Genomic DNA, 56,872 nt, shown 5'->3' with positions numbered 1-56,872 from the left:
TTTTTTTGTCAAAGCGGCAGGAAGGCGTCCAGCAGGGTGATCCACAGGGGCACCGTAAGCCCGGAAAGCAGGGTGCTCGCCGTGATGGCCGCCGCCGACTGGTCAGGGTCCATTCCCAGCACCTGGGAGAGGATGAAGCAGTCCACCGCCACGGGCATGGCGGCGATGAGGATCACCGTGCGGAAGACTACGGGGTTCACGGGGAACAGGAGAAAGAGCCCCCAGGTGACGGCAGGCAGAAAGAGCAGTTTCAGCGTCACGTCCCTCCAGGCCCTGGGCAGCATGGAGGTCAGCGCCTCGAGCTTCAGGGTCGCCCCCAGGGAGAGGAGGGCCGTGCCGCTGGCGATGTTCCCCAGGAGCTTCAGGGTCTCGTCCAGCCACACCGGGAAGGAGTTCAGCCCCGTCACCGCCAGGGTGAACCCGGCGAGGCTCGACAGCACCAGGGGGTTTTTCGCCATGCTCTTCAGGGTGCCCTTCACCGTGTTCCACGAGATGCCCCCCGACAGGGCGAGCTGGGCCCAGGAGATGGAGATTATCTGGTAGCCGATGAAGGTGAAGGCCAGGTAGAGGGACAGCACCTCCACCCCCTGGGTTCCCACCGCCACGGTGACCACCGGAAGGCCCACGAACACCGTGTTGGACCGGATGACCATCAGGGTGGACGACGCGGTGCGCCTCCGCTCCTGCCCGGCGAGCTTCCCGATCAGCCAGGCCGCGGGCGGGGCGGCGAGGAAGGAGAGGTACACTGCCGCAACCATGTTCCTGTCCGCCAGGGCGGACATGTCGGCCCTGCTGGTCATCCGGAGGATGAGGGCCGGTATGGCCGTCCAGTAGATGGCCTTGTTGATCTGGGCGAAGGCCTCGGGGGACACGACCCCGCGGCGGGCCAGCATCCTTCCGGCGGCCATGACCAGCACCACCGGAAGGATGACGAGAAAGCCGTGCATGGACCTAGTTCAGTTCCCTGTGCTTCAGGAGGATCCTCACCGCGTTGGTGGCCGCTCCCACCCGGATGTTGTCCGCCACGTTCCACATCAGGAATCGGGTGTCGTCGAAGGCCCGGACGCGTCCCACGTACGTGAGGTCCGTACCGGCCGCGTCAAGGGGGGTGAACATGTCCCGGGAGAAGACCACGTGCTCGCCCGCTTCCAGCGCCGCCTCTATCCCCGGAAGGTCGAAGGGCTTTCGTGTCTCGGTAAAGATGCTCTCGGAGTGACAGTAGAGCACCGGAACCCGCACGGTGGTGGGCCAGACGGAGATGTCCGGGTCCCGGAGGATCTTCCGGGTCTCGTTCACCATCTTCATTTCCTCGTCGGTGAAGCCGTTCTCGAGCAGCGAGCCGATCTGGGGCACCACGTTGAGGTGGATCTGCTTCACGAACTTCTTCGGAGCGATGTGCCCCCTCATCTGGTCCTCCAGCTCGTTCATGCCGTTTTTGCCCGCCCCGGAGACGGACTGGTAGGTGCTCACCACGATGGACCGGATGCCGTACCGCTCGTGAACCCTGTACAGGGCGAGCACCATCTGGATGGTGGAGCAGTTCGGGTTGGCCACGATGCCGCTGCTGTAGCCCTTCAGGAGGTCGCCGTTGATCTCCGGCACCACCAGCGGGATGGCAGGGTCCATGCGGAAGGCCGACGAGTTGTCGATGACCACGCTCCCTGCCTCCGCCGCGATCGGGGCATACTGCCTGGACACCGCGGCCCCCGCCGAAAAGAGAAGATAGTCGTACCGTTCCCTCATGGCCTCTTCCGTCAGTTCCTTCACCCGGTGTTTCCGCCCGTAAAACTCCACCCCTTCACCGGCGCTCCTGGCCGACGCGAAAAAGCTGATCTCATCAGGCCGCACATTCCGCTCCTGAAGCACCCTGGTCATCATCCGGCCCACTTCGCCTGTGGCGCCCACAACCGCTATCTTCACTGCAATCTCCCCTTTCGTTTCAATACAAAAACGGCCCGCCCCCGAAGGGACGAGCCGGAACTCGCGGTACCACCCTTGTTGGACGGCGCACGGCAGCCGTCCCTCTCCGGTCCTGTGACGGGAACCGATCCCGGGAACGTACTCCGCGGCCGACAAAGGCCGCTTTCCGCTCCGGCTCACCGGGCTTTGGGCCCCTTTCCCGCGGCGGAAGCGCCTTTCAGCCTATGGGCGCTTCTCTCTGTCGCCGATTTATGGGAATTGGGCATCCCGGATCATCGCTTTTCAGATATTACCGGGAATTCTAGCAAAAGGGGAATTTTTGTCAACCGTGTTCGGGATGCTGTGTTCAGGATGCCTGTTCGGGGTGCCTGTTACGAGACTGTGTGCGGGGGAAAAACTCCCGGGTCTGCTGTTGCCTTTGAATGTCGTCCTGTCATCCTGAGCGGAGCGACGAGGGACCTGCCTTTGATTCTGAGCCACTTCAAGTGCAGATTCTTCGGGCTTCGCCCTCAGAATGACACACCAGAGTCAAGAAAAGACCGAGATCCTCCCCCTTCGGGGATGCTACGCGATCCGGCGGAAAAGCACGCCGTCAGGATGACAAACAAGGACACGAGCGCGATCGCATCCGCTCGGGATCACTACCTGGCCTTGTCGTCCCGAGTGAGCGGAGCGACGAGGGACCTGCTTTTGATTCTGGGCCACTTCAAGTGCAGATTCTTCCCCTCCGGGGATGCTCCGCGATCGGGCTTCGCCCTCAGAATGACACACCAGAGTCAAGAAAAGACCGAGATCCCTCCCCTTCGGGGATGCTACGCGATCGCATCCGCTCGGGATGACAACCTGGCCTTGTCGTCCCGAGTGAGCGAAGCGACGAGGGACCTGCTTTTGATTCTGGGCCACTTCAAGTGCAGATTCTTCCCCTCCGGGGATGCTCCGCGATCGGGCTTCGCCCTCAGAATGACACACCAGAGTCAAGAAAGGGCCGGCATTCCCCTTGTTTGTCATCCTGAGCAGAGCGAAGGATCTGGGGTTAAGAACCTCAAACCGAAACCTTCCCCTTCGGGGATGCTGCGCGATCGCATCCGCTCGGGATGACAACCTGACCTTGTCGTCCCGAGTGAGCGGGGCGACGAGGGACCTGCCTTTGATTCTGGGCCACTTCAAGTGCAGATTCTTCCCCTCCGGGGATGCTCCGCGATCGCATCCGCTCGGGATGACAGAAACAAGGCGCTACTCAGGATGACAAGCAAAGGCCGGTCTCCTCACTCCTATGGGATGCTTCCGCAAAACAGCACTTCCACACAAAACAGCACTTCCACCTTGACAAGTCGGACGCAATTTGTATAAAATATTTTCGATTCCATTTGGCATGCCGCATGCCGCATTCCAAAAAAATCAGGCCAAATGTCCCGCTTTCAGGAGAAAAATTCCGGAGCGAATCCCATAATTTTTCATGCCGACCAGGGCGGCCCGCGGAGGAAAAACCATGATTTCAAAGCTCCCCGCAACGAAGAGTCTGAGCGAAAGAGCCTTCGAAGAACTCCGTTCCGCCATCCTGGAGGGAAAAATCCCCCCCGGAACCCGCCTTGTGGAAAGAACCCTGGCGGAGAGCATGGGCATCAGCAGAACACCCGTCCATGACGCCCTGAACAGCCTCGTGGCCAAGCGTCTCGTCAAAAAGCTCCCGAACAAGGGGTTCGTGGTGGCCAGGCTGGAGAAAAAAGACATCGTCCAGCTCTACACCCTCCGCCTCCATCTTGAGACACTCGCGGTCCAGTGGGCTCTTCCGAACCTGACCGCCGGAATTCTCGAAAAGCTCCGGAACAACGTGAAACGCATGGAGGCCTGCGCTCATCATACGGACATGGAATGCATCATCGAGGCGAACGTGGAGTTCCACAGGATCATCCTCTCCGCCGCCGACAGCTCCATTCTTACGGGCTTCATCGAGCAGGTGCAGAGCAGCGCCCGGCTCTTCCGCATCCGGTCCGTGAATACGCCCAACCGGATCCCCAGGGTCATCGAAGAACACAGGAACCTCATCGCAGCCCTCGAAAAAAGGGATGAAGCCGTTGCCGCGGAATGCATCCGGATTCACCTCGGCAACGCTTTGAACTCCATACTGACAACGCTTGATTCCGCTGACGGGGAGGTGGAAAGGAGCACATAGCAGCATGTTCAGGGTTCACCGCACCAGGAGGACAGGGAAACGAATTTGAAGGAGGAATTATTGTGAGAAAAACGAGACTTGCAGCATTTCTGGTTCTTGCGTTCTTCGCGGCTCTGCTTTCCGGGACCGAAGCGGCCTTCGCGGCTTATCCCGAAAAGCCCATCGAATGGGTCATCTGGGCTTCCCCCGGCGGCGGCAGCGACATCTTCGTCCGGAACATGGCCAGGCTCATGGAACCCTATGTGTCCCAGCCCTTCGTGCCCGTGAACAAGAGCGGCGGCGGCGGTGCCGTGGGAATGGCCTACACCGCTTCCAAGCCCGCTGACGGACACACCATCCTCGCCGTCACCACCAACTTCGTCCTGACGCCCGCCCTCGGCCGCTCCCCCAAGGGTCCCGCCGACTTCGACATGATCGCCCGGGTCGCCGTGGAGACCAACGTGGTCGCCGTGAGCACCGACGCCCCCTACAAGACCTGGGAGGAGTTCGTGGCCTACGCGAAGCAGAAGGGCGGCGTGAGCTGGGGAACCTTCGGCGTGGGAACTTCTGACCACGTGGCTTCCGCAAAGCTTTCCAAGCTCTCCGGCATCAAGTCCCGGTTCGTTCCCTTCGAGGGCGGCGCCGACTCCCTGGCGTCCCTCATGGGCGGACACATCGACGTGCTCACCAACAACCCCAGCGAGCTGACCGAGCAGATCGCCGCCGGGCAGGTCAGGCTTCTCGGCAGCTTCAGCGCCGAGCGGTGGGACGCTTTCCCCGAAGTCCCCACCTTCAAGGAACTCGGCTACGACGTGGTGGTTCCCACATGGCGCGGCGTGGTCGCCCCCAAGGGAACCCCGAAGGAAGCCCTTGACTACCTCGCCGCAGCTCTCGAGAAGGTGGTGGCCCAGGAAGGCTTCCAGAAATACCTGGCCGAAAACCAGCTTGAGGCCGCCTACCTCAACAGCACCGACTTCGCCCTCTTCGTGGCCGAGCAGGATCTCTTCTACAAGAGAGAACTGAAGGAACTGGGCCTCATCAAGGAAAAGAAATAGCGCAGCGCCTGTTCGGGGTGTGCGGCGTCCTGATTTTGCCGTGCACCCCCTTTTGCATACCGGCACTTTAGACTGTGGGGGCAGAGCATGAAAAATTTTCGATACATGAACACCGTACTCGGAGTGGGTTTATTCGTTTTCGGCTACCTGGTATTCAGGGAAGCCGCGGAATATGTACCCGACATTGAAATTGAAGGCCAGGTGGGAGCCCACGCGTTCCCTCAGCTCTTCGCCGGGGCTCTCATGTTCCTCTCGGCGCTGATGGCCCTTCTCGATATGAAAAAGCTCACGAAGGCGACCACGGCATCTTTTGCCGGCATCGGCGCTGTGACCGTGACGGCAGGGCTATGCTACGCCTTCTGGTATTTCCTTCCCGAAGCGGGTTTCCTGGTCCTGGCGCCCCTTTTCGCCTGCATCATCACGGTCATCACCACCAGGAGGTTCCGGATCATGGACATGGTTCCCGTCCTGATCGTCGTCTTCGCCGTGTACTTCGTGTTTGCCAATCTGCTCAAAGTCCCTGTACCCAAGGGATTCCTGGGCTAAGGGAGGACGAGAAATATGGAATCGCTTCTTCTGATACTTGAAGGCTTCAAAGATGTCATCACTCTTCAAAACCTCCTGAGTGTTTTTGTGGGAAGCGCACTGGGAATCGCCATCGGCGCCCTTCCCGGCCTGAACGCCTCCATGGGCATCGCCCTGCTTCTTCCCCTCACCTACGGAATGAGCGCCCTGCCCGCCATCGTTATGCTGCTCAGCATCTACTGCGGCGCCATCTACGGAGGATCCATCACGGCCATCCTGCTCCGGACCCCCGGAACAACAGCCGCGGCCTGCACTGTTTTCGACGGCTACGAGATGGCCCAGAACGGAGAGCCCGGACGGGCCCTGAGCATGGCCGCAACGGCGTCCTTCATCGGGGGAATCTTCAGCGTGATCGTCCTTATCTTTCTCTCCCCCCCGCTGGCCCGGATGGCCCTCATGTTCGGCCCGGCGGAGTATTTCGCCCTCTGCTTCTTCGGCCTGAGCATCATTTCGAGCCTTTCCGCCGAAAACATGGTGAAGGGACTCATCTCCGCGGTTATCGGCCTGCTCCTCGGCACGGTGGGGCTTGACATCGTCACGGGAGTTCCCCGGTTCACTTTCGACATCGTGGAACTTCTGAACGGCATCTCCTTCATCCCCGTGCTCATCGGTCTCTTCGCCGTCTCCCAGATCTTCATCACCGTGGAGAAGGAGATCAAGGAGCTCGGCGGCGTGAAGCAGGCCATTTCCGGCCTCACCATCAGCCTGAAGGACCTGGTCTCCGTTACGGGCACCCTCGTCCGTTCCTCCATCATCGGCACCCTCGTCGGCATCCTCCCCGGCGCCGGGGCCACCATGTCCTCCTTCATCAGCTACAATGAGGCCCGCCGGTGGTCAAAGACGCCGGAGAAGTTCGGCACCGGCTGCCTTGAAGGCATTGCCGCCCCTGAAGCGGCCAACAACGCCGCCACAGGCGGAGCCATGGTCCCCCTGCTCTCTCTCGGAATTCCGGGGTCGGAGACTACGGCGGTACTTGTAGGGGCCTTCATGATCCAGGGCCTCCGCCCGGGGCCGCTGCTCTTCAGGGAGAATCCCGACCTTGTCTACGGCCTTTTTGCCGGCATGGTCCTGGCCAACATCGCCTTCTTCGTCCTCGGCATGCTGGGAGCGCGCCTTTTCTCCCAGGTCACGAAGATCCCCAACCGGGTCCTGGTGCCCATGATCCTCATCCTGGCCACCATCGGCTCCTTCGCCGAGAACAACAGTCTCTCCGACGTGTTCCTCATGTTCTCCTTCGGCGTGGTGGGCTACTTCATGAGAAAGTTCGAATTCCCCATAGCTCCGCTGGTGCTTGCCCTGGTTCTCGGGCCCATGGCGGAGAGCAACTTCCGGAGGGGGCTCATCATCTCCGCCGGCGAATGGACCACCTTTTTCACCCGCCCCATATCCCTCGTGTTCCTCGCGCTGGGTTTCGCCACGCTGATCATGCCCTTCATCCGCATGATCAGGGATCACAGAAAAACGAGAGAGGTTCCCCCTTCCGCATAGGCAGTTTTCCGCGGACCGGCTGAAAGCAGTTCAGAAAATGAGAAAGGGTGTAGGTCAATGACAGTCATCAACAAGGAAAAATGTGTCGGCTGCAAAACGTGCATGAAGTACTGCACCGTGGATGCCATCCACTATCTCCCCGAAGAGAAGAAGTGCTGCGTGGACCAGGCCCGGTGCACCGAGTGCTACGTCTGCGTGCGCCAGAAGGTCTGCCCCGTGGGCGCCATCGAGACCGTGGAGCTTGACGGCTTTTTCAAGCAGTTCCAGCACGTCATGAGCGACCCCGTGGAGAACCACGGCGTCACCGGCGTCACGGGCCGGGGAACCGAAGAAGTGAAGACCAACGATGTGAGCGGCCGGGTGAAGAAAGGCTTCGCGGGCTTCTCCATCGACATGGGCCGTCCCGGCCTGGGCGTGTTCCTCCGGGACGCCGAGAAAGTGGCCATGGCCATGGCGGAAGCCGGCCTCGTCTTCGAACCGCCCGAGACCACGCCCCTTTCCGCCCTCATGACGGACATGAAGACCGGCAAGCTTGACGACGCATGCCACGACTACCATCTTCTTTCCGTCATTATCGAGGGGAGCTGCCCCCTGGACAAAATGCCCGACGTCTTCCGCGCCCTCCAGAGAGTGGAAAAGGAAATCGACACCGTCTTCTCCGTGGGGCTCATCCTCCGGGTGGATGAAAACGGCGAGAACCCGGTGCTCAGCGAGCTCGACGCCCTCGGTATCCCCCAGCCCCACCGCGGCAAGGTGAACGTCGGCCTCGGCAAACCCCTCAGCACCCTGTAGGGCAGAGAAGAGAACAGGAGGAAGAACGAAATGACCCACTCACTGCACAGATCGGGAGATATCGAGTCCCAGAAGAAGGACTTCAACTGGTTCATGTACCAGACCAAGGGCGTGAACGACAAGAACATCAGGGACAAGGCCCTCGAGTTCATCGCCACCGCCGAGGCATGGCATTCCGAGAACTGGGGCGACGTGAAAACCGGACCTCTGACCCAGTACACCAGTGAAGAGATCAGGAAGAACATCAGCGACAAGTCCCGCATCAGGGGCGTCTTCACCAGCAAGGAGCAGGTGATCGGCTTCCTGAAGGACATCAAGGCCAAGGATCTCGGCATGTCGGTGGTCATCACCGGAGTTCTGTCCGAGGTGCTGCCCGCCTGCAGGGAAGCGGAAGTCACCCCCCACTCCATCAACTATTCCCTCGGCGTCTGGGGCAACAAGAGCCGCCTCCCCGACGACGACACCCTGTCCATCACCACCATGTGCGGCCACCACATGATCCCGCCCAAGTTCGTGGAGGACGTCCAGAAGCAGGTGGACAAGGGGAAACTCACCGCGGAGGAAGGTGCGAGGAAGCTTTCCAACTTCTGCTACTGCGGCATCTTCAACCAGATCCGCTGCGCCGAGATCCTGAACATCGTCTCGGAGAAGAAGAAGCGGGACGCCGCCGGCGCCTGATAAGCAAGAAACGAGCCCCTTCCCGGATGTTCCGGGAAGGGGCTCGTTTTATTTTCCGGCTTCGGCTACAGGGCCGCCAGGGCCCGGCAGACGGCGTCCCCCATGGCGTCGGTACCCGCCGTCCCGCCGAGGTCCGGGGTGACGCACTTTTTATCGGACAGAACCTTTCCGAGGGCCGCTTCAATATTCCCCGCCGCCTGCACGGCCTCCCCGTCCCCTTTCCCGTTCCCGAGCCAGGAGAGCAGCATCTGGGCGGACATGATCATGGCGTAGGGATTGGCGATGTTCTTCCCGGCAATGTCCGGGGCCGATCCGTGGGTGGCCTGTGCCATGGCGTACCGGGGCCCTACGCAGAGGCCGGGGGCCATGCCGAGCCCTCCCACCAGCCCAGCCGCTTCGTCGGAGAGAATGTCGCCGAACATGTTGGTGGTGACGACCACGTCAAAATTCGCCGGCCTCATGACGAGGTGCATGGCGAAGGTATCCACCACCGCCGTGCCGAACTCCACGTCGGGGTATTCTTTGCTCACTTCCGTGCAGGTATCGATGAAGAGTCCGCAGCCCAGCTTGAAGACCGTGTTCTTGTGGATAGCCGTGACTTTCTTCTTTCCGTTGCGCTGCCGGGCCAGCTCGAAGGCCGTCCTGGCCACCATGGAAGAATTCCGCCTGGTGATCACCCGGAGGGACAGAGCCATGTCCGGGGTGGGCATGCACTCCCCCATGCCTTTGTACATATTCCTGTCGGGCTGGAAGCCCTCGTTGTTCTCCCGGATGATGACCAGGTCCACGTCCTGCCGGAGGCACGGGAGGGAAGGGTGGGACCTGGCCGGGCGGATGTTGCTCGCCAGGTCGAAATTCCGCCGAAGGATGGGGTGAGGGTTGATGGCCTTCGGATCGTCCTTCGGGTAGGCCATGTGACCGATGGGCCCCAGGATCCACCCGTCCAGGCCGTACAGGGCCTCCAGGGTGGAGGCGGGAAGGGTTTCCCCGCTCTTCAGGTAGGAGGGGTACCCCACGGGCAGCTCGCACCAGTCCAGCGTCACGCCGCCGAACCCGGCGACGGCCGCGTTCAATACCTTCACCGCCTCGGGCACCACTTCAAGCCCGATGTCGTCGCCTTTCAGTATTCCAAGCTTGTAGACGGCCATGTGTCGACTCTCCCTCGCGTTTTATTTGAGTACCTCGTGTTTTCTTCCGGGGAGACGCTCCCCGGAACGGGCTTTTCTATTCCGCCGCCCCCCGTTTTTTCCTGAAGTGGTTGCAGTAGACCGCGTAGACCACGCTCAGGACCGCAAGGGTGATGATGACCATGGAGATGGGGTTTGTCATGAAGACGGACCAGTCTCCTTTGGAGAGGGTGAGGGACCGCCGGAAGTTCGTCTCCACCAGGTACCCCAGCACGAAGCCGAGGGCCGTGGCCGTGATGGGATAGTCGTAGATCTTCATGATCAGACCGAGGATGCCGAAGAGGAGGACCGTGAAGATGTCGAACATGCTGTTGTTCACCGAGTAGGCGCCGACGAAGATTATGGCCAGGATGCAGGCGTTCATTATGGTCTCGGGGATGTTGACCACCTTGATGAGGAGCTTGATCAGCAGCAGGGCGACGAAGATCATGAAGATGTTCGAGACGAACAGGGAGACGAAGATCGAGTAGGGTATTTCCGGGTTGGTGACGAAGAGCATGGGGCCCGGCCGGAGGCCGTGGATGATGAGCACGCCCAGCATGATCGCCGTGGAGCTTGAGCCCGGTATGCCCAGGGAGAGGAGGGGCACCATGGCGCCGCCAGTGACGGCGTTGTTCGTGGCCTCCGGCGCGGCTACCCCTTCAAGGGCCCCCTTGCCGAACTGCTCGGGATGCCGGGACCACCGCTTCGCCTCGTTGTAGCCCAGCCAGCAGGCGATGGACGCTCCCGCCCCCGGCATGGCGCCCACGAACATCCCGATGACCGATCCTATGAGCATGGAGGGAAGACACCGGATGAAATCCAGGGTGGACGGGTATTTCGAGGTGATCCGGTACTCCACCACCGCCCGCTTGATCTTTTTGAAGATGATGTAGAGCACCTGGCTCAGGGCAAAGATTCCCATGTAGAAGGGGATGATCTCGAATCCCTCGATCAGGTTTTCGCTGCCGAAGCCGAACCGGACGATGCCGGCGAAGGGGTCGAGGCCGATGGTGGCCAGAAGAAGGCCGAGGGCCGCCGAGATGAGCCCCTTGAACACGTCAGTGGACAGAGAGGCTACCAGGGTTAGCCCGAGGAGCGCCAGGGCAAAATACTCGGGGGGGCCGAAGGCAAGGGCCACCTTCGCCAGGGGAATGGCGAAAATCATCAGGGCGACGCTCGAGACGATCCCCCCGAACACGCTGGCGTAGAGGGACATGCCCAGGGCGAGGCCGGTCTTCCCCTGAAGGTGGAGGGGATAGCCGTCCATCACCGTGGCGGCCGAGGACGGCGTCCCGGGGGTGCCGATCAGGACCGACGGAATGGAGCCGCCGTACTGGCCCCCGCAGTAAATGCCCACGTACATGAGGATGGCCACGGTGGGGTCCATCCCCCATGTGAAGGGCAGCAGGATGGCCATGGTCATGGTGGCGTTGATGCCGGGAATGGCTCCGCCGATGGTCCCGGCAACCACACCGGCTATGATGGCCGAGATGCCCTTGAAAGTGAAAACCACGCTCGAACCGAGAGCTATATTCTGCAGAAATTCCATGAGACGCTCAGCCTCCAGTATGACAAGCTTAAAAACTACCCGCGGGCGCAGATTCTCTCAGGGAGCGGGCCCTAGATGAACTCGAGAAAACCGTGGGGCAGAAGAATATGAAGCACCTTGGAAAAAAGCAGGTACAGTACCAGGGCGAACCCGCAGCTGACGAGGATGTTGACTTTCAGTCCCACCTCTCCCTGCACCGCGATGAGCAGAAACAGCAGGAAAACGGTAGCGATGAGGTAGCCCGCCAGGGGCATAAGCCAGATGTACAGCCCGCTGACCACGAGAACGAGAAACATCTTCAGGGCGTTCGAAGGTTCGAAAGTCTCGGGCGCCGCCTCCGCAACGCCCGGCTTTGGGTGCCTGTACAGCACCGCCAGGTTGCCCAGGGAGCAGAGGATGATCACCCCGGACATGAGCTGGGGAAAGATGTGGGGCCCGATGGGATCGAAGGTCCTCGCCTCGCTGTAGGGTATGGAGGTCCACCAGAAACCGGCGGCGATGAGAATCCAGAGGATATTGAGCACGACTTTGCTTTTGACTGTAATGGTCATAATTTCCCTTCCTGTGTTGCCTCCGGCGCCCCGCCGGAGCGGGAGAACCCGGTCCGGGGGGCGCCTCGAGGCAGATTGGTTACGAGAAATCACACAACCTGTACGGGAAAGCAGGCTCTAGTAGAGTCCCTTGCTCATCTCCTTGAAGAAGGCGTGCTGGTCGTCCATGACCTTCTGCATTTTCTCGGCGGGAAGGAATCTGGGGACAAGCATGTTCTCCTTGTAGTATGTCTTGAACTCGGGATCGTCGAAAATCTTGGCGAGGGCGTCCGTCCAAACCTTGACCACCGAATCGGGAACGTCCTTCGGGGCGACGATGCCGCGGATTTTTTCGAACACGAAGTCCACGCCGCTCTCCTTGAGGGTGGGCACGTCGGGAGCCTCTTCCATCCGTTCGGAATTCAGGCAGGCGATGATGCGGATGTTGCCCGCCTCAACCTGGCTGGCGATTTCGGCGTACTCGCCGATGGCCGCGTCGATCCTGCCGGCGATGATCTCCACCATGACGTCGGCTCCGCCTTCGAAGGGAACCACGGTAATCTGCATGTCGGCAAGCTGGGCGACCTTCTCTATGCACATGGTCTCGGCGCTGCCGGGATTTCCGGCGCCCCAGTTCTGCTTTCCGGGATTCGCCTTGGCGTCCTTGATGACGTCATCAAAGGTTTTGAACGGGCTCTTTGCGGGGACGAAAATGACCGTGGGATCGAAGAAGACCTGGGCGACAGGCTTGAAGTCGGCGTAGGAGACCGCCATCTTGGTCTGGAGCGGGCCGGCGATGATGGAGGACGAAATTCCGAGCAGGGTGTATCCGTCGGGCTTCGCGTTTTTGGAGTACATCCAGGCGTTGGAACCGCCGCCTCCCGTCCTGTTCTCCACGATGATGGGCTTTCCGATCTGTTTCTCGATGGCCTTGCCCATGTTCCTCAGGAAGATGTCGCCGCCCGATCCCGCCTGGGAATGGTACACGAGCACGACCGCCTTCGCCGGATAATTGTCGGCGGCGGAAAGCGCGCCCGTGAAGGCCAGAGACACAGCCAGAACCAGCAGTACCAGAAGATGTCTTTTTTTCATTATCGTGTGACCCTCCTTGTCGTTTGTAGTTCATCCCTTCTTCTCTTCATGCCTGTTCCGCGATAAAAACTTCTTCCATCCCTCCCCTCTTCTTCCGTATTTCCCGGCCGCCGGGCCGGGACTTCATGAGACCGCCCGGTCTCCCAGGGCCATCCTGGCGGCGAGGGCATAGGCGTCCTCAAAGGCGGACGTGGTGCATATCCCCTTTCCCGCGATGTCGTAGGCCGTTCCGTGGGCGGGCGTGGTGATGGGGTGGGGCAGCCCGGCCGAAACGGTAACGCAGTGATGGAACCCCCTGAGCTTGATGGCGATCTGTCCCTGGTCGTGGTACATGGTGACCACGCCGTCGTATTTTCCTTCAAAGGCCCGAATGAACAGAGTATCGGAAGGGAAGGGGCCTTCCACGGCGATCCCTTCGTCCAGGGCCGTCCCGATGGCGGGCAGAAGGATGTCGATCTCCTCCCGGCCGCAGGTGCCGCTGTCTCCTCCGTGGGGGTTCAGGGCGGCCATGGCCATCCGGGGAATCTCGCAGCCTGCCCGCCGCAACGTTTTGTACCCCAGGCGGATGGAGTCAAGCACCGACTCCACGGTGATGTTCCGGCTCACGTCCTTCAGGGGAATATGACTGGTGACCCGGATATTCCAGAGCCCCTCCAGGACGTTCATCTCGCCGAACCCTTCCGTGATGCCGTACAGGTGGGCGAACATCTCGTGCTCGCTGGGGAAGTTGTACCCTCCGAGCTTGAGGGCCGCCTTGTTCAGGGGGGCGAAGCAGATGCCGTCCAGAAGTCCCCGTTTGCACCCTTCGATGCAGGCCGCCAGGTTGTCGCCCTCTTCTTTTCCGTTGACAGGCGACACTTTGCCCAGCTCGAGGGTTGCGGCGTCCAGGGTGCCGGTGTCCCACAGGGTGAGCCCCTCTCCTGCTGCCGCTTCCTCCAGTGATCCCGCCCTGCGGAAGGGAAACTCCGCCCCGGCGATGTTCATTCCCAGCCGGAGTACTCTCTCATCTCCCACGATCACGGGACGGGCATGCCGTTCAAGAAAGCCGCACGCGGCGACTTTTGCCACAATTTCCGGACCTATTCCCGCCGCATCCCCCAGGGGAACGGCCAGTACGGGCTTTCTGCGGTTCGTTTCCATGAAAAGACTCCCCTCTCCCAATCCAGATCCGCCCCGGCCTAACCGAAGACGCCCGCGCCCTTCTCCCGGAACAGGGGGAAGATGCCCCCCGCCTCGATGATGGAGAGCACGTGGGGAGGCAATGGAGCGAAGGACTTCTCACCGGCGGGTGTGGTGAACACGCCCCTGAGAACATCGAGCTCCCCTTCGTCGCCGTCCCGAAGACCGAGGTCTCCCAGGTCCGGAATTTCCACTACGACCAGCCCGAGGTTCACTGCATTCCGGAAAAAAATCCTGGCGAAGGACCTGGCCGCCACGGCCCCCACCCCCGAGTTTTTCAGGGTGATGACGGCGTGCTCCCGGCTGGAGCCGCAGCCGAAGTTGGTTCCGGCAACGATGATGTCGCCCCGTTTCATTGTCGACGCAAAGGACGGGTCCGCCCCTTCCATGACGTGGGCGGCGATTTCGTCGTGCTCGGTGAGCTCGAGGTATCGTCCGGGATAGATCTGGTCTGTATCGATGTTGTTGCCGAAGGTGAAAATACTTCCCCTGATGATGTCCATTCCCCAGCTCCTCCCTTAGAGCGAGTCCGCGCCGCAGAGGCGGCCCATGAGCGCGGTGGCGGCAGCGGTGGCGGGCGACGCGATATAGATGTCCGCCTCGGTGCTTCCCATTCTTCCGGGGAAATTCCGGCTCGACGTGGTGACGCAGGTTTCTCCCGGTGCCAGGATGCCCTCGTGGGCGCCGAGGCAGGGACCGCAGCCGGGGGTGGACAGCACGGCGCCGGCGTTCACCAGCGTTTCGATGTACCCGCCCAGAAGGGCGTCCTGGAAGATCCGTCTCGAGGCGGGAATGACCACGAACCGGGTTCCCGGGGCGACCCGTTTCCCTTCCAGGATCTCCGCCGCGACCCGGATGTCGTTGAGCCGTCCGCCGGTGCAGGTGCCAAGAAATACCTGGTCCACGGGGATCCTCTCCTCCGGAATGGCGGAGACGGCGTCCACGCTCCCCGGCAGGGCCACCCGGGGGGACAGGGAGGATACGTCGTACCGGACCACGGAGTCATACTCGTACCCCGGGTCGGTCGCGGGAATCTCTCCGCCCTTCCAGCCATAGCAGGAGAGATAGTCGAGGGTGATGCCGTCCGGGGCGATGTAGGCCGCCTTGGCCCCCATCTCCACGGCCATGTTGCACAGGACGAAGCGCTCCTCCTGGGCCATCTCCCGGACAGTGCCGCCGCTGAACTCCACCGCCTTGTAGATTGCGGCATCCTGCCTGAGGTCGCCGATGGCGTGGAGGATCATGTCCTTGGCCATGACGCCTTTGGGAGGAGTGCCCTCGAAGACGATGTTCATCACCCGGGGGACCTTGAACCAGAGCTTCCCGGTGATCAGGATGGTGGCCATGTCGGTGGCCCCCACCCCGGTCCCGAAGGCCCCGAGGGCCCCCATGGTGGTGGTGTGGGAATCGGTTTCCACGACGATGGTACCGGGACCGACCATGCCGCTCTCGGTCAGTACCTGGTGGCAGACCCCCTCGCCGATGTCGAAGAGGTGGGGAATGCCCTGCCCGGCGCAGAATTCCCTCATTTTTTTGTGGTTGTCCGCTGCTTTGATGGTGGGTGCGGGTGAATAATGATCGAAGACGAAGGATGTCTTTCCGGGGTGGCGGACTTTTTCTCCTCCCAGTTCATGGAAGGATTTGATCACCTGAAGATAGAGGTCGTTGACCTCTGCCAGATCCACGTCCGCCAGGACGATTTCCCCTGCCGATACCTGCGTCTTCCCGGAAGCCCGGGCGAGGGTTTTTTCCAGAGCATGCATGCCGTTATCTCTCCTCATGTCGAAAAAATCCGGTTCCTGAAGCCTCTCCCCGCATGGGTGGAAGGGCTGTTTCCGCCGTTTCTCCGGTCCACTGGAAATGTTTGCTTCGCTTTTGACCGGGTGATTCATGATGTAAGATTTGGCAAGGTGCTATAATGGGCCTGGAAAGTGGCAAGTGGTCCTACCAGTTAAAGCTTTTGAAAAGTATAGCAGATTCTCAGGCGGATGCAAGGGGGATGGAAAAACGTGGCGCTCCAGCAGATCAAGAAGGTCATCGTCAGGGACGCGATCATCGAAAACATAACCAGGTACATCAGGGACAACAATCTGAAGGTGGGGGACCGGATTCCCTCGGAACGGACCCTCGCGGCCGCCATGAAGGTGAGCCGGAGCTCCGTGCGGGAGGCCCTGAAGACCCTGGAGAGCAACGGTCTGCTGGAAATCCGGCACGGAGGCGGAGCATTTCTTCTTTCCACCGCCGCCGTGCCGGTGGCGGAATACAGCTCAGACCAGAGGGACCATTTCGTCTTTCTGCGGCAGCTCATCCAGGCCCGGAGGATGATCGAGGAGCGGGTCGTTGCCGAGGTGGTCCCCCATCTGACGGAATCGCAGATCCTTTCACTGCGGCGGATGGAGGACGAGCAGCTAGAGGCGGCTGAAAATGGCCTTGCCGGCGAAGGATCCCGGTTCGAGCTGCCCAACATGAATTTCGAACTGGCCATCACCTCCCTGCTCGACAATCCCGTGATCCGGGAGATGCACAAGAGAGTGGAGGTCCTGTGGAAAAAAACGTTCCGGGGACTGTCCACCACACCCTTCCCGGCAAGAGAGCGGTACAACCACCACATGGAGATCATTCGGACCATGGAGAGCGGCAATGTGAAAGCGGCGGTAAAGGCCATGGCCTTCCACAACAGCATCCTGGCCGACTACATCGACGAGGAGATCAGGAAGCTTGATTCACGGCGGGACGAGGGATGCGGACAGGCCCCGGAAGATTCCGGGGCTGAACAGACAAAGTGTGCGATTCTGAACGGAGGTGCCCGAAAATAATGCGGTTCATTTCGACGGAGGATGCTCCCCGGCCGGGGGGCCATTATTCCCAGGCGGTAGTGCATCAGGGCGTTGTGTACGTGGCGGGGCAGCTTCCCATCGTTCCGGAAACGGGCGAGAAATGCCTCGGTACGGTGGAGGAACAGACAGAACGGACCCTCCTGAATCTGGAGGCCGTGCTGAAAGCCGCCGGGAGCGGCAGGGACAGGGTGCTGCGGGTCACCGTCTACGTGTCGGACATTTCGCTCTGGGGCAGGATAAACGCAGTGTACGCCGGATTCTTCGGCGACCATCGTCCGGCCCGGACGGTGGTGCCCACGCGGGACCTGCATTACGGCTTCCTGGTGGAAATCGACGCCGTCGCGGCGACGGATGCCGGAAGAACGGAGGAACAACAGCCATGAAAGACCTGTACAGCAGCCTTGATACCCCTTCCCTCCTCGTGGACAGAACCATTCTGCTCCGCAACATAACGGGAATGCAGGATTTGGCAGACAGGGCGGCCGTCGCCCTGAGGCCCCACACGAAGACCCACAGGACTCCGGCGATCGCGGCCATGCAGGTGAAGGCCGGAGCCAAGGGCATCACCGTGGCCAAGATCGGCGAGGCGGAGGTCATGGCCGAAAACGGCATGGACGACATCTTCATCGCCAACGAGATTTTCGGCGACCTGAAGTTCGCCCGGCTCCGGAACCTGGCCGCGAAAACGCGGCTCAGCGTGGGGGTGGACAACCGGGAGCAGGTGACGGCCATCTCCCGGTTCTTCGAGGGAGCCCCGGAACCTGCAGACGTCCTGATCGAGGTGGAAACGGGAGAGGTGCGGTCGGGCATGCTTCCCGGACCGGAGCTGGTGGAGCTTGCGAAATTCATCGCCGCCGCGCCGAACGTGCGGCTGAAGGGCATTTTTTCCCATGAGGGGCACACCTACGGCGCAAAAGACCGGGAACAGTGCGCCGCCTTTTACAGGAAGGCCCAGGAGGACACCCTCGGGGCCGCGGAGATGATCCGCTCGGCGGGCATCCCCGTGGGCACGGTGAGCATCGGCGCCACGCCGTCCATTCTGCTCGGCGGGGACATTCTCCCCGGCGTGACGGAGATCCGTCCCGGAACCTACGTCCTCATGGACGCCGCCCAGGGTGCGGCGGTGGGGAGCTACGGCACCTGCGCCGCCACGGTGCTGGCCACGGTGATGAGCAAGCCCACGGCCGACCGGGTGGTCCTGGACGCGGGGGTCAAGGCGCTGACGGCCTTCACCAGGGAAGGGGGGATCTGCGCCACTCCCGGCCACGGCCTGCTGAAGGGCTTTGACGGTCTGAGGATCGGCAAGCTCTACGACGAGCACGGCCTGGTCTACGGCCGGGAGGCGAACGAGCGGCTCTCCCTGGGAGACCGGGTGGAGATCATCCCCAACCACATCTGCCCCACCTGCAACCTCTACGACCGGATGTACCTCGTGGAGGACGGCCGGGTCGCGGACGAGCTGCCCATTCTCTGCCGGGGAAAGTCGCAGTAGGGTTAGGGTAAGGGCAGGATACAAAGAATCAAGGACAACGGCGAGATCCTTCCCCTCCGGGGATGCTCCGCGATCGTCGCTCTGTCATCCCGAGGCCGGCACCATGAGCTCTGTCATCCCGAGCTGGTTGTCATCCTGAGCGGAGCGAAGGATCTCGGGTTTGAACAACCCTGAACCCAAAAAAGCGAGATCCTTCGTCGCCTAAACCGCTCCTCGGGATGACAAGCTATTGCGGGCGTTCGGGATGACAACCAAATGCGATCGTCGCTGCGCCCCTCAGGATGACAGAAACGGGTTGGCATCCTGAGCGAAGGACTCTTTCATCCCGAGGCCGGCACCATGGGCTCTGTCATCCCGAGCTGGTTGTCATCCTGAGCGGAGCGAAGGATCTCGGGTTTGAACAACCCTGAACCCCAAAAAGCGAGATCCTTCGCTCCGCTCAGGATGACAGAAATACTGCGCTCATTCGGGATGACGACAAAAACATTTCCCTCTCTGGCACTGACGGCGGAAATGGAGTATCATATCCCCGAAATCTTCGGGGCGGGGTGGAATTCCCCACCGGCGGTGAAGGGCCTCCAGGTCCGCAGCCCGCGAGCCGAAAGGCTGATCCGGTGCGATTCCGGAGCCGACTGTGAAGCGGACGGAGCGAGTCGTCCGCCAAGTCAGGATGGAAGAAGATGGCGAGATCCGCATTTTTGCCCCGGATGCCTTTGCGTCCGGGGCTTTTCTTTTTCAGGAGGCGAATTCTTCATGGAAGCGACTACGGTCAACTCAACCCGCCGCATGGTCTGGACCGCCCTTCTGTCCGCCGTGGCGGCAGTGCTCATGTACATCGACATGGCAGTTCCCCTGTTCCCCCGTTTTCTCAAACTCGACCTGTCGGACCTTCCGGCCCTGGTGGCCGCCTTCGCCTGGGGACCGGCCGCGGGCGTCTTCACCGAGCTGATCAAGAACCTGATCCATTCGCTGACCACGTCCACCGCCGGAGTGGGCGAACTGGCGAATTTCCTCATGGGGAGCGCCCTGGTGGTTCCGGCGGGCATGATCTACCGGCGGAACAGGAGCCGGAAAGGAGCCCTTGCCGGGCTGGCGGCGGGCACCCTCTCCATGACCGTCACTGCGGCCCTGGCAAACTATTTCTTTCTGCTTCCCTTCTATTCGAACTTTATTCCGCTGGAAAAGATCATCGCCATGTCCTCGGCGGCCATCCCCGCGGTGCACGACCTGGGGACCCTGGTTTTGTACGCCGTGGTGCCCTTCAACCTCCTGAAGGGGACAGTGGTCTCCCTTGCAACGGTCCAGCTCTACAAGCGCATCAGCACCCTCATCCGGTAAAAAACAGCCCCTCCGGGCAAAACAAAAAAAGACGGAAAAGACTGTATAATCATTCCATATCCCCTGACCGGAGGTGGTCCGGAAGATGAACCGTTCCGTCGCTGCGCTGCTGTGCCTGCTGTGGCTGGGGCTCCCTTCCCCGAATGCCTGGAGTGCCCCGAAAGTTCCCCCCGGAAGCGGCGCGGGGGAGATTCTTCAGGCCGTTCCCGTATCCCTTCCCGTTCTGTCCCGGATCGGGCAGAGGGTCTCCCTGTCCGGGTTTTACTACGGCGGGTCCATCCCCATGGTCATCGACGATATCTCGCGGACCGACTACAACATGGAGCTTCCGGCGGGCTGTTTCGTTCCCCTGGAGGGCCCCCGCCCTGCGGGGCTGAAGTCCGGCGACAGGATCACCGTCGCGGGCGTCCTGAAGCGGCCGGGAAAGACGTCCCCCCTGAAGAATTCCCCGGCCGTGCTGAAGATCGCCTCGCCTGAAAACGTCCGCATCGTCACTCCCCGCATTCTTCCCCCCGCGAAAATGAAGCCTAGGAAACCGGAAATTCTCCGGAGGCTTGAGAAATACCGGCCCGGGGACCTCGTCCCGGGGCGGAGGTTCGCCGTTCTCATCGCCGGAGGGGGCGGGCCTGAGAACAACCACATCCGCTACTGGAACGACCTGCTCACCATGTACAACATCCTTCTGGGAAGGGGCTTCGCCGCCGCCGACATTTTCGTGTACTACGCCGACGGCGCCCCTCCGGGCGACGTGGAGGGCAAGATCGACGGCACCATGCCCGTCAGCGGCACGGCGAGCAGAACGAACATCCAGCGGTGCTTCAGGAACATCGGTGCCGTGTCGCGGGACAACGACTTCATCTTCATCCTCGCCAACGACCACGGAGGAGGCTTTCTCGAGGTCCGGACCGGCTCCCTCGATCCCGGTCTGTACGGAGGCCGGATCACCGCGGCCGGGGAACCGGACGATTCCATTTCCGAGGCGCAGTTCAACCTCGACCTCAACGGAGACGGCGACAAAAACGACGTGCTTCGGGCGGACGAGAGCCTGAGCATGTGGAGCGGCCGGTATTACGACGACGACTTCTCCGCCGACCTGAACCGGATCACCCGGTACGGCACCATGGTGATACACCTGGAGCAGTGCTTCTCCGGCGGCTTTCTCGACGACCTCAGGGCTCCCCGGAGGATCATCTTCTCCGCCGCAGGCGAGCAGCGTGTCTCCAGGGCCCATTCGGCGAGCCCCGCAAATCCCCGGGCCGTTCAGCCCTACAACGAGATTTTCTACTGGTTCGTCACCGCCCTTCTCGGGGAGACGCCCGACGGAGACTACGCCGCGGACCGAAACGGCGCTCCCTGGACCCCGAACGCCGATTACGACGGCAACGGCAGGGTCAGCGTGTTCGAGGCCTTCATGTTCGCCCGGAGGATGAACCTGAAGGACGGCACGCCCTGGTACGAGGACAACAACCAGCCGGGCTGCATCACCGTGACGGTGGACACCCGGAACGTTCCCGAGGGCAGGGACGGGTGGCTCGGCAGCAGGACGTTCTTCTGAGAAACGACCTTCTCCCCGGAAAAAACGATTCCGGAGAAAAAACCCCGGCCGGCGGCCGGGGTTTTTTCTTGACAGGAAAAAAAAGAGGGGTACAATGAAGTCAACATGTTAAATGTCGACATTTACGGAAGGAGGGCGTTTCATGGCCCCGGCAAATCCGTTCCGCCCCAAGACCCTCGCCGAAGAAGTGGCCTCCTACGTCCGGAAGGAGCTTCTCCTCTCCGATACGTATCCCCCCGGCTCCTTCATCCGGGAAGAAGAACTCGCCACAAAGCTCGGCGTCAGCCGTGCACCGGTCCGCGAGGGGCTGAAGATTCTGGAGGGGCTGGGCCTCCTCCGCTCCATCCCCCAGAAAGGCTCCCTTGTGGTGGCCTTTACCCCGGGGGAAATCGAAGAACTCTACGACATCCGCTATGCCCTCGAGGAAATTCTCTTCCGGGAGATCATCCGCAAGGGCACATTCACCGGGGAACAGCAGGGAGCCCTGAAGAAAATCCTCTCCCGGATGGGGCTCCTTGGTTCCTCCGGTGATTCCCGCGACGAAATCCTTCTCGAATTCAGCACGCTGGACATGGAGTTCCACCTCTCCCTGGCGGCCCTCGCAGGACGGGAATGGACCCTGCGGCTCCTCAGAACGGTGTACCACCAGATTCAGCACGCCCTCATCCGCGACCTCGCCACAGAGTCCGACATGGACGCCCTGGTGGCGGAGCACGAGGAGATCCTCCTCGGCCTGCAGCGGGGAGACCTCGAGGAACTCAGGAAAGGCCGCTTCTTCAGCTATTTCGAGCGCAGGCTCGATCCGAACAAGGGAAAAGTGCGCCCGGAGCCGTCGGAAGCCACGGGCGAAGATCAAACCCGACAGAAGAAAGGGGAAAAAGCATGATGAAAAGAAAAGGAGCCCTCGAGGGACTTCGCGTCCTGGATCTCACCCGGGTGCTTGCAGGGCCGTTCTGCACCATGATGTTCGCCGACATGGGGGCGGAGATCATCAAGATAGAACAGGCAGGCACCGGTGACGACACCCGCCAGATGGGGCCGTTCAAGAACGGCGAAAGCGCCTACTTCATGAACCTCAACAGGAACAAGAAGGGCGTCACCCTGAACCTGAAGAATCCGAAGGGGAAAGCCATCTTCCTTGACCTGGTGAAACAGTCGGACGTGGTGATCGAGAACTTCCGTCCCGGGACCATGGAAAAGCTCGGTCTCGGCTATGAGGACCTGAAGAAGGTCAACCCCGCCATCGTCTACGCCGCCATTTCCGGTTTCGGCCACACGGGCCGCTACAGCCAGCGCCCCGGCTACGACATCATCTCCCAGGCCATGAGCGGCCTCATGAGCACCACCGGCTGGCCGGGGGGCGAACCCACCCGCACCGGCACCGCCATGGGGGACGTGCTCGGCGGTCTCTCCTGCGCCATCGGCATCCTGGCGGCGGTGTTCAACAAGATCCAGACCGGCGAAGGGCAGAAGGTGGACGTGGCCCTGGTGGACTCGGCGGTGGCCAGCCTCGAGATCATCAACATGATCTACCTCGTGGAAGGCCGGATTCCCCAGCGCATCGGCAACCGGTACGAATCCACCTACCCCTACGACTCCTTCCGGGGCTCTGACGGCAGCCTGGTCATCGGCGCCGGGAACGACAAGCTCTGGGTCAGCCTCTGCAAGGTCATGGGAAAGCCGGAACTCGCCGAAGACCCCCGGTACCTTCATGTACCCGACCGGGTGGCCAGGCACGAGGAGCTGAAAGCCATCGTGGAGGAATGGTCCACGAAGCTCACGGTGGACGAGATCTACGAAAAGGTCAACAATGCGGGCATTCCCTGCGCCCCCATCTACAACATCGAGCAGGTCGTCCATGACCCCCACATCGCCGGGGACCGGGAGATGTTCGTGGAGATGGACCACCCTACGGCCGGCAAACTCAAGGTGACGGGAAGCCACATCAAGCTCTCCGGTACTCCGTCGGGCGTGCGCACCCCCTCCCCGACCCTGGGTCAGCACAACGGAGACGTGCTCGGCGAACTCCTCGGCCTGACCGGAGAAGACCTGAAGGCCCTCAGCGAAGAGGGAGCGATCTGACATGGCCTTTCCGTCCCTCCCCCAAAAGATCGAGATTATGGAGGTCTGCCCCCGGGACGGCTTCCAGAGCGTGAAGGAGTTCATCCCCACGGAGCACAAGGTGGCCATCATCGACGGCCTGGCCGGAACGGGCATATCCTCCATGGAAGTGACCTCCTTCGTGAGTCCGAAAGCCATTCCCCAGATGGCGGATGCCGCCGACGTAATGGCGGAATTCAAAAAGAAGTGGCAGGGGAAGGTCACGTCCATCGCCCTCATCCCGAACCTCCGGGGGGCCGAAGGCGCCCTGGCCTCCGGCGTGGACTGGATGAACTTCGTCATCTCCGCCAGCCAGGACCACAACATGGCGAACACGAAGCGGACGGTGGACGAATCAATAGCGGAGATGGAGAAAGTCGCCGCCCTGAAGGGGTCCACGAAGCTCAGGGTCTCCGTGGCCACCGCCTTCGCCTGCCCTTTTGCCGGTCCCGTGGCGCCGGAGAAAGTGCTCAGGGTCATCGACAGGGCCCTTGAGGCAGGAGCGGACGGCATCACCATGGCGGACACCATCGGCACCGCCGACCCGAAATACGTGACATCCACCCTGTCGGTCATCCGGCAGAAATACGGCGACTACCCCTTCACCCTCCATCTTCACGACACCTACGGCATGGCCCTGGCGAACATGGTCGCCGCCATGGGCCTCGGCTTTGCGTCCTTCGACGCGGCCGCCGGCGGCCTGGGAGGGTGCCCCTTCGCACCGGGTGCGGCGGGGAACGCCGCCACGGAGGACATGGCCAACATGGCGGAGAGCATGGGAATTGCCACGGGCATCGATATCCTGAAGGTCCTTTCCGTGGTGCGGACCATGGAGTCGGCCTATGGCCTGAAGATCAGCAGCCACCTGGCGGCAACGAAGATGGGCCGGGACGGCGGCGAGGGAAGCTGTTCCTGAGAAGCTGACAATTAGCCGGGGAGTCCGGAAATCTCCCCTAAATCCGCAGGCAGCGGGGAGCGTCACCGGTGCTCGCTTGGGCCGTCGGTGCAGATTGTCGTCCTTGACAACTGCACCTGAAACCGACATCCTTGTCGGTTTCTCGGCCCGGGCGCTGTCCCCCAGGGGATCATCTCTTCGCCCCTGGGGGGCGAATTCACCTTATGCCCGGCGACACTCCCTCTGCCAGGAAAAGCTGCGGATTTAGGTCTCCGGCCTGGGGTTGCATTATGCAGGCTGTGTATTATATTATCAAGAGCGAAATCCACCGTGCCCCTTCCGTAGAAGGAGCACGGTTTTTTTCAAAAGGGAGGTCGGGAGATGAAGGAACAGGTCTGGAAGCTCGTGGACGAAGTGAAGAAGTTTGTGGTCGAGGCGCGGCACCGCATTCATGAGAACCCGGAGCTCGGATTCAAAGAATTCGAGACCACGGCGTTCGTCACAAAGGAACTTGAAGCCGCGGGGATCGAAGTGGTTCCTCTGGATCTTGAAACCGGCGTGCTCGGCATCATCAGGGGCACGGCGGAATGGAAGGGACAGGGGGAACCCCCCGTGGCGGGGCTTCGGGCCGACATGGACGCCCTTCCCATCGAAGAAGCCACCGGCGTGCCCTATTCCTCGAAAAACAGCGGCGTCATGCACGCCTGCGGCCACGACGGCCACACGGCCATCCTGCTGGGGACGGCAAAGGCACTCCAGAAAGCCCGTTCCTCCTTCGCCGGAACGGTGAAGCTCTTCTTCCAGCCCGCCGAAGAAACCCTCTATGGCGCAGACAAAATGATCGCCTGCGGCATCCTGGACAACCCGAAGGTAGACTTCGTGGCCGCCCTTCACGGCGGCGTGGAGGTTCCCGTCGGCTCCGTGGGCGTCTACGCAGGCCCCTTCATGGCATCGGGCGACATCTTCAAGGTGAAGTTCGTCGGCAAGGGAACCCACGGCGCCTATCCCCACAGGGGAAGCGACGCCCTGGCGGCGGCGGCCCAGGCGGTCATCAGCCTCCAGATGATCCTCGCCCGGGAGATCGAGGCAAACGACCGGGCCGTCCTGTCCGTCTGCCAGATCCACGGCGGCAGCGCCTTCAACATCGTGCCCCAGGAAGTGGAAATCGGCGGCACTGTCCGCTGCTTCTCCCCCGATGTCCGGCAGAAGATCCGGGACCGGCTCGTCTCCATCTGCACCCACGTGGCGGCGTCCTACCGGTGCGAGGCCCTCTGCGACTACCAGTTCGGCATCCCGCCCGTGGTCAACGACGCCGGAGAGACGGAGCGCATCGCCCGGGCAGCGGCGGACGTCCTCGGCGAGGACAGGGTCATCCGTCTCGCCGCCCCCATGATGGGCTCGGAGGACTTCGCCTATTTCATCCAGGGCGTGCCCGCAGGGGTCATCTTCCGCCTCGGCGTGGGCGGAGAGATCCCGGTGTCCCTCCACAACCCGGGGTTCAACTTCCCCGACGAGGCCCTGCCCCTCGGGGTGGCGGTCTTCATCCGGTATATTTTCGACCTTCTCGCCCCCGAAGGGGCGAAATCCCAAACAGCGTAAAGGAGAGAGAGCAATGGCGGAAGCAGTACAGAAAAAGAGCAGGGTACCCCACGTATTCGCGCTGATGTTCATCATCACCGTCCTCATGGCGGTGCTGACGTGGCTCATTCCCGCCGGGCAGTACGAGCGGGTGAAGGAAGGGACGGTCACCAAGGTGGTGGCGGATTCCTTCAAGGTGGTGGACGCGAACCCCCAGGGCTTCTGGGAAATTTTCAACTCGGTGGTGAAAGGCTGGGTCCAGTCCGCCTCCATGATCTTCATGGTCTTCTTCGTCGGGGGAGCCATCAGGATCCTTGAGGAAACGGGCACCATCCGGGTGGGTATGAACCGCATCGTCCACAAGCTGAAGGGCAAGGAGCTCTGGGCCGTGGCCATCATCATGCTCCTCATGTCCATCGGCGGCGCCACCGGCGTCTTCGCCAACCCCGTGGTGGCCCTCATCCCGCTGGGCATCCTCCTGGCGAAGGGCCTGGGCTACGACAGCGTGGTGGGCTTCGCCATGATCTATCTCGGCTCCTACGCCGGCTTCAACGTGGGCTGGGGCAACGTCTTCACCGTGGGCATCGCCCACACCGTGGCGGAGCTGCCCATGTTCTCCGGCTTCGGTGTCAGGGTGTTCTTCCACATCGTAAACCTGCTGCTTACCTTCGGCTTCGTATATCTCTACATCCGGAAGGTCAAGGCCGACCCCACCAGGAGCCTGGTCTACTCCGCCGAGGAGGCGGCCCAGCAGGCCAACCACTTTGAAGAGCACGAATCCATGGACCTCCGGCACATGATCTGCACGGCCATAGTGGTCATCTCTTTCGGCGCCATCATCTACGGCTCCCTGCAGCTCAAGTGGGGAATTGACCACTACTCCGTGGTCTTCTTCATGATGGCCGTCTCCTGCGGTCTCATCGGCGGCCTCGGCATGAACGGCACCGCCGTGGCCTTCGTCAAGGGATGCGGCTCCATGGCCTATGCCGCCCTCGTCATCGGCATGGCCCGGGCCATCTCCGTGGTCATGACCGACGGCAAGATCATCGACACGGTGGTCTACTACCTCTCCCTGCCCATCTCCAAGTACGGCCCGGTCATCGGCGCGAACCTCATGTTCTTCGCCAACATCGTCATCAACTTCTTCATTCCCTCCGGCTCCGGACAGGCTGTCACCGTCATGCCCATCATGGTGCCCCTGGCGGACCTCACGGGAATCACCCGGCAGGTGGCCGTCCAGGCCTTCCAGTTCGGCGACGGCTTCACCAACTGCTTCATCCCCACGGCGAGCGTGGTTATGGGCTGCCTTGGCATTGCGGGCATCGCCTACGAGAAGTACGTGAAGTGGATCTTCCCCCTCATCGCCCTCCAGATCGTCCTTGCCATGGTGGCCCTCACGGTGCTCCAGACCATCGGCTGGTCCTAGACGAAACAGCGAGTACACGACGACTGCCGCGCCGCCTCCCTTCCGGAGGCGGCGTTTTTTCTACGGTGCAAAAACGTACCTTTCGTGATACCCTACTCTCACCATACCATACTGTCATAAAGGAGGCCTGTTCTTCGTGAAGACCTACGAACCCTTCAGAATCAAGGATCTCGAGCTGAAAAACCGGATCGTCATGCCCCCCATGTGCATGTACAGCGCCCCGGATTCCGCTCCTGCCGATTTTCACTTCCTCCACTACGGCGCCCGCGCCCTCGGAGGCGCAGGACTCATCATCGTGGAAGCCACGGGAGTCGTCCCGGAGGGCCGCATCTCGGACAACTGCCTCGGCCTCTGGAGCGACGACCAGATCGCCCCTCTCGCCCGGCTGGCGGATCATGTTCACAGTCTCGGGGCAAAAATCGGCATCCAGCTCAACCACGCGGGCAGGAAGTGCGGCGCCGCGGTCGGGAAAATATACGGCCCCAGCGCCCTGAACTACAGCGACGACGGGAAATACCCCGATCCCGTCGAAATGTCCCGGGAGGACATCGACTTCGTCGCCGGGGCCTTCGCCTCGGCCGCCGGCCGGGCCCTGAAGGCCGGGTTCGACGTGGTGGAGATCCACGGCGCCCACGGCTACCTGGTGAACCAGTTTCTTTCTCCCCTGAGCAACAAGCGGCACGACGGCTACGGCGTGAACTTCGAGGGCCGTTCCCGGTTCCTCCAGGACGTCGTCCAGGCTGTCCGGACCGAATGGCCCGAGGAAAAGCCACTGTTCCTCCGGGTCTCCGCGGAGGATTACGCCGAAGGCGGCATGACCCCCACTGAGATGGCCCGCATCATCGACCGGGTGACCCGGGAGGTGGATGTTGTCCATGTAAGCTCCGGAGGGGTGACGCCCGTTCCTCCCCCCGTCTATCCCGGCTACCAGATCTCCTTCGCCGAGATGATCAAGGTTGCCTGCGGGGTGCCCACCATCGCCGTAGGGATGATCACCACCCTGGAGATGATTGAGGAAGCCCTCTGCAACAACCGGGCCGACCTGGTGGCCCTCGGCAGGGAACTCCTCAGGAACCCATTCTTCCCCCTTCTTGAAGCCCGGAAGCGGGGAATCGAGCTGCCCTGGCCGGAACAGTACAAACGGGCCTTCAGCTGAGGTACGCCGCCGGGCACCCATGAAAAAAAGCATTGCCGCTGCGCTGCTTTTCGCGGTTTTCTTCCTGCTTCCTTCCGCCTCCCGTGCCGGGGAGGGGCGTTCCGCCCCCTCCGGCACGGTGGTGTTCGCCCTGCGGGAACAGCCCCCCGGCGAAAAGGGAACGCTTTCCGCCCGCTCACTTCTCGCGGGAGCAGGCATTTCTGCCTCCGACCTACAGAGGCTCGAACGGACCGGGGTGTACCTCGCCGACGGAGGGGGCGACCCTGAAGCCGCCGCCAGGAAGCTCGCTGAACTCGAGGGTGTGGCCTGGGCGGAGCCCTCCCTTCCCCTCACCTGGTTCGACGCCCCGGAGGACGAACACTACTGGGTCCAGTGGAGCCTCTCCAACACGGCCTCCCCCTACGCCGTCGAAGAACTTTCCTGGCTCAACGGCTTCGCCCCGGTGCATCTCACCGCCGGGGCGGACGTGGATGCCCCGCGGGCCTGGACCGTCACCAGGGGAGACCCGTCGGTGGTGGTGGCCGTCATGGACACGGGGATAGGGCCTTATATCCACGATCTCGCGGACAACCTCTGGGTGAACGGGGGCGAAATCCCCGGAAACAACATCGACGACGACGGCAACGGCTACATCGACGACGTGAACGGCTGGAACGCCCTGGAGGGCACGGGAGACATCAGCGACGGGAACGAGCACGGCAGCCACTGCGCCGGCATCATCGCCGCCCGGCAGGACGACTACGGCATCACCGGCATCGCCCCCAACGTGCGGGTCATGGCGCTGGTGGGCTTCGAAACCGCCCACGTGCTGGCCAACACAGAGTATCTCCTCGCACAGAAGGCCCGGGGCGTGAACGTGAGGGCGGTGAACATGTCCTTCGGCACGGGGATCCCCTACAGCCGGGCCATCGAGGAAGCCCTGGCGAAACTCGAGGAAGGGGGCGTCCTGGTCTTCGCCGCGGCGGGCAACTTCGCCACGGACAACGACTTCGCCTCCTTCAGCTACCCGTCCTCCCTCCCTTTCGGGAACATCGTCTCCGTGGGATCCACCGGCGGGACCGACGAGCCCTCCAATTTCTCCCAGTGGGGGCGGAGGTCGGTGGACATCCACGCCCCCGGGGAGACCATCCTCTCCACCATTCCGAGCAAGTACGTAACCAACGGCTACTCCTCCAGGATCGGGGGGACATGGAACACCTGGGTGCTGAAATCCGGAACCTCCATGGCAACGCCGCTGACCCTGGGGGCCGCCGCCCTGCTCTTCTCCGCTTATCCGGAGGCGGACTGGAGGACCGTGAAGGCCCAGCTTCTCTCCACCGCCGACAGGCTGCCCTCCCTCGAAGGCCTCAGCCGGACGGAAGGGCGGCTCAGCGCGGGACGGGCCCTCACGGAACCCCTGCGCACCCGGCCGGCCCTCTTCCGGCTCTCGAGCCAGTTCCCCATGCCGGGGGGGCAGGTCAGGCTCTCAGGCTACAATCTCACCGAGGGGGGAGTTCTTTCCCTCGTCCTCAGTGACGGCCGGAGGGTCATCCTCCCGGAAGACGGACGGACCTCCGGCGAAACGGTCATCACCCTGCCCCCGGGGGAGCTTCCCGACGGCAGGGTGACCCTGGAAATCGTGGCGGACGGACAGGACAGGCTGACGTCCCTCCCCTTCCTGCTCACCCGTCCCGGGGAAGCTGCCCCGGCGGACATCGTGTACTTTTCCGAAGGCGGCAGGGATTTCCATGCCGTTCCCGTGTCCGGACAGGCCGCCGTGGCGGATGAATTCGTCTACGGCACCGCCGGATTCGAAGAGCTGAACGAATACGGCAACCTGGTCCGCCGCTACCTTCCCGCCGTTTTTTCGCTCCGGGACCGGACCCTGCGGAAAGCTCCCCTGGGCGGGGAAGGGGAAGAATGGGCCCGGACCGACCTCGACTTCCGCTACACGAGCTACTGCGCACTGGGAACGACGGTGTTCCTGACGGGACAGTCGTCGGAAGGCTGGGTCTACGCCTACGACACGGAACGGGGAGAGCTCCGCCGGCTCACCCGCCTGCCCGAAGAACTCCGGGAAAGCCGTCTCGGCTCCCCGGCAACGGCGGCGGAAGAGAAATACTTCTATATGGCCGGAGGATTTGTGGTGGGCTCTTTCCTGGACCTTCATGACAAGACCGTCGATTCCGTCTACCGGCTCGACCTCGAGACCCTCGAATGGCAGCGATGGGGAACCCTGTCGGAGAAGCGCTTCGCCGCGGCAGCCGCCATAGAGGACGGGAAGCTCTTCGTCGCCGGCGGGAAACACTACGAACTGTTCACCGTGGGATCCACCTCTTCGACGGTGGAAATCCCCACGTCATCGGTGAACGTCTTTTCCCTGGAGGACGGTTCACGGCAGGACACCTCCCTTCCCTTCAGCACGTGGAAGGGGTCGCTGGCCTTCGACGGGGAAAGGGAGGCCGTCCTCCTCTTCGGCGGTCTCGTGTATTTCGGCGACCTCAGCATGGCCTCTCCCCTGGCCGCCTGGACACGCCCCGACGGAAGCGGCGGTGAATGGGGGCTGGCCTCTCCCCGCTTTCCCTTTATCTCCGGAGACGGAGGATGGGCCTTTACTTCGGGAGGAACCCACCATCTTCTCGCGAGAGGGTGGGGCGACCAGTACGACAGGGGATACCAGCTCTTCTCCCTGCCCGCCCCGCCGGAGAATCCGTCCGCTCCGGGGTGCTCCGGAGGAGTGTCTCCCTGGGGAATTCTCCTTCTCCTTCCCCTTGCCGCCCTGCTGAAAAAACGATAGAAAAACGGCCCCCGGAAAAATCCGGGGGCCGTTGCTGCAGCAAACGGGATAAATTACAGTCCCTTTTTCTCCATCAGCACGAAGGACAGGAGGAAGACCACCGAGACTCCCGCAATGACGATCCAGTGGTTGACGCCGAGAAGCTGGGGAAGGGTGATCTTTCCGTAGTCGTGCATCTTCAGCAGGGTATCCTGCAGGTAGGGGAACATCTCGGCATAGAGGGCCGCGCCGACGATGGCGCCGAGGATGCCCCAGAGGGCATCGGTCCGCCCTTCGCCCAGGGCGCCCATGGACGTGCCGGGGCAGTAGCCCAGAAGGGCCCAGCCGACTCCGAAGAGGACGCCTCCGGTGATGGTCCCGCCCAGGATGGTGGGTTTTATGGAAAGCTTCACCAGTCCCTGGTCGTAGAGGAAATACGTCCCGATCATGCCGACGATGATTGCCGACATCATGAACTTCAGGATGGTGAAATCCTTGAAACGGAGGGCTGCGAGCTGCTTGTCGTAGCGAAGCACCCTGGCCCTCTGGAGAAGGACGCCGAATACCATTCCGGTGACCAGGCCGAAACGGAGCTCGAGGTCGACGGCGTTGGCTATGCCCTTGAGGGAGACGAGAATTTCATTCAGATGGACTACGATCTGGTCAAGATCCATTCTGCCCACCTCCTCCGTATATCATTCTGGCCACTATGGCACCTGCGATGAAAAAGCAGATGAGAGCCAAAAAACCGCTGGCAGCAAGCTGCATGGTCCCGCTCAGCCCGTGTCCGCTGGGGCATCCGTCGGCCAGGCGGGCGCCGAACATGGCCACCGCACCGCCGAGAAAGGCCACCACACCCCTGGACACGGCGCTTTCACCGAAGTGTTTCTTCCACATGTCCGGCACGGCCTGGAACTTGAAATCGCCGAACAATGTAGCCGAAAGCAGGGCACCGATAAAAATGCCGATAAGCAACATCATCTGCCAGTCCATCTTTGCGGCGTTCTTCACCAGATATTCAAGTGTCGCCGCCCGTTCCGGAATGACCTTATCCTCCACGAAGGCCGCAGCCCTCACGAAGGATGTGGACGCGCCGAAAAACTTTCCGGTATAGTAGGTCGACCATACGGAAAGCAGTCCGGCCAGTCCGCCGAGAAGATAAGGATTCCATCCTTCCCGCGTTTTGCTCACACCCATCCCTCCTTTGCTGATAAAAAATCCGGTATCGCTTCGTTATGGTATTACTAAAGCGAAGCGCAGTCAATAACGGACAAAGCAACTTCTTTTCTGCCGGACTTACTTCATTTCCGGCAGGGGACGGACGAAAACGCATCCCTTCTGCAGTTCGGCGATGGCTTCCACGGCCGCTTCGGCCGCGGAAGTCGTCGTCGTATACGGAATTTTCCTGCGGACCGCCTCGATGCGCATCTCCCGCCCGCCCGACAGGCTGCGGGATCCGAAGGGCGTATTGATGAGAAGCTGGATCTTTCCCCCCCTCATGTGGTCCACCACGTTCGGCCGCCCTTCGTGGACCTTGAGGACCACTTCGGGAAAGAGTCCCCTGTCGAAGAGATACCGGGCGGTCCCTCTTGTGGCCGCGAGGGAAAAACCGAGATCCGCCAGCTTTTTCGCCGCCGGAAAAATTGTGGATTTGTCGAAATCGTTCACCGAAATAAAAACCGTCCCCCGCACGGGGAGCATGGTCCCCCCCGCAGCCTGGCTTTTGGCGAAGGCCTCCCCCACCGTGGAACCCATTCCCATGACTTCGCCGGTGGAGCGCATTTCGGGTCCGAGGACCGGGTCCACGGAGGCGAAACGGTCAAAGGAGAACACCGCCTCCTTCACCGCCCATTCCGTGAGGCACCGTCCTTCTCCGTACCCGTCCTTCGTGAGCCCCAGGGCCTCCAGGTCTTCCCCCTGCCAGATCCGGACGGCGGCTTTCACCAGGTTGACGCCGCCGGCCTTGGAAAGAAAGGGGACTGTCCGGGATGCCCTGGGGTTGACCTCGAGAATGTACAGTTCCCCGCCTTTCGCCGCGAACTGGATATTGAGAAACCCCTTCACGCCGGTCTCCCTCGCGATTCGTACCGCCGCCTCCGTCATCTCCCGGTGCAGCGCCGGAGTGCATTTATAGGCCGGAAAGACGCAGGCGCTGTCCCCGGAATGGATCCCCGCCGCCTCGATATGTTCCGGCACGCCTGCCACGTAGACATTCCGCCCGTCGCTGAGGGCGTCCAGGTCATATTCAAAGGCATCCTCGAGAAAGCGGTCCACCAGAAGCCGGTGTTCCCTGTCCAGGGGCAGCCCCCTGGATAGGTAGCGTTCCAGTTCCTCTTCCGTATGGGCAATGAACATGTTCTTTCCCCCCAGGACATAGGAGGGGCGGAGAAGGACGGGGAAGCCGATTTCAGCCGCAGCCTCCGCCACTTCTCCGGGAGATGCCGCCATCCTGCTCTCGGGCTGGCGGAGGCCGAGACGCTTCAGCAGGGCGGAAAACCTGCCTCTGTCCTCCGCCTCATCTATGCCCGCCAGGGAGGTTCCCACGATACGGGCGCCCCATTTCTCAAGCTCTTCCGCCAGGTTGAGGGGCGTCTGGCCTCCGAGCTGCACCATAACATCGCGAAGGCCCTCTTTCGCCAGGACGGCTTTCACGTGCTCCGCCGCGAGAGGCTCCAGGTACAGCCTGTCGGAAACGTTGTAGTCGGTGGAGACGGTCTCGGGGTTGGAATTGATGATCACCGTCCGCCGCCCCAGCTCCTTCCATGCGAGGGACGCCAGGGTGCAGCAGGTATCGAACTCCAGCCCCTGGCCGATCCGGTTGGGCCCTGAAGCCAGAATGGCGACGCCCGTTTCTCCCGCAGGCTCCCCTTCGTCGATTTCACCCCAGGTGGAGTAGAAATAGGGGGTGGCCGCCGCAAACTCCCCCGCGCACGTATCCACGAAATGGAAGCAGGGTTCGATGCCCAGGTCCTTCCGGAGGGCCTCGACTGCCCCTTCCTTTATGGAGGAAAGAGCGGCGATCCGCTTGTCGGAAAGGCCGGACCGCTTCGCCTCCAGGAGAAGATCTTCCGTCAGCGGCCCGTCGGCTATTTTCTCTTCCAGCTCCGCCTGGTCTGCCATCTGGGAGAGGAACCAGGGATCGTAGGCCGTTTTTTCCGCCAGCGCCTTCAGGGACCGCCGCCCTTCCCGCTTCAGCACCGTGTAGGCGGCGAAAAGTTTTTTCGGGTGGGACGTCGTCAGCATCGTATCGAGGCCGTCGTACCCCATGGAGAGCTCGTGAATGCCGTCGAAGCCCTGTTCCAAAGCCCTGGCGGCCTTGTTCGCGGCCTCCATGAAGGTGCGCCCGAGGGCGAGGGATTCCCCGACGGACTTCATCTGGGTCCCGAGCAGGTCGTATTCCGCCGGGAACTTGTCCGTCTCGAACCTGGGAAACTTCACGGCCACATAATCCAGCGCCGGCTCGAAACAGGCGGTAGTTTCTCCGGTAATCTCGTTGGGAATCTCGTCGAGGGTGTACCCCACGGCCAGCCTGGCGGCAGCCCGGGCGATGGGAAACCCCGTCGCCTTGGACGCAAGGGCCGACGACCGGCTCACCCGGGGGTTCATCTCGATCACCGTCATCCTTCCCGAGGACGGATGCACGGCGAACTGCACGTTGGACCCTCCGCAGTCCACCCCTACGGCCCGGAGGACGTCGATGGCGGCGGTCCGCATTGTCTGGTATTCCCTGTCGCTCAGGGTCTGTATGGGGGCCACGGTGATGCTGTCGCCGGTATGGACTCCCATGGGGTCGATATTCTCTATGGAGCAGATCACCACGGCATTGTCCTTTCTGTCCCGCATGACCTCCATCTCGAACTCTTTCCATCCCAGGAGGGATTCTTCCACGAGGGCCGATTTCACGGGGCTCTCCAGAAGCGCCCGCTCCACCTGCGCCCTGAGCTGCCCCCATGTGGAAGCGATGGCACCCCCCACGCCCCCGAGGGTGAAGGAGGGACGTATGACCACCGGCAGGCCGGTCCGGACGGCAAACTCTTCGGCCTCCTGCACCGAACGGACGAGGACAGATTTCGGGACGTCAAGGCCGATATCCTCCATGGCTTTCTTGAACCGTCCCCGGTCCTCGGCAAGCCGGATGGATTCCGCGGAGGCGCCGATGACCTCCACTCCCCACTTTTCCAGGATGCCCCCATCGTCCAGCTCCAGGAGGAGATTCAGGGCCGTCTGCCCTCCCATGGTGGGCAGTACGGCATCGGGCCGCTCCTTCCGTATGATCTCCTCCACGTAGGGAATCTTGAGGGGCTCGAGGTAAATCGTGTCGGCGATTCCCGGCGTGGTCATCACCGTTGCCGGGTTGGGGTTCACCACCACCACATCGTACCCTTCCTCCTTGAGAACCTTTGCCGCCTGGACACCTGAATAGTCGAACTCGCAGGCCTGCCCGATGACGATGGCCCCCGACCCCAGAAGGAGGATTTTTTTCAGATCTTTGCGGGCGGGCATGAGTGTGCCTCCTTATGGGCGGCATAAACAGCCGCCATGTGTACGAACTCGTCGAAAATCCACAGGGAGTCCCTGGGGCCGGGCGCGGCCTCCGGATGGAACTGGCAGGAGAGAAGGGGCAGGGAGTCATGGGAGAGCCCCTCCACCGTGCCGTCATTGGCGTTGCGGAACCGGATTATCACCCCGGGGGGAAGGGAGGAACCGTCAACTTCGAAACCGTGGTTCTGGCTGGTCACCTGGACCTGTCCCGTCCGCTCGTCCCGGACCGGGTGATTGCACCCGTGGTGGCCGAATTTCATCTTTTTCGTGGTTCCGCCCAGGGCATGGGCGATTACCTGGTGCCCCAGGCAGATGCCGAAGACCGGAAGGCGGCCCAGAAGGGTCCGGATGACATCCGCAAGGGGCGTCAGGACAGCCGGATCTCCCGGCCCGTTGGAAAAGAGAACGCCGTCGGGGGAGGACCGGAGAATGTCCTCCGGCGCGGCCGTCCATGGATACACTGTGGAAGAGACTCCCCTGAGGGAGAGTTCCCTGAGGATGTTCCCCTTCACACCGCAGTCCACCACCGCGAAATGGAGAGTTCCCCGGCCCCCGGGATGTTTCTCCGTCCTGGTTCCCACCGACGGGAGAAGGTTCCGCCCCGCCATGGACGGCACACTTCCAAGGTAGGCGAGAACACGGCTCATTTCCTCTCCGGACAGGGCGCCTTCCGGGGAACTCACTATGACGCCGGCGCAGCTTCCCCCGGTCCGGAGCCGAAGGGTCAGGGCACGAGTGTCCACCCCCTGTATCCCCGGTATGCCGTGTTTTTTCAGGAATTCGTGGAGGGTCGTCCTTCCCCCGGGCACGGGACCGGAGTGCAGGGACCGCACCACCAGACCCGACAGCTTGATTTCCGGCATGGAGGGCTCGTCGGGACCGCGTTCCGACCATTCGTCCAGGCATCCGTAATTGCCTGCGTGAGGGCAGGTGAGCGCCACGATCTGGCCGGTGTAGGACGGATCGGTCAGCATCTCGTGATATCCGCCCATGGCCGTGTTGAAAACCACTTCACCCGCTGCCGCGCCTTCCGTCCCGGAAACAAGGCCGGAAACCCCGGGAGCCCTGCTCCCGAAGGATATGCCGCCGAAACATTCCCCGCTGCCAAGTACAAGAAAACAGTTCCTCATTTCAGATCGATCGTCCTTCCCGCTGACATAAATAAATTTATTTACATAAATATCAACCAAATAAACTTTAGTTGCGCATACGGTACAGGAGGAAACGAAATTTGTCAATCTGAAAAGAAGCCCGAAAAGAAGCCTCTGCATCCGCTGGCAGCGGCCCAAATCCGCAGCTTTTCCTGGCAGCGGGGAACCTCACCGGCAATCGCAGATTGAGGAAGCCAATAAAAAACGCCCCTCCGGAGAGGGGCGCCCATGAAGTCGAATCCGGCTACATCTTTTCCTGCAACCCTTTGGTCAGAACCGAGAAGACTTCTTCGTTGCCATAGTTCTCGATAGTGCCGCTGTCGGCCATCTCCGCCAGTGCGGGGTCAAGGGGGAGGCTCCCCCAGAAGGAAGCGCCGAGGTGTTCCAGGAGGGCCGGAGAATGGCTTTTGCCGAAGAGCTCCACCCGCTTTCCGCAGTCGGGGCAGACAAAGGCGCTCATGTTCTCCACCACGCCCGCGAGGGGGACGGAGAGCATTTCCGCCATCTTCGCCGCCTTCCGCACCACCAGGGAGGCAATCTCCTGGGGGGAGGTCACCAGGAGGAAGCCGTCGAGGGGAATGGTCTGCATCACCGTGAGCACGGCGTCGCCTGTTCCCGGGGGGAGGTCGATGAAGAGCACGTCGAGATCCTCCCACTTCACTTCAGTGAAGAACTGGGTCACGGCGTTGCCGAGCAGGGGCCCTCTCCAGACCACGGGCTTCGCCGGGTCGTCCAGCAGGAGGTTCATGGAGATGACCCTGATTCCGAGCTTCGTCTTCGGCGGCTCGATCCCCTCGGCGTTCCCGAAAGGAAAGGTTCTGAGCCCGAAGAAGGTGGGAATGGACGGCCCGGTGATGTCGGCATCCATGATGCCCACTTTTTTCCCCTGACGGGCTGCTGCCACGGCGAGAAGGGACGTGACGGAGCTCTTGCCCACGCCGCCCTTTCCGCTGCCCACGGCGTAGATTTTTTTGATCTGCTTTTTGTCGCTTTTCGGCGGTAGAGTCATGAATGATGTCCGCTCCTTCTATTTGGCTATTTTTTCAAGGGATGAGTTTTTGTATCCGTCCAGGGCCTGCCTGACCGTCATTCCATCGGCACAGAATGCCTCCATATTCGCCTGCTGCAGAAAACCGAGGGCGTTCGGTCCCATCCTGGGAGCCAGCAGAACGGAAACCTGTTTCTGCGACAGGGTCATAAGGGCTTTGGACGCCGCTCCGTGCTGCTCTGCCCCGGCGTCGTTTTCAAAAGCCTCCAGGATGTTTCCTTCTTCGTCCGCTATGATGAAAAAGGGTGCGCGGGCAAACCTGTCCGCCACCTGGGATGTTTCCTCTTTTCCCGATGCCGCGACTGCGATCCGGATCATTGTCCCAGCCTCCCTGTTTTTCGTATTGAACCCCACAGTGCCGGCAGTGCGTCCCCCATCTCGGGGACGGGTATGCGGCCTGCGCCTACGGCCTCTGCGATTCTTTCGTCGAAAGGAACCGTGCCGAGAAGGGGCCATCCTTGCTCCCCGCACGTTTTCTTCAGGGTTTCCGTGAGTTCCTCCGAGAGGTTCCACCGGTTGATCACGATACCGAAAGGCACCGCCAGTATACCGCACAATTCCGCAGCCCGACGGAGATCCGACAGGGCGGACCGGGAGGGCTCGGAAACGATCACAGCGAAATCGGCCCCCGTTACCGACGAGGTTACCGGGCAGCCGATGCCCGGAGGCCCGTCGGTGATTATGAGCGTCGCCCCGATTCTTTTCGCTTCCTTCCGGGCTTCCTTCCGCAGAAGGGCCACCATCAGGCCGGTGTTCTCTCCGCCGGGATTCAGCCGGGCATGCCACAGGGGCCCCAGGGCGGTTTCTCCCCGGCGTATGGTTCCCCGCTCGATCTTTTTTTGGGAAATGCACTGCTCGGGGCACACGAAAAGGCACACCCTGCACCCCTCGCAGAAGCCTTCGTCGACGACGGCCTTTCCGTCCCGGACATGGATCGCGTCATACCTGCAGGCCGATTCGCAGATCCCGCATCCGCTGCACCGTTCCCGGTCCGCGTCAGCTATGGACATGCCCGAAAAGGGCTCACGGTGCGTCTCTGCGGGATGCAGCAGAAGGGCCAGGTTCGGCGCGTCCACATCGGCGTCCGCAAGGATTTTTCGCTCTTCCGCGACGGCTGCGAGAGAGGCCGTCAGGGTGGTCTTTCCGGTTCCGCCCTTGCCGCTGATTAAGACAACCTCCCGGATGCTCATGAGAATCTCCTTTCGATCTCCGACCAGAGCGACCGTGTGGTTTCAGCCCATCCGGCATCGGTTTTGAAGGGCGATTCCCCCCGGGCCCCGCATTCCGCCGCGGAGCGGGAGAACGGGAAGCGTGCGAGGATCTCCGTGCCGAACCGTCTGCACAGGTCTTCGAGCGGGACGTTGCCGATGCCCGTCTTGTTGATCACGAGAGCGGAAGGAATTCTCATGTCCGCCGTCAGTTCAAGCATGCCCTCCAGGTCGGACCGTCCGAAGGGTGTGGGCTCCGTCACCAGCAGGGCCATGTCGGCATGGCGGAGGGACGCCGCCACGGGGCAGGCAGTGCCGGGAGGACAGTCCATCACCCAGTCGGAAGCCCCAAGCGTTTCCGCCTTTTTGACTGTTTCCCCGATGACGTGCACCGTATTGACGCTTCCGACCCGGAGTCTTCCCTCAAGGAAAGAAATGCCGCCGCACTTTCCTGACCTGACCTCGCCGACCGCCTGTTCCTCCTCGAAAATCGCCCCCGGGGGGCATACCCTGGAACAGAGCCCGCACCCCCGGCACAGGGATCCGTTGATGACGGGAATCCCCCCGCCCAGCCAGGCGATGGCCCCGTAAACGCAGGCCTTCGCACATGTGCCGCAAGAAATGCATGCGCTCCCGTCGATTTTCGCCGACGGCATCGTAACGGACAGGGCTTCAGTTTCAGCGCAGCCGAGCAGAATGGAAAGGTTCGGCTCCTCCACGTCAAGATCGATCGCCAGTACCCGAGGCCTCGCAAGCACAAGGGAGGCCGAGATGCTTGTCTTTCCCGTGCCTCCCTTGCCGCTGGCCACCGCTATTTTCATTTTCCGCAGTCGTGACCGGATTCGTGGCTGCAGTCCTGGTCCGCTCCGTGACCGCAGTCGGTCTCCACGGTCCGTACCGCTCCGGCAAGAAGGGCCTTCACACCTTCTTCGGCATCCATGGAAGGTACCGTGAGAACCCGGACTCCAAGGGCCTGAAAAAACTGCTTTGCCTTGACGCCCATTCCTCCGGCCATAACGACGTCCGCCCCCATGGATTTCACCCAGTTGGGGAAAACGCCAGGGGCGTGATCGGCCGAAGGTGCCGGGATGACCTCCCTGGAAAGCTCTTTCCCATCCTCAAAGGTCACGAAAAGAAACTCCCGGACTTTCCCGAAGTGTTCCGAAATGATATTCCCGTCCAGAGCGATGGCCGCCTTCGTCATTCTCCCCTGTCCTTTCCGAGCCGCGCCTGCAGCTCATCCATCCTGGATCTGAGCATTTCCATCTCCTGCCGGAGAGCCTGCTCCTCCATCTCCGGCGTGACCGGGGCCGCCCATACGCCGCCGAACCCCCGTCCCATGCCGAACCTGCCGTATCCGGCAAAGCCGCGGCCCATACCTCTGCCGCCGCCGCACCATCCTCTTCCCCAACCTGTCATGGGCCCCATTCCGAGGGGTCCCGTTCCGTTCCGTGCAGGCATTGTTCATTCCTCCTTTAATGATACTGATTATCAGTTGCATAATAGACCCCTTTGTGCCATTATGTCAAGAGGAAAACCATGACCCAAATCCGCTTTTTTTCAGGCAGAGGGAGTATCGCCGGGCACAGCGCCCGGGCCGGGAAACCGACAGGGATGTCGGTTTCAGGTGCAGTTGTCATGGACGACAATCTGCACCGGCGGCCCAAGCGAGCACCGGTGACGCTCCCCGCTGCCGGCGGATTTTAGCATGATTCCCCTGCAGGAGGAGATTCTATGGACGAACAGCAGCATGAAAGCGCCGTGACCGGCTTTCTTGAAAAACTGAAAGGCAGGGGCCTCCGGCTCACTGCCCAGCGGGAGGTGCTCTTCCGGGTAATCGCCGAAAACCTCGGCGTGCCTTCCACGGTGCAGGACATCTGGGGAAAAACCCGGGACCTCGACCCCTCCATCGGCATCGCCACGGTCTACAGGACCATCAACCTTCTCGCCGAGATGGGCGTGGTGAACGTCATCTACCTGAACGAGGGGGAATTCCGGCTCGAAATGCCGGAACAGAAGCTCCATATCTCCGCCTTCTGCCGCCACTGCGGGTCCCTCGTTCCCCTGGGAGAAGAGGCACAAAAACAGGAAACCCTGGAACAGTGGCTTGCGGATGCGGGTTTGGAGCTGCTGCCCCAGTCCCTCGCCATCGCCGGCCTGTGCGGAAAATGCCGGGAAGAGCTGAAGGACGAGAACGCCTCCCCGGCGGACCAGGGACCCTTCGGACGGCCGGGGCACTGCCCGAGGCGCCGGAGGTTTCGCGGAGGACAGGGGCGGTAATAAAAAACAGGACCTCCCGGACAATCCGGAAGGCCCTGTTTTTTTACGGTTGAAAAAACCGGCCGCTAGAAAAAGATTTCCTTGGCGATAAAGAGAACCGCCAGGCCGAGCATGATGGGGCTGACTTCCTTCGCTTTGCCGCCGAGGATCTTGAGCACGGCGAAAGAGATGATGCCGAACTCGATGCCGTGGGCGATGCTGTAGGTGAAGGGCATGACGAAGAGGGCCACGCACGCGGGGACGAAGTTCGTCCAGTCTGTGAAGTCCAGGTCCTTGAGGCTCGCCATCATGAAGATGCCCACGAGGACCAGCGCGGGAGCCGTGGCACAGGCGGGCACGATGGAGACGATGGGGGAGAAGAAAAGGGCCAGCAGGAAGAGAATTCCCGTGACGAAGGCCGTGAGGCCCGTCCGGCCTCCCTGCTCCACGCCGCTGGCGCTTTCCACGTAGGAGGTCACCGTGGAGGTTCCGAGCACGGCTCCCGCCGTGGTTCCGATGGCGTCCGCCATGAGGGCCCGGCTCGCCCTTGGCAGCCTGCCCTCGGAGTCGAGCATGCCGGCCCGGTTTGTGACGCCCACGAGGGTTCCCACCGTGTCGAAGAAGTCAACGAAGAAGAAAGAGAACATGACAATCCAGAAGTTGGGGTTGGCCAGCCCCGAGAAGTCCATCTTCCCGAAGATGGGCAGAACGGAAGGAGGCATGGAGAGAACGCCGTCGGGCATTTTCGTCACGCCGAGAGCCACGGCGAGTGCCGTGACGGCGAGGATGCCCCAGAGGATGGACCCTCTCACCTTCCGGACTTCCAGGGTCACCATGATGAAGAATCCGGCGAAGGCGAGAAGGACCTCCACGGACTTCATGTTCCCGAGGCCGACGAGGACCGCGTCATTCTTCACGATGATTCCGGCGCTCTGGAGGCCTATGAAGGCGATGAACAGGCCGATTCCCGTGGAGATTCCTATCTTCAGCGACTTGGGAATGCCGTTGACGATGCTCTCCCGGACTTTCGTGAGGGTGAGAAGGATGAAGAGGATACCCTCGATGAAGATGGCGGCCAGGGCCACCTGCCAGGAGATCCCCATGCCGAGGACCACGCCGAAGGCGAAGAACGCGTTGAGCCCCATGCCCGGCGCGAGGGCGATGGGGTAGTTGGCCATGAAGGCCATGAGGAACGTGGCCAGGGCGCTCGCCAGACACGTGGCCGTCATGAGGGCACCGAAAGGCATGCCGGCGTTCTGCAGAATTCCGGGGTTTACGAAGATGATGTACGCCATGGTCATGAACGTGGTGATTCCTGCCAGGACCTCCGTGCGGACGTCCGTTCCCGCCTCCTTCAGATGAAAGCGGTTTTCAAGCAATGAAGCCATTGCAACTCCTCCCCTTCTATTGAGAATGAATTCATTCCGTAAAGAGTGACTGGATGCCTCCCCTGCCCAGATCCACGTACCCCTGGTCGGTGAGCTTGAGTTCGGGGATCACCGACAGGGAGAGGAAGCTCATGGCCATGAAGGGATGGTCCACGGTGGTGCCGAGGGACCGGGCCGCCTCTTCCGCCGCCTCCAGGCCCTTTATGACCTCATCGGCGCTTCCCGGATTCATGAGGCCTCCCACCGGAAGGCCGAGGGAGCCAAGGACTTCCCCGCCCCGGATCGCCACAATACCGCCTCCCTCGGAGGCCAAAAATCCGAGGGCCGTTCTCAGGGAAAGGATGTCCGTTCCGGCGGCCACAAAATTGTGGGCGTCGTGGGCCACGGAGGACCCTATGGCCCCTTCTTTCAGCCCCAGGCCGTGGACGAAGCCCAGGGCAAGGCGTCCGGTGCCGCGGTTCTTCTCCAGGACGGCCAGCCAGCAGATGTCCCTGGAGGGGTCGGCGGCCGCCAGCCCGTCTGAGACAGGGGGATCCATCACCAGGTGGTCCGTCACCACCTGCCCGGGACGGAGTCCCACCACCCGGATCTTCGCTCCACCGGGAACAAAAACTTCAAAAGCTTCTTTTTCGGGGACGGAGATGTTCCCCCGGGCGGAAGCAGGCGCCTCCACCCTCGGGACAGGGCCGCAGAGGAGCCTTCCGTCCCGGGCAACGAGCCTTCCCCGCTTCCATACTCTTTTCACGGAGCAGTTCTCCAGGGAGTCCACCGCTGCAAGGTCGGCGATCCTTCCCGGCGCCACCGCTCCCCTGTCTTTCCAACCGAAGTATTCCGCCGGGGTGAGGGTCACCATACGAAGGGCCGCCAGGGGCGAAATGCCGGACTTCACGGCGAGGCGGATCTTCTCGTCCATGTGCCCCCGGTCGCGGAGATAGCGGGCGGAGAGGTCGTCGCTCACCATCATGCACCGGCTCGAGCGGGCCTCGTTTCCCCGCACCAGGCAGGCCAGCTCCTCCAGGTTGTGCTCCGTGGCCCCTTCCCGGATCATGAGCATCATGCCCCGGCGGAGCTTGTCCAGCCCCTCTTCGGCGCTGAAGCTCTCGTGATCGGAATCGCACCCGCTGAGGAGATAGGCGCACAGATCCTTCCCCGTCAGGCCGGGAGCATGGCCGGACTTGGCCCGCGTTCCCGAAGCGTAGAGTTTCGCCCAGAGGGCGGGGTCACCGCCGGTCACACCGGGATAGTTCATCACTTCGCCGAGGGAATCGCACCACCCTCTGGCGAACATCTCGGCCACCGCCCCCGCGTCGAGCTCCTCGAAGGGCGTCTCGAAGGATGAAGCGGGAACGCAGGACGGTGCCGTGAAGAAGAGATCCACCGGGCAGTTGAGGCTCTCCCTCCACATGTACTCCACTCCCGCCATGCCGCAGGTGTTGGCGATCTCGTGGGGATCGGGGGCAGCCGCAGTGGTGCCACGGACCGCGGCGAGTTCCGAAAAGGCGGCGGGGGTGAGCATGGTGCTCTCGATGTGGCAGTGGCCGTCGATGAAGCCGGGAACGATGACCATTCCCGACAGGTCTTCTTCCCTGACGCCTTCGTAGCCCTTGCCGACCCCGGCAATCCGTCCCCCGAAAAGGGCCACGTCCGCTTCTTCGTACTCCAGGGTGAAGACGTTGGCCACCCGGGCTCCCCGGAGCACCAGGTCCGCGGGGCGGTCACCCCTGGCAACAGCGAGATATTCCGAAACATTCACAGGTTCATCCCCCCGTTCTTTTCCATGGTGAAGTGTAGCGGAAAGGCTTGCGGAGCGCAATACCGGAAGGCATCCCTTGTTACCGGAAGGCATCCCTAAATCCGCAGGCAGCGGGGAGCGTCACCGGTGCTCGCTTGGGCCGCCGGTGCAGATTGTCATCCTTGACAACTGCACCTGAAACCGACATCCATGTCGGTTTCTCGGCCCGGACGCTGTGCCCGGCGACACTCCCTCTGCCAGGAGAAGCTGCGGATTTAGGACATCGCTTCCGCCTTCCCTCTCTTGGATGCGCGGCGTGATCATGATAGAATTCTCTTGCACATTCGGGGAGGTGACATTCCATGACCAGGCAATTCAGTGTGATCATCGAGCAGGACCGGGACGGTTATTACGTCGCTTCGGTACCTTCCCTGCGGGGATGCCATACCCAGGCAAAATCGCTTGATGAGCTTTCAGTCCGCATAAAGGAGGCAATCGAGCTGTGCCTTGAAGTGGAGGGCGACGATCCGGAATTTCTTGACTTCATCGGGGTTCAGCAGGTCAGCGTTCCGGTATGACGCCGCTGCCTGCCCTCACCGGAAAAATACTGGTGACCGCCCTGGCAAAAGCAGGATTCAACGTTGTCCGTATCAGGGGCAGCCATTATTTTCTGCGGCACAATGACGGCCGCTGCACCGTTGTCCCTGTTCATGCCGGTGAAACCATAGGACACGGTCTGCTGGCGAAAATCCTCAAAGACTGCGACCTTTCCCGGGAGACTCTCGAACAGCTTCTTTAGGACATCCAGGCTGATTCTGCCATTTTCCCGGAATCAGTTTTTTTCGAAACACCGCCCCCCCGGGCAGCGGTTCCTTCGGGAACCCATACGCCTTCGGCCCATGCCTCCTGAAGAGCTCACCGTAACCATTTTCCTCAATCCGGCATAGTCCCTCTTGAGGCAGGAAGGGCCATCCTGTTCAGCCGGTCCGCGAGAAGCCGTCCGGGCAGATGGTCGGACAGGTCCGATCCCAGGTCGAGGGTAGAGATAACGTTTTTCCCCACCACGTGCCGGCCTTCCTTTCCGTTCCGTTCGGTCCGTATGCCCCACATGTTGTGCAGGACAAGGGGCTCTCCCCTGTACGTGCCGATGTAGAGCATGACGTGCCCCGGCATTCCGAGGAGCGTCAGGAAGGGAACGCCCTTTCCGGCGATGAGGGCCTTCTTTTCAGCGGGGGAAAGACCGTCCAGGGGGATCACTTCACCCGTTCCGGCCTGGGCCGCAGAGTTGCGGGGAAGCCAGATGCCGAAGGGCAGCAGCAGGTCCCGGGTCATGGCGCTGCAGTCCCGGTTGCCCAGAAACCCGCCCCAGCCGTAGAGTTCACCCGTAAACTCCTCCGCCGCGGAGGCCAGCCTCCATGGCGTCAGGGGCAGCGGCACGGGCTCCACATCATCGGCAGAAACGGCAGCCTGGCTCACCCCGAGGTTCCCGTCCCTGTCGCGGAAGGGAACGGCCACCAGGTGTCCGGCAATGCCCTTCCGAACCAGGGGCAGGAGGGTTCCCACCTTCGCCCGGAAGAGGGCCGTCCCCTCGCGGCGGAACACTGTGTTCTCGGAAACCACGGCGGCGAGGGGGAAGCCCATCCATCGCTCCGCCGCCGCTCTGTCGGCGAAGGCCAGATCGTGGAGTTTCATCCACCCCGAGGCATAGGACGTGTCGCACCACGCCCAGAGGCCGTCCTCCGACAGGTGGGAGACGAAAAGGGGCTCACCGGGGTGAACGAGGCTGTTCTGGAGATAATCGAAGGGATATCCCTCTCCCGGAAGGTCGGGGGACAGGAAGACGGGTTCGTCGGTGGGCATGAGCCTCAGGGAGGAGGGCCGCACGGAGGCGGCGAGCCGGTTCAGCTCCCCTGCCGCCCCGATCCTGGATGCCTTCCGCTGTTCCTCCGCCCACGAGAAAGGCCTGGGCTGGAGGTTCTCGCCGAAAATGCCGCCCTTTCCGTAGCGGTCGAAAACCCATTCCAGGGTTTCTTTCGCCTTCCTCGGCTCCGTCTGTGCCCAGGGGGAGAAAAAGCGTTCCCTCATCTCATGGAGGAGCTCCTTCCGCCGTTCCGCCGGAACAAGGGGAACGTCCGGGAGGGAAGCCGCGTGGAACATGGGAGACTGGGGCACCGACAGCCCCGCCAGGGCCTCGGCCCGCACAGAAAAAAAGACAAGAAAGCCCGTCAGGAACAGGAACGCACAGAAACACCGCATGCTTATCTTTCTACTCATATAAACCCCTCCCGTCCTCTTGGTGCGGCCATGGAAGGAACTCCCGGCCGCCGGCTTTATTGTACACGCCCATGGGGAAATAAAAAAAGGCGGGGCTGTTCGCCCCGCCTTTCCGTCTGACCGGTTATTTGAACAGCAGATCCGGAAGCCAGGTTACGATCCTGGGGAACAGGATGCACAGTACCAGGCAGAAAAGCTGGGTTGTAACAAAGGGAACAATGGAGCGGTAAATGTCCGACATGGTGACCTCCTTCGGGGCAATACCCTTCATCATAAACAGCATGGTACCGAAGGGAGGCGTCAGATACCCCGTCTGGGTGTTCACCGCGTACAGAACCCCCAGCCACAGGGGATCGAATCCATACAGCGGCATGAGGGGAAGAATGATGGGAAGGGTTATCATGAGGATGCTCCACGCGTCGATCACGCACCCGAGGAGGAACCAGACAACCTGTATGCCGATCAGCATGGTCCACCAGCCCACCTGGTACTCCCGGACAAGGTTGACCACCATCCTGGAAGCTCCCAGCCCCATGTAGACGGCAGCGAATCCCTGGGCGGCAAAGAGTATCCACATCATGAAGCCCTGGACCTGGATGGTGGTGTAGGCCACGCTCTTGATCAGGTCCCAGGTCAGCCGCCTGTGAATGGCGCTGCAGACGAAAGCGCCCAGGGCCCCCACCGCCGCGGCCTCCGTGGGCGTGGCGATGCCGCTGTAGATGGATCCAAGAACGGCCGTGATAAGGAGAAGGGGAAGGATGACTCCCTTGAGCGAGGCTATTTTCGCGTCCCAGTCGGCCCTCTCTTCCACGGGAATGGCCGGTCCCATTTTCGGATTGATATAGCACCTGATGAGAATGTAGCCTACGATCAGCAGTGAACAGACCAGGCCCGCGGCCATTCCGCCGGCGAAGAGCCCGCCGATGGATACCTGGGCCATGGTGCCGTACAGCACCAGGGCTATGCTGGGAGGAATGAGGGGCCCCAAAACCCCTCCGGCCAGAATGCAGCCGGTGGCGATCCTCTTGTCGTATCCTCTCTTCAGCATCTCGGGCAGAGCCATGACGCCCATCATGACGACTCCGGTGGAGGCAATGCCGGACATGGCGGCTATCAGGGTGCAGACAAGAACCGTGCCCACCGCCAGCCCGCCCTTGACGCCCCCTGACCAGCGGTACATCATCTCGTAGAGGTCTTCCGCCACGCCGGAACGCTCAAGAACCACCGCCATAAGGACGAAAAGGGGCGCCGCCACGAGGGTCGTGCTGGACATCATGGAAAAGGTCCTGGCCAGAATGATGAACAGCGATTCAGGGCCCCAGAACACTCCGGTGAACACCACAGCCAGCCCTCCGAGGACGAAGGCGACGGGAAGGCCCGAGACCAGGAGAAGGAGCATGCTGCCGAAGAGCAGAATCGAAATGAGCTCGATACTCATAACATCACCTCAGTTTCCGGCAGCGGTTTCAGCATCCGCCGCGACGACAAAGTCCCGCCCGGTCACGGCCAGGTACGCGTCCTTGATGGTCTTGGTCATCCCCTGGAGAAGCATGAGAAGGGAGGCAAAGGGTATGGCCATCTTGATCGGCCAAACGTATGGCCCCCACGTGCTGTCGGAAAATTCGCGCACTGTAAAGCTTTCCCATGCCCAGGGAATGCTCTTCCAGAGCAATGTTCCCACAAAGACGTAGAACATGGTCCAGGTAATAAGGTCGAGAACGGCCCTTCCCCGTTTGGAAAGGCGGATATAGAGAACCTCCACGTTGACGAAGGCCCCCCTCTGCAGGGCGTAGGCACCGCCGATCACAAAGTGCGCGCCGTAGAGCATGCAGGACGTCTCGTGAGCCCAGATGGTAGGGCGGGTAAAATAATAGCGCATGACAACCTCGTACACCAGCACGAGCATGGTCGGATAAATAAGAAAGCTCGTGGTCTTGCCGATAAAGTCAATCGCGGCATCAACGCATCGAACGAAACCTCTTAAAAACTGCAATCGCCTCACCCCATCGAAAGATTCCGCCGCGGACGGCGTAAAAGAAATACCCCCTCCCGGAGAAAAGAAGGGGGTACCCTTGCGGATGAACTCTTATTTTATGTATCCGTAGTCCTTCATGAACTGCTTGATTATCTCGACGGCCTTGATGACCCTCGGATCCTTCTTTCCCTGCTCTTCGGCGATCTTGTCAAGATAGGGAATGCTGAATTCCTGGGTAATCCTGACCACTTCTTCAGGGCTGAACTCGGTGTAGGTGGTTCCCCACTCCTTGAAGGACTTGTTGAACATTTCCTTTTCCTGCATGGTCACGGCGTCCATGTAATCCTTGTTGAAAACTTCGGCCGCCGCCTCGACAATGGCCTGCAGATCCGCAGGCAGTTCATTCCATGCTTTCTGTGAAGCCCAGAGTTCCATACCCTGGGGTACCTGGAAGGCGGGACCGACGAAGTACTTGCAGACCTCGTAGAGCTTCAGGTCGCGGTACAGCCACCATGCGGTGCCGCTGCCGTCAAGAGTGCCCATGGCGATGGCCATGTAGGTCTCCGGATGGGGAAGCATGACGGGGGAAGCGCCGAAGTGCTCCACAAAGTCGGACATGGAGCCGAAGAAACGGACTTTGAACCCCTTGAGATCTTCCAGGGAATTGATGGGCTTCTTGCTCCAGAAGTAGGTGTTGCCCACGCTGTGGCATCCGAGGTACTTGATGCCCCGCTCGGCAAGGGCTTCTCCCACAAGCTGGTCGATTCCCCTGTGATGGAACAGTTCGTTGAACTCGTCGTTGGTCCTGGTAACGAAAGGAGGCATATTGGGAGCCGTGATCCATCCCATGGGGATGGCACCCCTGAAGAACAGGGAACTTGTGTTGGAGATCTGGATCATGTTCGCCTGGAGGGCCTTGTCCACTTCCGCGTAATCAACAAGCTCTCCCGCATAGTGCAGGCTCATTTTCAGCCTGCCGCCCGACATTTTTTCCACTCTTTCGATAAACGGCTTGATTACGGATTCGACTGCAAGAGAACCGGGGGTATGATGGCTCTGGAATTTCCACTGGAACACCTTTCCATCCGCGGCAAGGGCGGGTGAAATAAAACCGACTGCGAAAACGCTTGCGACAAATGCTGCGACCACGAACAATGCACCAAGGTTTCTGTTCCTCATTAAAGCACCTCCCTCAAGATTAATTCCGTGTTTCTAGAAAACTCAAATATCTTGGAGCATGGCTTTTTATTATCCTCAACATGGGTATATTGTCAAGGGACCAGGCTGCGGAAAAACACCGCCGCGCTTGACAGGGACACGCGAAAGATATACTCTGTTGCCATTCACGCAAAACAATATTTTGACAGTCAAAACGAGGATTTCGGAATGAAATCGGAAGATCGGCTGCTTGTCGTCATGGTGGTGTCAATCTTTTTGGGATACATGCCCTGGTACGGTTTTTCGGCCGTATCATCGCCGATGTGCCAGGAGTTCGGCCTGACTACATCCGATATGGGGCTCATTCTCGCAGTTTTCCAGCTGGGGTATGTCCTCACGGTCATCGCGAGCGGCATGCTTGCCGACAGGATAGGAAACAAACCCGTGCTCGTGGGCGCCACCCTTGTGACAGGCATTTTTTCCCTTCTATTCGCGCTCTTTTCCCGGGGCTTTCTGAGCATCCTCGTCTTTCGCCTGCTGACCGGCCTCTCCGCAGGGGCCATATATGCTCCCGGCATGTCGCTCCTCTCTTCGTGGTATCCGCCCCGCAGGCGCGGCATGGCCCTCGGGGCCTACACTGCAGCCCTCACCGCCTCGTATGCCGGCGGATACGGCATCGCCGCCCCCCTTGCCTCGATGTTTTCGTGGCGCTGGGGCATCACGGCGATCTCCCTGCCGGTTTTCGCGGCAGCCGTCCTTCTTTGGCGATGTGTTGAGGAAAGGCCTGCTTCCTCAGGGGAACCGGCCCCGGCAGCAGTTCCGAAAGAACCCTTTCGCCTCCGGGCCATGTTTCCGGGCGGCCTGAAAGCTCCCATTCTGCTGACCGTCGCATACTGCGGCCATATGTGGGAACTGTACGCCTTCTGGGGATGGATCGGACCTTTTCTCGCCGCATGCGCCTTCTCACGGGGGTGGACCATGGAAGGAGCTTCGGCTTTCTCGGGGATTGCCGCCTCCGGCATCATTCTTTTCGGAAGCGTCGCGGTGGTCGCCGTGGGAAAACTCTCCGACCGGGCGGGACGGCGCCGGGCAATCCTGATCGCCGGGACGGCGAGCGTCATCGGAGAATTCTTTTTCGGCTTTCTTGAGGGAATGCCGCTCCTCCTCGTTCTGTTTCCGGCAGCGTGGATCGGCTTCTGGTCGGTGGCGGATTCAGCGGTGTACAAGGCGGGTCTTGCCGATCTCACGGCGCCCGGGATGCGGGGAACCGCCCTGGGCATCCAGTCGGCGGCCGGCTTCCTGTGCACTGTGATTTCACCTGTCGTTTTCGGGCGGCTTGTGGAGGCAGGAAACGGCTCCGGATGGGGAACGGCCTTCCTGAGCCTGGCCCTGGGAGCGACGATCGCGCCGCTGGCCGTCTTCTTTCTTCCGGACGGCCGGACGGGGAAGAAAATGGGAGGGGCTCCGTCGTGAGAAGGAAAGAAAATCCGCGTCAGCTGCTCCAGTCCGTCATCCGGGCGTTCCGGATCGCCGAGATGCTTGCCGAAGAGGGGGAACTCGGGGTTACAGAGATCGACGGCCGGCTCGGCATCGACAAGAGTACGGCCTACAGGATTCTCGCGACCCTGAGGGAAATGGGCTATGTGCGGCAGAACCCCCTGAACAGCAAATACTCCAATACCCCGAAGTTCTCCCTTCTGGGGGGTACGGCTCCGGATATGCAGCTGATCCGGGAGCGGGCACGGCCCGTGCTGCGCTCCCTGTCCGAAAGGGTGGGCGAGGCGGTGAATCTCGGCTGTCTTGATGGAACCGACATCGTGTACGTGGAAAGGATCCAGTGCAACGAAATGATCCAGGTAAACCTTCCGGTGGGCCGGAGGATGCCCGCCTACTGCTCGGCTCTCGGGAAGGCCATTCTCGCCTTTCTGCCCGCGGAAACCGTGGAAAAACTCTTCTCCGGCACATCCTTCGTGCAGTACACGGAACGGACGGTACAATCGCTGAGCATTCTCCTGGCGGAACTTGAAGCGATCCGGTCGGACCGCTTCGCCCGGGATCTGCAGGAGTCCCACCCGGGGCTTTCCTGCCTTGCGGCCCCGGTCTTCCTTGCCTCGGGAAAGGTCGGAGCGGGCATCAGCGTTTCCTTTCCGGCCTTCCGCCATCCCGACATGGAGGAGGCCGAAAGAACCATCGTCCCCGCCCTTCTGGACGCAGCGGTAAACATAAGCGGGGAACTGGGGTACAGCGGACGGAACCATGAACACGACCTTCCGGGCAGGCAGCCGGTCCCGGAGAAAAAACGACAGGAGGAATGAACATGGCAGTAACGCTTGATGCAGTGTCAAAAATGATGGAACAGGCGGGAATTCCCGGACGGGACCTTTACGACCGGCCCGCGAGCGGAAAGAGTTTCCCCGACGGATGCCACTATCGCATCGAAATGTCGGGCGTGGAGGGGCCGAAGGTCCTCGAGGCCCTGATCAGGGAGCGGAGAAAGCGCAACGTCCCCATTCACCGGCTGGTCTCTTTCTGCCAGGGAGGAACCCTCTACGACGACGCGGAACTGAAGGACTTCGCCCAGATGGCCGCCGAGGAAAAGATGGAAGTCATTGCCATCCCCGGACCGAGGAACGCGTGGGACATCGGGCGGCAGTTCGTCACCCCCGACGGCCAGCGCTGCGGGGGGCTGAATCATCGCGGATCGGACGAAATCCGCAAGGTAATCGCCGACATGCTGAGAATGTACGAGATCGGTTTCCGGGGCTTCATGCTCGTTGACCGGGGCGTTCTGGCCCTCGTGGGCAAAATGCAGGAGCAGGGGAACTTCCCGAAGGACATCGTCATCAAGCTGTCCGTCTGGGCGGGAGTATCCTCCCCCGCGGGAGCCCTTCTGGCCCAGCAGCTCGGCGCAAGCTCCTTCAACCCCGTGGCGGACCTCACCCTGCCCCAGATGGCCGCCATCCGGTCGGTGACGGACATCCCCATCGACTTCTATATCTGGACCTTCGACTCCTACGGCGGATCGAACCGCATGTACGACGCCCCGGAAGTCGCGAAGGTCTACGCGCCCTGCTACTTCAAGTTCGAGCCGGCGCCGACCGCAGGCTACTACAACCCCTTCAACTCCGACGAGGAGCACATGCGCCTCATGGAGAAAAAGGTCAAGTGGGCTGAATGGGCCATCGAGCACGTCGCCCTCAACGAGCCGGGGGTGCGTGTTTCGCCCCAGGGAGCGCCGGACCTGCACGTTCCGAAGGTCTGACGGACAGATATCCTGCCGGAAAAAAAGCGGACCCTTTTCAGGGTCCGCTTTCGATTTTTTTCTCCGCCCCCGTATTCCCCCGGAATCTGTTAGAGCCTCATGCTGAAGCTGATCACAAAAATATCGGCGCCCATGTCATGGGAGCGGGAATTGCGGATTCCCTCCGAGGACCGCTCTTCGAAATGTCTGTCGCCGGCGATCAGGTACGTGTAGGCGAAATCCAGGGCCCAGTTGTCCTTGGAGTAGCCGAAGCCGATGGACAGAAGCTGCCGGTCTCCCGTGGGTACCTGGTAGTCCAGCGTCGAGAGGGGCATGGGCTCCTGGTCGTAGGTGTAGCCCAGCCTCCAGGTCCACTCGGGGGAATGTTTGTATTCGAAACCGATCTGGTACCGCCAGACGCTGCCCCAGTTCTTCGGAGTGAAGGACCTGGTGGGCAGTATCCCCAGGAGGGGCTTGTCGAAGTTGATGATCAGGGACTCATAGCTGTCCCACCCGGTATAGATGGCCCCGGCCTCCACGTTGAGCTTCGGGGTGAACTGCCTGCTGACACCGAACATGAACATCTCCGGCAGGGTGAGGTCCACGCTGCCCCCCGTGGAGTCGGACCCCATGAACCCTTTTGCGGTCGCGGTGCCCGAAAGGGCGAGCTTCACCCTGCTCCGGTAATGGAGCCCGATCCTCGTCGCTTCGTCCATCCTGTAGTGGAGTCCCACGTTCCAGCCGAAGGCGATGTCGTCCCCCTTGAGCCGGAAGTCTATATCCGTGGCAGGGTTCGGTGCGGCGCCCCTGGTCGGATCGATCTTCTTTCCCAGGTCGGCCTCGAGCCACAGGGCCTCCGCGCCCAGGGAAAGGGAGAGGGACTCATTGACCTTCCATGCGATGTTCGGGTTGACCGAAACAGATTCGATCATCGCACGGTAGCTGTTGTACCTGCCGAACCAGTCCTCGGGGAAATCGGTCCCGAGACCGAAGCGGGGCATCACGGCGACGCCGAACCAGAGACTGTCGTTCATCTGCCTCGTATAGTACATGGCCGGCAGGATGAAGGTCCGGTCGTTCTGGTCCGTGCCCGCTCCTCCTAGGGGGGAAATCTTTCCGTAGGGAAGGAGAAAGGCGGCGGAGGTCAGAAAGGCGCTCCCGGGGATCTGGGTGATGCCGGCCGGGTTCAGGGCGAGAGCCGAGGGATCGTCCGCCCGTCCCACCAGAGCCCCGCCGAGGGCGTTCCCCCTGGCGCTGAAGTCGTAGAGGGCAAACCCGGCCCCGAAGGCCGCCGATCCTGCCGCGAAGGATAATAAAAGCGCGATGGATGCGATGCGTACGAGATGCTTCAAGCCTTCCACCCCTTCCGGAAATGTTCCGCAGTTCCTGCAGCCGCCGGCCGCCTTCACGAACCGTTCACTGCCCATTCAGTCTTCAGTTTTCCAGGATCACGGCGAACCCGGCCGACCCCGGTCCCGTATTGATTCCGATCACCGGCGAGATCTCCATGGTGTATTCAGGAGCCCTGCCGCAGGCTTCTTCCAGGGCGGCCGCCAGCTCTTCCGCCGCGCCGGGGGCTTCGGCGTGGAGAACCGCGTATTTCCACAAACCATGGCTGCCGGTCAGCCTTTTGAACTCGTCCAGCATCTTCCTCCGGTTGGCCCGCTCGCTGCCGGGCCTGCCGAAGCCGGACGCCTTCCCTTCCGGGTCCACGGTGATCATGGGGAAGAGATTCAGCATGGTCCCCACGAAGCCCGCCATGGCCCCCGCCCGTCCTCCCCGCACAAGGTAGCGGAGGGAGTTCAGCCCCGCGAAGATCCTCGTCCGGGGAATGGCCTGACCGACGATCTCCAGTATCTCCCCGGCACTCTTCCCTGCAGCGGCTGCTTCGGCGGCCTTCAGCACCAGGAGGCCGAGGGCGCCGGACAGATTTTTGCTGTCAAGAACATGGATTCCCTCGCCGCCCACGTGGTCGGCGGCCTTCCGGCTCACGCTCCAGGTTCCGCTGAGGGCGGACGAGAGATGAATGGAAATGACGCTGTCATAGCAGGATTTCAGAAAGGAGTACCGCTTCACGAATTCGCCGAAGGCGGGCTGGGATGTGCTGAACGTTCTTTTCGTCTCCCTGAGGTCCGAATAGATCTCCGCGGGCTTCAGGGTCAGCCTGTCCAGGTATTCGCACCCCCCGGAAGATATGGTGAGGGGGACGGTGTGTACCTGGTACCTGTCCAGGAACTCCTGGGGCAGGTCGCAGCAGGAATCGGTCAGCAGCGCCACGGACGACAGGGGGTGATTCCGCGCCTCCACCTGCCTCCGCATGTCGTCCACCTTCTGGAAGCTCAGTCTCCCCATTCGCGAGAGGCGGCCCATCACCCCGGCGGGGTGGTCTGTGTGGACATGAACCCTGAACTTCCCCCCGCCGCCTCCGGCCACCACCGAGTCACCGTGCCGGGAGAGAATGTCGATGAGCTCCGGGCGGGAAATCCCCTCCCCGTGGAGGACTGCCTCCGTGCAGTAGCGGAAGGAGGGCATTTCATCCTCGTGGACGTGCTCCCCGTCCCGGGGGGGAACGGCCGAAGCGGAGCTTCCCGGGAACTGCCTCGGATTTCCCTTCTCCACAAAGTCAGCCACACCCTCGAGGAAGTCCACGAACCCCTGGGCGCCCGCATCCACCACATGCTCCCGGGCCAGCAGCTCCATTTTTTCCGGAGTCTCGCTCAGGGAACGTCTGGCCGCTTCCAGCGACAGGGGAAGCAGAACGGCGAAATCCCTTTCCTTTTCGCTGATCCGCCGGACGGCGTGGGCCCAGTCCCTCATGACCGTCAGGATGGTTCCCTCGACGGGCCTGTGCAGGGCTTCCTCCGCGAAGGGAACCGCCGCGAGGAGGCTCTCGGCGAACACTGGCGCGTCCGCCCTCGGATAGGGCTCGAACGCCCTGGCGAGTCCGTGGATGAACTGGCAGAAGATGATCCCCGAATTGCCCCGGGCCCCGGAAAATGCGGCCTCCGCCATGGAGGCCGCCGTCTCGGCGAGTGACCTGGAGGGATGCGTATGCTCCGCGATGGACCTGCAGGTGAACACCATATTGTCTCCCGTATCCCCGTCCGGGACCGGAAAAACGTTGATCCTGTTGAGATGCTCCCTCCGCCGCTCAAGAGCGGCGGTTCCCGCCAGGAAGGCGTTCCGGAATCTCTCTCCGTCGATACGTCGAACTTTCATCCTCAAGGGCGAAAAAACCTCCGTCGTCGGTTTTGCCGGCGAGCACGGCGGGAAAAAAGTCATGCTCCCCGGAAAGAACCGGGAATTGGCGGTAAGGATCGCTTTCTTTCTTCAGGAATGCTTCGCTGATTTTCGGCATTATATCGTTTTTTGCCCGGCTATGTCACCCCGAAGTGACATCCTAAATCCGCACCCTGAAAAATAAAAAACCTCTCTGGACTGTTCGGAGAACAGTGTTAAGGTAGTGTTTGCGACGACACGACCCTTCACCAGAGAGGTGCGTTCATTATGACGGAAAAGGCGAAGAAAATCCATATCGAACTGAAGAGCGGTGAAAGCGGCATAACATCCTTCGC

The 56,872-nt window shown here is 61.6% G+C and carries 51 protein-coding genes and 1 riboswitch; of the genes, 24 read left to right on the top strand and 27 right to left on the bottom strand.

What is annotated here, in order from left to right; genetic code table 11:
- Positions 1 to 8: 8 nt before the first annotated feature.
- A complete protein-coding gene (locus C8D99_RS09670) occupies positions 9 to 947 on the bottom strand; it encodes an AEC family transporter (RefSeq protein WP_133957938.1) in 939 nt (312 codons plus the stop codon).
- A gap of 4 nt (positions 948 to 951) precedes the next feature.
- Entirely contained in the window at positions 952 to 1,920 is a 969-nt protein-coding gene (locus C8D99_RS09665; protein ID WP_133957937.1) for an aspartate-semialdehyde dehydrogenase, read from the bottom strand.
- A 1,489-nt stretch (positions 1,921 to 3,409) separates the two neighbouring features.
- Between C8D99_RS09665 and C8D99_RS09660 the strand changes: the two genes are divergently transcribed.
- The 6 genes from C8D99_RS09660 to C8D99_RS09635 all read left to right on the top strand — a co-directional run bounded on the left by C8D99_RS09660 (position 3,410) and on the right by C8D99_RS09635 (position 8,670).
- On the top strand, positions 3,410 to 4,093 hold the full coding sequence (locus C8D99_RS09660; protein WP_166670118.1) for a GntR family transcriptional regulator: 684 nt from the start codon (positions 3,410 to 3,412) through the stop codon (positions 4,091 to 4,093).
- Positions 4,094 to 4,155: 62 nt separating this feature from the next.
- Positions 4,156 to 5,127 (top strand): Bug family tripartite tricarboxylate transporter substrate binding protein, encoded by a 972-nt coding sequence (locus C8D99_RS09655; protein WP_133957935.1) that lies wholly within the window; start codon positions 4,156 to 4,158, stop codon positions 5,125 to 5,127.
- Positions 5,128 to 5,232: 105 nt separating this feature from the next.
- Positions 5,233 to 5,673 carry a tripartite tricarboxylate transporter TctB family protein gene (locus tag C8D99_RS09650; protein WP_208321143.1) on the top strand — a complete coding sequence of 147 codons (441 nt, stop codon included), beginning with the start codon at positions 5,233 to 5,235 and terminating at the stop codon, positions 5,671 to 5,673.
- 15 nt (positions 5,674 to 5,688) lie between these two features.
- Positions 5,689 to 7,200, top strand: a complete 1,512-nt coding sequence (locus tag C8D99_RS09645) for a tripartite tricarboxylate transporter permease (RefSeq protein ID WP_133957933.1) — start codon at positions 5,689 to 5,691, stop codon at positions 7,198 to 7,200.
- Positions 7,201 to 7,257: 57 nt separating this feature from the next.
- A complete protein-coding gene (locus tag C8D99_RS09640; protein WP_133957932.1) occupies positions 7,258 to 7,992 on the top strand; it encodes an indolepyruvate ferredoxin oxidoreductase subunit alpha in 735 nt (244 codons plus the stop codon).
- 30 nt (positions 7,993 to 8,022) lie between these two features.
- Entirely contained in the window at positions 8,023 to 8,670 is a 648-nt protein-coding gene (locus C8D99_RS09635) for a hypothetical protein (RefSeq protein WP_133957931.1), read from the top strand.
- A 65-nt stretch (positions 8,671 to 8,735) separates the two neighbouring features.
- On the opposite strand, the gene C8D99_RS09630 is transcribed toward C8D99_RS09635, so the two are convergent.
- The 7 genes from C8D99_RS09630 to C8D99_RS09600 all read right to left on the bottom strand — a co-directional run bounded on the left by C8D99_RS09630 (position 8,736) and on the right by C8D99_RS09600 (position 15,952).
- Positions 8,736 to 9,818, bottom strand: a complete 1,083-nt coding sequence (locus C8D99_RS09630) for an isocitrate/isopropylmalate dehydrogenase family protein (protein ID WP_133957930.1) — start codon at positions 9,816 to 9,818, stop codon at positions 8,736 to 8,738.
- Positions 9,819 to 9,894: 76 nt separating this feature from the next.
- Entirely contained in the window at positions 9,895 to 11,388 is a 1,494-nt protein-coding gene (locus tag C8D99_RS09625; protein WP_133957929.1) for a tripartite tricarboxylate transporter permease, read from the bottom strand.
- Between the two features lie 71 nt (positions 11,389 to 11,459).
- Positions 11,460 to 11,939, bottom strand: coding sequence for a tripartite tricarboxylate transporter TctB family protein (locus C8D99_RS09620; protein ID WP_133957928.1), 480 nt, complete (start codon positions 11,937 to 11,939; stop codon positions 11,460 to 11,462).
- Positions 11,940 to 12,056: 117 nt separating this feature from the next.
- Complete coding sequence (locus tag C8D99_RS09615; protein ID WP_133957927.1) at positions 12,057 to 13,010, bottom strand: tripartite tricarboxylate transporter substrate binding protein; 954 nt, start codon at positions 13,008 to 13,010, stop codon at positions 12,057 to 12,059.
- A 123-nt stretch (positions 13,011 to 13,133) separates the two neighbouring features.
- Positions 13,134 to 14,150 (bottom strand): 4-hydroxythreonine-4-phosphate dehydrogenase PdxA, encoded by a 1,017-nt coding sequence (locus C8D99_RS09610; protein ID WP_133957926.1) that lies wholly within the window; start codon positions 14,148 to 14,150, stop codon positions 13,134 to 13,136.
- 38 nt (positions 14,151 to 14,188) lie between these two features.
- Entirely contained in the window at positions 14,189 to 14,692 is a 504-nt protein-coding gene (locus C8D99_RS09605) for a LeuD/DmdB family oxidoreductase small subunit (protein WP_133957925.1), read from the bottom strand.
- A 15-nt stretch (positions 14,693 to 14,707) separates the two neighbouring features.
- Positions 14,708 to 15,952: a 3-isopropylmalate dehydratase large subunit gene (locus tag C8D99_RS09600; protein WP_133957924.1), complete on the bottom strand. Its 1,245-nt coding sequence runs from the start codon at positions 15,950 to 15,952 to the stop codon at positions 14,708 to 14,710.
- A gap of 246 nt (positions 15,953 to 16,198) precedes the next feature.
- On the opposite strand from C8D99_RS09600, the gene C8D99_RS09595 reads away from it, so the two are divergent.
- The 12 genes from C8D99_RS09595 to C8D99_RS09540 all read left to right on the top strand — a co-directional run bounded on the left by C8D99_RS09595 (position 16,199) and on the right by C8D99_RS09540 (position 31,342).
- Entirely contained in the window at positions 16,199 to 17,005 is an 807-nt protein-coding gene (locus C8D99_RS09595; RefSeq protein ID WP_166670117.1) for a FadR/GntR family transcriptional regulator, read from the top strand.
- Entirely contained in the window at positions 17,005 to 17,409 is a 405-nt protein-coding gene (locus tag C8D99_RS09590; protein ID WP_133957922.1) for a RidA family protein, read from the top strand. The genes C8D99_RS09595 and C8D99_RS09590 overlap by 1 nt, the downstream gene beginning before the upstream one ends.
- A complete protein-coding gene (locus tag C8D99_RS09585; RefSeq protein WP_133957921.1) occupies positions 17,406 to 18,518 on the top strand; it encodes an alanine racemase in 1,113 nt (370 codons plus the stop codon). The genes C8D99_RS09590 and C8D99_RS09585 overlap by 4 nt, the downstream gene beginning before the upstream one ends.
- Positions 18,519 to 19,048: 530 nt before the next feature.
- A riboswitch (FMN riboswitch) is annotated at positions 19,049 to 19,204 on the top strand.
- A gap of 67 nt (positions 19,205 to 19,271) precedes the next feature.
- Complete coding sequence (locus C8D99_RS09580; protein WP_133957920.1) at positions 19,272 to 19,856, top strand: ECF transporter S component; 585 nt, start codon at positions 19,272 to 19,274, stop codon at positions 19,854 to 19,856.
- A gap of 85 nt (positions 19,857 to 19,941) precedes the next feature.
- Positions 19,942 to 21,411: a hypothetical protein gene (locus tag C8D99_RS09575; RefSeq protein ID WP_133957919.1), complete on the top strand. Its 1,470-nt coding sequence runs from the start codon at positions 19,942 to 19,944 to the stop codon at positions 21,409 to 21,411.
- Positions 21,412 to 21,553: 142 nt separating this feature from the next.
- Positions 21,554 to 22,297 (top strand): GntR family transcriptional regulator, encoded by a 744-nt coding sequence (locus C8D99_RS09570; RefSeq protein ID WP_166670116.1) that lies wholly within the window; start codon positions 21,554 to 21,556, stop codon positions 22,295 to 22,297.
- Positions 22,294 to 23,493, top strand: a complete 1,200-nt coding sequence (locus tag C8D99_RS09565; RefSeq protein ID WP_338024445.1) for a CaiB/BaiF CoA transferase family protein — start codon at positions 22,294 to 22,296, stop codon at positions 23,491 to 23,493. The genes C8D99_RS09570 and C8D99_RS09565 overlap by 4 nt, the downstream gene beginning before the upstream one ends.
- 1 nt (position 23,494) lies before the next feature.
- Positions 23,495 to 24,427 (top strand): hydroxymethylglutaryl-CoA lyase, encoded by a 933-nt coding sequence (locus tag C8D99_RS09560; protein ID WP_133957917.1) that lies wholly within the window; start codon positions 23,495 to 23,497, stop codon positions 24,425 to 24,427.
- 360 nt (positions 24,428 to 24,787) lie between these two features.
- A complete protein-coding gene (locus C8D99_RS09555) occupies positions 24,788 to 26,005 on the top strand; it encodes a M20 metallopeptidase family protein (protein ID WP_133957916.1) in 1,218 nt (405 codons plus the stop codon).
- Positions 26,006 to 26,018: 13 nt separating this feature from the next.
- Positions 26,019 to 27,410, top strand: a complete 1,392-nt coding sequence (locus C8D99_RS09550; protein WP_133957915.1) for a YfcC family protein — start codon at positions 26,019 to 26,021, stop codon at positions 27,408 to 27,410.
- 136 nt (positions 27,411 to 27,546) lie between these two features.
- The gene (gene namA / locus C8D99_RS09545; protein WP_133957914.1) at positions 27,547 to 28,566 is read left to right on the top strand and encodes an NADPH dehydrogenase NamA; all 1,020 of its coding nucleotides are present in this window, start codon (positions 27,547 to 27,549) and stop codon (positions 28,564 to 28,566) included.
- 19 nt (positions 28,567 to 28,585) lie between these two features.
- The gene (locus C8D99_RS09540) at positions 28,586 to 31,342 is read left to right on the top strand and encodes a S8 family peptidase (protein ID WP_133957913.1); all 2,757 of its coding nucleotides are present in this window, start codon (positions 28,586 to 28,588) and stop codon (positions 31,340 to 31,342) included.
- Between the two features lie 53 nt (positions 31,343 to 31,395).
- On the opposite strand, the gene C8D99_RS09535 is transcribed toward C8D99_RS09540, so the two are convergent.
- The 10 genes from C8D99_RS09535 to C8D99_RS09490 all read right to left on the bottom strand — a co-directional run bounded on the left by C8D99_RS09535 (position 31,396) and on the right by C8D99_RS09490 (position 40,731).
- The gene (locus C8D99_RS09535) at positions 31,396 to 31,995 is read right to left on the bottom strand and encodes a YeeE/YedE thiosulfate transporter family protein (protein WP_133957912.1); all 600 of its coding nucleotides are present in this window, start codon (positions 31,993 to 31,995) and stop codon (positions 31,396 to 31,398) included.
- The gene (locus C8D99_RS09530; RefSeq protein ID WP_243833888.1) at positions 31,985 to 32,512 is read right to left on the bottom strand and encodes a YeeE/YedE thiosulfate transporter family protein; all 528 of its coding nucleotides are present in this window, start codon (positions 32,510 to 32,512) and stop codon (positions 31,985 to 31,987) included. Before C8D99_RS09530 ends, C8D99_RS09535 begins: the two co-directional genes overlap by 11 nt.
- Positions 32,513 to 32,617: 105 nt before the next feature.
- Positions 32,618 to 35,824 carry a carbamoyl-phosphate synthase large subunit gene (carB, locus tag C8D99_RS09525; protein ID WP_133957910.1) on the bottom strand — a complete coding sequence of 1,069 codons (3,207 nt, stop codon included), beginning with the start codon at positions 35,822 to 35,824 and terminating at the stop codon, positions 32,618 to 32,620.
- Positions 35,803 to 36,993, bottom strand: coding sequence for a glutamine-hydrolyzing carbamoyl-phosphate synthase small subunit (gene carA / locus C8D99_RS09520; protein WP_133957909.1), 1,191 nt, complete (start codon positions 36,991 to 36,993; stop codon positions 35,803 to 35,805). The genes carB and carA overlap by 22 nt, the downstream gene beginning before the upstream one ends.
- A gap of 265 nt (positions 36,994 to 37,258) precedes the next feature.
- Complete coding sequence (locus tag C8D99_RS09515) at positions 37,259 to 38,023, bottom strand: Mrp/NBP35 family ATP-binding protein (RefSeq protein WP_133957908.1); 765 nt, start codon at positions 38,021 to 38,023, stop codon at positions 37,259 to 37,261.
- 18 nt (positions 38,024 to 38,041) lie between these two features.
- On the bottom strand, positions 38,042 to 38,380 hold the full coding sequence (locus C8D99_RS09510; protein ID WP_133957907.1) for a NifB/NifX family molybdenum-iron cluster-binding protein: 339 nt from the start codon (positions 38,378 to 38,380) through the stop codon (positions 38,042 to 38,044).
- Positions 38,377 to 39,252: an ATP-binding protein gene (locus C8D99_RS09505; protein WP_133957906.1), complete on the bottom strand. Its 876-nt coding sequence runs from the start codon at positions 39,250 to 39,252 to the stop codon at positions 38,377 to 38,379. The genes C8D99_RS09510 and C8D99_RS09505 overlap by 4 nt, the downstream gene beginning before the upstream one ends.
- Positions 39,249 to 40,091 carry a nucleotide-binding protein gene (locus tag C8D99_RS09500; protein WP_133957905.1) on the bottom strand — a complete coding sequence of 281 codons (843 nt, stop codon included), beginning with the start codon at positions 40,089 to 40,091 and terminating at the stop codon, positions 39,249 to 39,251. Before C8D99_RS09500 ends, C8D99_RS09505 begins: the two co-directional genes overlap by 4 nt.
- A complete protein-coding gene (locus C8D99_RS09495; RefSeq protein WP_133957904.1) occupies positions 40,088 to 40,474 on the bottom strand; it encodes a NifB/NifX family molybdenum-iron cluster-binding protein in 387 nt (128 codons plus the stop codon). Before C8D99_RS09495 ends, C8D99_RS09500 begins: the two co-directional genes overlap by 4 nt.
- On the bottom strand, positions 40,471 to 40,731 hold the full coding sequence (locus C8D99_RS09490; protein ID WP_133957903.1) for a DUF5320 domain-containing protein: 261 nt from the start codon (positions 40,729 to 40,731) through the stop codon (positions 40,471 to 40,473). Before C8D99_RS09490 ends, C8D99_RS09495 begins: the two co-directional genes overlap by 4 nt.
- Positions 40,732 to 41,004: 273 nt before the next feature.
- Between C8D99_RS09490 and C8D99_RS09485 the strand changes: the two genes are divergently transcribed.
- Entirely contained in the window at positions 41,005 to 41,550 is a 546-nt protein-coding gene (locus C8D99_RS09485) for a Fur family transcriptional regulator (RefSeq protein ID WP_133957902.1), read from the top strand.
- Positions 41,551 to 41,615: 65 nt separating this feature from the next.
- Here the strand turns inward: C8D99_RS09485 and C8D99_RS09480 are convergent, their stop codons facing one another.
- A complete protein-coding gene (locus C8D99_RS09480; RefSeq protein ID WP_133957901.1) occupies positions 41,616 to 42,917 on the bottom strand; it encodes an NCS2 family permease in 1,302 nt (433 codons plus the stop codon).
- Positions 42,918 to 42,948: 31 nt separating this feature from the next.
- Entirely contained in the window at positions 42,949 to 44,670 is a 1,722-nt protein-coding gene (locus tag C8D99_RS09475) for an adenine deaminase (RefSeq protein WP_133957900.1), read from the bottom strand.
- Positions 44,671 to 45,011: 341 nt separating this feature from the next.
- Here C8D99_RS09475 and C8D99_RS09470 point away from each other — a divergent pair, with 341 nt between their 5' ends.
- Both C8D99_RS09470 and C8D99_RS09465 read left to right on the top strand, forming a co-directional pair.
- A complete protein-coding gene (locus C8D99_RS09470) occupies positions 45,012 to 45,227 on the top strand; it encodes a type II toxin-antitoxin system HicB family antitoxin (RefSeq protein WP_133957899.1) in 216 nt (71 codons plus the stop codon).
- Complete coding sequence (locus C8D99_RS09465) at positions 45,224 to 45,448, top strand: type II toxin-antitoxin system HicA family toxin (protein ID WP_133957898.1); 225 nt, start codon at positions 45,224 to 45,226, stop codon at positions 45,446 to 45,448. Before C8D99_RS09470 ends, C8D99_RS09465 begins: the two co-directional genes overlap by 4 nt.
- Positions 45,449 to 45,582: 134 nt before the next feature.
- On the opposite strand, the gene C8D99_RS09460 is transcribed toward C8D99_RS09465, so the two are convergent.
- The 4 genes from C8D99_RS09460 to C8D99_RS09445 form a co-directional block, all read right to left on the bottom strand.
- The gene (locus C8D99_RS09460; RefSeq protein ID WP_133957897.1) at positions 45,583 to 46,923 is read right to left on the bottom strand and encodes an SH3 domain-containing protein; all 1,341 of its coding nucleotides are present in this window, start codon (positions 46,921 to 46,923) and stop codon (positions 45,583 to 45,585) included.
- A 124-nt stretch (positions 46,924 to 47,047) separates the two neighbouring features.
- A complete protein-coding gene (locus C8D99_RS09455; protein WP_133957896.1) occupies positions 47,048 to 48,361 on the bottom strand; it encodes a TRAP transporter large permease in 1,314 nt (437 codons plus the stop codon).
- A 9-nt stretch (positions 48,362 to 48,370) separates the two neighbouring features.
- Positions 48,371 to 48,916 (bottom strand): TRAP transporter small permease subunit, encoded by a 546-nt coding sequence (locus C8D99_RS09450; protein WP_133957895.1) that lies wholly within the window; start codon positions 48,914 to 48,916, stop codon positions 48,371 to 48,373.
- A 93-nt stretch (positions 48,917 to 49,009) separates the two neighbouring features.
- Positions 49,010 to 50,077, bottom strand: a complete 1,068-nt coding sequence (locus C8D99_RS09445; protein ID WP_133957894.1) for a TRAP transporter substrate-binding protein — start codon at positions 50,075 to 50,077, stop codon at positions 49,010 to 49,012.
- Positions 50,078 to 50,284: 207 nt separating this feature from the next.
- On the opposite strand from C8D99_RS09445, the gene C8D99_RS09440 reads away from it, so the two are divergent.
- Genes C8D99_RS09440 through C8D99_RS09430 form a run of 3 tightly spaced genes read left to right on the top strand, consistent with a single transcriptional unit; the run spans position 50,285 to position 53,318 of the window.
- Complete coding sequence (locus C8D99_RS09440) at positions 50,285 to 51,529, top strand: MFS transporter (RefSeq protein WP_133957893.1); 1,245 nt, start codon at positions 50,285 to 50,287, stop codon at positions 51,527 to 51,529.
- Positions 51,526 to 52,371: an IclR family transcriptional regulator gene (locus C8D99_RS09435; RefSeq protein ID WP_166670114.1), complete on the top strand. Its 846-nt coding sequence runs from the start codon at positions 51,526 to 51,528 to the stop codon at positions 52,369 to 52,371. The genes C8D99_RS09440 and C8D99_RS09435 overlap by 4 nt, the downstream gene beginning before the upstream one ends.
- A 2-nt stretch (positions 52,372 to 52,373) precedes the next feature.
- Positions 52,374 to 53,318, top strand: coding sequence for a hypothetical protein (locus C8D99_RS09430; protein WP_133957891.1), 945 nt, complete (start codon positions 52,374 to 52,376; stop codon positions 53,316 to 53,318).
- An 89-nt stretch (positions 53,319 to 53,407) separates the two neighbouring features.
- On the opposite strand, the gene C8D99_RS09425 is transcribed toward C8D99_RS09430, so the two are convergent.
- On the bottom strand, positions 53,408 to 54,649 hold the full coding sequence (locus tag C8D99_RS09425) for an OmpP1/FadL family transporter (RefSeq protein WP_166670113.1): 1,242 nt from the start codon (positions 54,647 to 54,649) through the stop codon (positions 53,408 to 53,410).
- Between the two features lie 82 nt (positions 54,650 to 54,731).
- The gene (locus C8D99_RS09420) at positions 54,732 to 56,516 is read right to left on the bottom strand and encodes a DegV family protein (RefSeq protein ID WP_208321142.1); all 1,785 of its coding nucleotides are present in this window, start codon (positions 56,514 to 56,516) and stop codon (positions 54,732 to 54,734) included.
- Positions 56,517 to 56,872: the final 356 nt, after the last annotated feature.

This window comes from Aminivibrio pyruvatiphilus, from assembly GCF_004366815.1.
Taxonomy (GTDB): Bacteria; Synergistota; Synergistia; order Synergistales; family Aminobacteriaceae; genus Aminivibrio; species Aminivibrio pyruvatiphilus.
This window is presented reverse-complemented; position numbering and strand designations above follow the sequence as displayed.

Bases quoted from the DNA above. Each gene is read 5' to 3' on its own strand.
- C8D99_RS09650 (WP_208321143.1), top strand. From the start codon at position 5,233: ATGAACACCGTACTCGGAGTGGGTTTATTCGTTTTCGGCTACCTGGTA.
- C8D99_RS09470 (WP_133957899.1), top strand. From the start codon at position 45,012: ATGACCAGGCAATTCAGTGTGATCATCGAGCAGGACCGGGACGGTTAT.
- C8D99_RS09640 (WP_133957932.1), top strand. From the start codon at position 7,258: ATGACAGTCATCAACAAGGAAAAATGTGTCGGCTGCAAAACGTGCATG.
- C8D99_RS09660 (WP_166670118.1), top strand. From the start codon at position 3,410: ATGATTTCAAAGCTCCCCGCAACGAAGAGTCTGAGCGAAAGAGCCTTC.
- C8D99_RS09465 (WP_133957898.1), top strand. From the start codon at position 45,224: ATGACGCCGCTGCCTGCCCTCACCGGAAAAATACTGGTGACCGCCCTG.
- C8D99_RS09575 (WP_133957919.1), top strand. From the start codon at position 19,942: ATGAACCGTTCCGTCGCTGCGCTGCTGTGCCTGCTGTGGCTGGGGCTC.
- C8D99_RS09500 (WP_133957905.1), bottom strand. From the start codon at position 40,091: ATGAAAATAGCGGTGGCCAGCGGCAAGGGAGGCACGGGAAAGACAAGC.
- C8D99_RS09540 (WP_133957913.1), top strand. From the start codon at position 28,586: ATGAAAAAAAGCATTGCCGCTGCGCTGCTTTTCGCGGTTTTCTTCCTG.
- C8D99_RS09635 (WP_133957931.1), top strand. From the start codon at position 8,023: ATGACCCACTCACTGCACAGATCGGGAGATATCGAGTCCCAGAAGAAG.
- C8D99_RS09420 (WP_208321142.1), bottom strand. From the start codon at position 56,516: ATGAAAGTTCGACGTATCGACGGAGAGAGATTCCGGAACGCCTTCCTG.
- C8D99_RS09460 (WP_133957897.1), bottom strand. From the start codon at position 46,923: ATGAGTAGAAAGATAAGCATGCGGTGTTTCTGTGCGTTCCTGTTCCTG.
- C8D99_RS09620 (WP_133957928.1), bottom strand. From the start codon at position 11,939: ATGACCATTACAGTCAAAAGCAAAGTCGTGCTCAATATCCTCTGGATT.
- C8D99_RS09605 (WP_133957925.1), bottom strand. From the start codon at position 14,692: ATGGACATCATCAGGGGAAGTATTTTCACCTTCGGCAACAACATCGAT.
- C8D99_RS09455 (WP_133957896.1), bottom strand. From the start codon at position 48,361: ATGAGTATCGAGCTCATTTCGATTCTGCTCTTCGGCAGCATGCTCCTT.
- C8D99_RS09670 (WP_133957938.1), bottom strand. From the start codon at position 947: ATGCACGGCTTTCTCGTCATCCTTCCGGTGGTGCTGGTCATGGCCGCC.
- C8D99_RS09505 (WP_133957906.1), bottom strand. From the start codon at position 39,252: ATGAGCATCCGGGAGGTTGTCTTAATCAGCGGCAAGGGCGGAACCGGA.
- C8D99_RS09615 (WP_133957927.1), bottom strand. From the start codon at position 13,010: ATGAAAAAAAGACATCTTCTGGTACTGCTGGTTCTGGCTGTGTCTCTG.
- C8D99_RS09590 (WP_133957922.1), top strand. From the start codon at position 17,005: ATGCGGTTCATTTCGACGGAGGATGCTCCCCGGCCGGGGGGCCATTAT.
- C8D99_RS09625 (WP_133957929.1), bottom strand. From the start codon at position 11,388: ATGGAATTTCTGCAGAATATAGCTCTCGGTTCGAGCGTGGTTTTCACT.
- C8D99_RS09610 (WP_133957926.1), bottom strand. From the start codon at position 14,150: ATGGAAACGAACCGCAGAAAGCCCGTACTGGCCGTTCCCCTGGGGGAT.
- C8D99_RS09550 (WP_133957915.1), top strand. From the start codon at position 26,019: ATGGCGGAAGCAGTACAGAAAAAGAGCAGGGTACCCCACGTATTCGCG.
- C8D99_RS09445 (WP_133957894.1), bottom strand. From the start codon at position 50,077: ATGAGGAACAGAAACCTTGGTGCATTGTTCGTGGTCGCAGCATTTGTC.
- C8D99_RS09585 (WP_133957921.1), top strand. From the start codon at position 17,406: ATGAAAGACCTGTACAGCAGCCTTGATACCCCTTCCCTCCTCGTGGAC.
- C8D99_RS09600 (WP_133957924.1), bottom strand. From the start codon at position 15,952: ATGCATGCTCTGGAAAAAACCCTCGCCCGGGCTTCCGGGAAGACGCAG.
- C8D99_RS09485 (WP_133957902.1), top strand. From the start codon at position 41,005: ATGGACGAACAGCAGCATGAAAGCGCCGTGACCGGCTTTCTTGAAAAA.
- C8D99_RS09580 (WP_133957920.1), top strand. From the start codon at position 19,272: ATGGAAGCGACTACGGTCAACTCAACCCGCCGCATGGTCTGGACCGCC.
- C8D99_RS09510 (WP_133957907.1), bottom strand. From the start codon at position 38,380: ATGATCCGGATCGCAGTCGCGGCATCGGGAAAAGAGGAAACATCCCAG.
- C8D99_RS09535 (WP_133957912.1), bottom strand. From the start codon at position 31,995: ATGGATCTTGACCAGATCGTAGTCCATCTGAATGAAATTCTCGTCTCC.
- C8D99_RS09645 (WP_133957933.1), top strand. From the start codon at position 5,689: ATGGAATCGCTTCTTCTGATACTTGAAGGCTTCAAAGATGTCATCACT.
- C8D99_RS09515 (WP_133957908.1), bottom strand. From the start codon at position 38,023: ATGACTCTACCGCCGAAAAGCGACAAAAAGCAGATCAAAAAAATCTAC.
- C8D99_RS09570 (WP_166670116.1), top strand. From the start codon at position 21,554: ATGGCCCCGGCAAATCCGTTCCGCCCCAAGACCCTCGCCGAAGAAGTG.
- C8D99_RS09480 (WP_133957901.1), bottom strand. From the start codon at position 42,917: ATGGCTTCATTGCTTGAAAACCGCTTTCATCTGAAGGAGGCGGGAACG.
- carB (WP_133957910.1), bottom strand. From the start codon at position 35,824: ATGCCCGCCCGCAAAGATCTGAAAAAAATCCTCCTTCTGGGGTCGGGG.
- C8D99_RS09630 (WP_133957930.1), bottom strand. From the start codon at position 9,818: ATGGCCGTCTACAAGCTTGGAATACTGAAAGGCGACGACATCGGGCTT.
- C8D99_RS09490 (WP_133957903.1), bottom strand. From the start codon at position 40,731: ATGCCTGCACGGAACGGAACGGGACCCCTCGGAATGGGGCCCATGACA.
- C8D99_RS09495 (WP_133957904.1), bottom strand. From the start codon at position 40,474: ATGACGAAGGCGGCCATCGCTCTGGACGGGAATATCATTTCGGAACAC.
- C8D99_RS09430 (WP_133957891.1), top strand. From the start codon at position 52,374: ATGGCAGTAACGCTTGATGCAGTGTCAAAAATGATGGAACAGGCGGGA.
- carA (WP_133957909.1), bottom strand. From the start codon at position 36,993: ATGAGGAACTGTTTTCTTGTACTTGGCAGCGGGGAATGTTTCGGCGGC.
- C8D99_RS09555 (WP_133957916.1), top strand. From the start codon at position 24,788: ATGAAGGAACAGGTCTGGAAGCTCGTGGACGAAGTGAAGAAGTTTGTG.
- C8D99_RS09560 (WP_133957917.1), top strand. From the start codon at position 23,495: ATGGCCTTTCCGTCCCTCCCCCAAAAGATCGAGATTATGGAGGTCTGC.
- C8D99_RS09440 (WP_133957893.1), top strand. From the start codon at position 50,285: ATGAAATCGGAAGATCGGCTGCTTGTCGTCATGGTGGTGTCAATCTTT.
- C8D99_RS09565 (WP_338024445.1), top strand. From the start codon at position 22,294: ATGATGAAAAGAAAAGGAGCCCTCGAGGGACTTCGCGTCCTGGATCTC.